The organism is Rhizobium sp. SRDI943 (assembly GCF_057653695.1).
Window position 1 is genome coordinate 683,392 of record NZ_JBYGKN010000002.1, and the last position, 57,184, is coordinate 740,575.

General features: G+C 62.3%; 49 protein-coding genes and 1 pseudogene (2 of these 50 running past the window's edge). 19 read left to right on the plus strand and 31 right to left on the minus strand.

Annotated features, from left to right (window positions below; genetic code table 11):
* The 3 genes in view from AC245Y_RS27305 to AC245Y_RS27315 are tightly spaced (at most 21 nt apart) and all read right to left on the minus strand, a layout consistent with a single transcriptional unit that may run on beyond the window.
* Positions 1-71 carry the start of an NAD(P)/FAD-dependent oxidoreductase gene (locus AC245Y_RS27305; RefSeq protein ID WP_017996862.1) on the minus strand. 1,156 nt of this gene lie to the left of the window's left edge, so only the first 71 of its 1,227 coding nucleotides appear in the window; its start codon is at positions 69-71; its stop codon lies off the left edge, out of view.
* Positions 72-82: 11 nt separating this feature from the next.
* Complete coding sequence (locus AC245Y_RS27310; RefSeq protein ID WP_003548266.1) at positions 83-397, minus strand: MocE family 2Fe-2S type ferredoxin; 315 nt, start codon at positions 395-397, stop codon at positions 83-85.
* Between the two features lie 21 nt (positions 398-418).
* Positions 419-1,507 carry a fatty acid desaturase family protein gene (locus AC245Y_RS27315; protein WP_017996861.1) on the minus strand — a complete coding sequence of 363 codons (1,089 nt, stop codon included), beginning with the start codon at positions 1,505-1,507 and terminating at the stop codon, positions 419-421.
* 131 nt (positions 1,508-1,638) lie between these two features.
* On the opposite strand from AC245Y_RS27315, the gene AC245Y_RS27320 reads away from it, so the two are divergent.
* Together AC245Y_RS27320 and AC245Y_RS27325 are read left to right on the plus strand one after the other, a co-directional pair.
* Positions 1,639-2,667 carry a LacI family DNA-binding transcriptional regulator gene (locus AC245Y_RS27320; RefSeq protein ID WP_017996860.1) on the plus strand — a complete coding sequence of 343 codons (1,029 nt, stop codon included), beginning with the start codon at positions 1,639-1,641 and terminating at the stop codon, positions 2,665-2,667.
* A gap of 161 nt (positions 2,668-2,828) precedes the next feature.
* Positions 2,829-3,641, plus strand: a complete 813-nt coding sequence (locus AC245Y_RS27325; RefSeq protein WP_017996859.1) for a TIM barrel protein — start codon at positions 2,829-2,831, stop codon at positions 3,639-3,641.
* A gap of 100 nt (positions 3,642-3,741) precedes the next feature.
* Here the strand turns inward: AC245Y_RS27325 and cobM are convergent, their stop codons facing one another.
* Together cobM and AC245Y_RS27335 are read right to left on the minus strand one after the other, a co-directional pair.
* Complete coding sequence (cobM, locus tag AC245Y_RS27330) at positions 3,742-4,500, minus strand: precorrin-4 C(11)-methyltransferase (protein WP_017996858.1); 759 nt, start codon at positions 4,498-4,500, stop codon at positions 3,742-3,744.
* Between the two features lie 4 nt (positions 4,501-4,504).
* Complete coding sequence (locus AC245Y_RS27335) at positions 4,505-5,737, minus strand: bifunctional cobalt-precorrin-7 (C(5))-methyltransferase/cobalt-precorrin-6B (C(15))-methyltransferase (RefSeq protein WP_017996857.1); 1,233 nt, start codon at positions 5,735-5,737, stop codon at positions 4,505-4,507.
* Here AC245Y_RS27335 and AC245Y_RS27340 point away from each other — a divergent pair.
* Complete coding sequence (locus tag AC245Y_RS27340; RefSeq protein WP_017996856.1) at positions 5,736-6,509, plus strand: cobalt-precorrin-6A reductase; 774 nt, start codon at positions 5,736-5,738, stop codon at positions 6,507-6,509. The genes AC245Y_RS27335 and AC245Y_RS27340 overlap by 2 nt on opposite strands.
* Here the strand turns inward: AC245Y_RS27340 and AC245Y_RS27345 are convergent.
* The 5 genes from AC245Y_RS27345 to cobF all read right to left on the minus strand — a co-directional run bounded on the left by AC245Y_RS27345 (position 6,470) and on the right by cobF (position 10,816).
* On the minus strand, positions 6,470-7,237 hold the full coding sequence (locus tag AC245Y_RS27345) for a precorrin-3B C(17)-methyltransferase (RefSeq protein WP_017996855.1): 768 nt from the start codon (positions 7,235-7,237) through the stop codon (positions 6,470-6,472). The two genes, AC245Y_RS27340 and AC245Y_RS27345, sit on opposite strands and share 40 nt — an antisense overlap.
* Positions 7,234-7,965 carry a precorrin-2 C(20)-methyltransferase gene (locus AC245Y_RS27350; protein ID WP_017996854.1) on the minus strand — a complete coding sequence of 244 codons (732 nt, stop codon included), beginning with the start codon at positions 7,963-7,965 and terminating at the stop codon, positions 7,234-7,236. Before AC245Y_RS27350 ends, AC245Y_RS27345 begins: the two co-directional genes overlap by 4 nt.
* On the minus strand, positions 7,962-8,594 hold the full coding sequence (locus tag AC245Y_RS27355) for a precorrin-8X methylmutase (protein WP_012763586.1): 633 nt from the start codon (positions 8,592-8,594) through the stop codon (positions 7,962-7,964). Before AC245Y_RS27355 ends, AC245Y_RS27350 begins: the two co-directional genes overlap by 4 nt.
* Positions 8,595-8,596: 2 nt before the next feature.
* A complete protein-coding gene (cobG, locus tag AC245Y_RS27360) occupies positions 8,597-9,979 on the minus strand; it encodes a precorrin-3B synthase (protein ID WP_017996853.1) in 1,383 nt (460 codons plus the stop codon).
* A 72-nt stretch (positions 9,980-10,051) separates the two neighbouring features.
* Positions 10,052-10,816, minus strand: coding sequence for a precorrin-6A synthase (deacetylating) (cobF, locus tag AC245Y_RS27365; RefSeq protein ID WP_017996852.1), 765 nt, complete (start codon positions 10,814-10,816; stop codon positions 10,052-10,054).
* A gap of 203 nt (positions 10,817-11,019) precedes the next feature.
* Here cobF and repA point away from each other — a divergent pair, with 203 nt between their 5' ends.
* The 4 genes from repA to AC245Y_RS27385 all read left to right on the plus strand — a co-directional run bounded on the left by repA (position 11,020) and on the right by AC245Y_RS27385 (position 15,897).
* Entirely contained in the window at positions 11,020-12,216 is a 1,197-nt protein-coding gene (repA, locus tag AC245Y_RS27370; RefSeq protein WP_026157659.1) for a plasmid partitioning protein RepA, read from the plus strand.
* A complete protein-coding gene (gene repB / locus AC245Y_RS27375; protein ID WP_012763582.1) occupies positions 12,213-13,208 on the plus strand; it encodes a plasmid partitioning protein RepB in 996 nt (331 codons plus the stop codon). Before repA ends, repB begins: the two co-directional genes overlap by 4 nt.
* Before the next feature lie 154 nt (positions 13,209-13,362).
* Positions 13,363-14,577 carry a plasmid replication protein RepC gene (gene repC, locus AC245Y_RS27380; RefSeq protein ID WP_017996850.1) on the plus strand — a complete coding sequence of 405 codons (1,215 nt, stop codon included), beginning with the start codon at positions 13,363-13,365 and terminating at the stop codon, positions 14,575-14,577.
* A 180-nt stretch (positions 14,578-14,757) separates the two neighbouring features.
* Positions 14,758-15,897: an RHE_PE00001 family protein gene (locus AC245Y_RS27385; protein WP_017996849.1), complete on the plus strand. Its 1,140-nt coding sequence runs from the start codon at positions 14,758-14,760 to the stop codon at positions 15,895-15,897.
* Positions 15,898-16,118: 221 nt separating this feature from the next.
* On the opposite strand, the gene AC245Y_RS27390 is transcribed toward AC245Y_RS27385, so the two are convergent.
* The gene (locus AC245Y_RS27390; protein ID WP_017996848.1) at positions 16,119-16,346 is read right to left on the minus strand and encodes a hypothetical protein; all 228 of its coding nucleotides are present in this window, start codon (positions 16,344-16,346) and stop codon (positions 16,119-16,121) included.
* A 6-nt stretch (positions 16,347-16,352) separates the two neighbouring features.
* Here AC245Y_RS27390 and AC245Y_RS27395 point away from each other — a divergent pair, with 6 nt between their 5' ends.
* The 3 genes from AC245Y_RS27395 (at position 16,353) to AC245Y_RS27405 (ending at position 18,763) form a co-directional block, all read left to right on the plus strand.
* The gene (locus AC245Y_RS27395; protein ID WP_017996847.1) at positions 16,353-17,246 is read left to right on the plus strand and encodes a helix-turn-helix domain-containing protein; all 894 of its coding nucleotides are present in this window, start codon (positions 16,353-16,355) and stop codon (positions 17,244-17,246) included.
* A 90-nt stretch (positions 17,247-17,336) separates the two neighbouring features.
* Positions 17,337-18,047, plus strand: coding sequence for a YbhB/YbcL family Raf kinase inhibitor-like protein (locus AC245Y_RS27400; protein WP_017996846.1), 711 nt, complete (start codon positions 17,337-17,339; stop codon positions 18,045-18,047).
* A gap of 29 nt (positions 18,048-18,076) precedes the next feature.
* Positions 18,077-18,763 (plus strand): class I SAM-dependent methyltransferase, encoded by a 687-nt coding sequence (locus AC245Y_RS27405; protein ID WP_020487128.1) that lies wholly within the window; start codon positions 18,077-18,079, stop codon positions 18,761-18,763.
* Between the two features lie 145 nt (positions 18,764-18,908).
* Here AC245Y_RS27405 and AC245Y_RS27410 read toward each other — a convergent pair whose 3' ends face one another.
* The 3 genes from AC245Y_RS27410 to AC245Y_RS27420 are packed head-to-tail and all read right to left on the minus strand — an operon-like array spanning position 18,909 to position 20,933.
* Positions 18,909-19,619: a Bax inhibitor-1/YccA family protein gene (locus tag AC245Y_RS27410; RefSeq protein WP_003553458.1), complete on the minus strand. Its 711-nt coding sequence runs from the start codon at positions 19,617-19,619 to the stop codon at positions 18,909-18,911.
* 20 nt (positions 19,620-19,639) lie between these two features.
* Positions 19,640-20,407, minus strand: coding sequence for an anti-sigma factor family protein (locus tag AC245Y_RS27415; protein WP_017996844.1), 768 nt, complete (start codon positions 20,405-20,407; stop codon positions 19,640-19,642).
* The gene (locus AC245Y_RS27420) at positions 20,394-20,933 is read right to left on the minus strand and encodes a sigma-70 family RNA polymerase sigma factor (RefSeq protein ID WP_003553462.1); all 540 of its coding nucleotides are present in this window, start codon (positions 20,931-20,933) and stop codon (positions 20,394-20,396) included. The genes AC245Y_RS27415 and AC245Y_RS27420 overlap by 14 nt, the downstream gene beginning before the upstream one ends.
* A gap of 187 nt (positions 20,934-21,120) precedes the next feature.
* Here AC245Y_RS27420 and AC245Y_RS27425 point away from each other — a divergent pair, with 187 nt between their 5' ends.
* Entirely contained in the window at positions 21,121-21,429 is a 309-nt protein-coding gene (locus AC245Y_RS27425) for a hypothetical protein (RefSeq protein WP_003553464.1), read from the plus strand.
* 19 nt (positions 21,430-21,448) lie between these two features.
* On the opposite strand, the gene cueR is transcribed toward AC245Y_RS27425, so the two are convergent.
* The 5 genes from cueR to AC245Y_RS27450 all read right to left on the minus strand — a co-directional run bounded on the left by cueR (position 21,449) and on the right by AC245Y_RS27450 (position 34,692).
* Positions 21,449-21,838: a Cu(I)-responsive transcriptional regulator gene (gene cueR / locus AC245Y_RS27430; protein ID WP_003553466.1), complete on the minus strand. Its 390-nt coding sequence runs from the start codon at positions 21,836-21,838 to the stop codon at positions 21,449-21,451.
* Positions 21,839-21,847: 9 nt separating this feature from the next.
* Positions 21,848-24,373 (minus strand): heavy metal translocating P-type ATPase, encoded by a 2,526-nt coding sequence (locus AC245Y_RS27435; RefSeq protein WP_017996843.1) that lies wholly within the window; start codon positions 24,371-24,373, stop codon positions 21,848-21,850.
* Between the two features lie 106 nt (positions 24,374-24,479).
* A complete protein-coding gene (gene treY / locus AC245Y_RS27440) occupies positions 24,480-27,089 on the minus strand; it encodes a malto-oligosyltrehalose synthase (protein ID WP_017996842.1) in 2,610 nt (869 codons plus the stop codon).
* Positions 27,090-27,148: 59 nt separating this feature from the next.
* Positions 27,149-29,227: a penicillin-binding protein 1C gene (pbpC, locus tag AC245Y_RS27445; protein WP_017996841.1), complete on the minus strand. Its 2,079-nt coding sequence runs from the start codon at positions 29,225-29,227 to the stop codon at positions 27,149-27,151.
* The gene (locus tag AC245Y_RS27450; RefSeq protein ID WP_017996840.1) at positions 29,224-34,692 is read right to left on the minus strand and encodes an alpha-2-macroglobulin family protein; all 5,469 of its coding nucleotides are present in this window, start codon (positions 34,690-34,692) and stop codon (positions 29,224-29,226) included. Before AC245Y_RS27450 ends, pbpC begins: the two co-directional genes overlap by 4 nt.
* A gap of 199 nt (positions 34,693-34,891) precedes the next feature.
* Here AC245Y_RS27450 and msrA point away from each other — a divergent pair, with 199 nt between their 5' ends.
* Positions 34,892-35,596, plus strand: a complete 705-nt coding sequence (gene msrA / locus AC245Y_RS27455; RefSeq protein WP_017996839.1) for a peptide-methionine (S)-S-oxide reductase MsrA — start codon at positions 34,892-34,894, stop codon at positions 35,594-35,596.
* A 54-nt stretch (positions 35,597-35,650) separates the two neighbouring features.
* Here msrA and AC245Y_RS27460 read toward each other — a convergent pair whose 3' ends face one another.
* The gene (locus AC245Y_RS27460; protein ID WP_012763567.1) at positions 35,651-36,190 is read right to left on the minus strand and encodes a L,D-transpeptidase family protein; all 540 of its coding nucleotides are present in this window, start codon (positions 36,188-36,190) and stop codon (positions 35,651-35,653) included.
* Positions 36,191-36,474: 284 nt separating this feature from the next.
* Here AC245Y_RS27460 and AC245Y_RS27465 point away from each other — a divergent pair, with 284 nt between their 5' ends.
* Positions 36,475-36,915, plus strand: a complete 441-nt coding sequence (locus AC245Y_RS27465) for a response regulator (protein WP_012763566.1) — start codon at positions 36,475-36,477, stop codon at positions 36,913-36,915.
* Positions 36,916-36,982: 67 nt separating this feature from the next.
* Here AC245Y_RS27465 and AC245Y_RS27470 read toward each other — a convergent pair whose 3' ends face one another.
* The gene (locus tag AC245Y_RS27470; RefSeq protein WP_017996838.1) at positions 36,983-37,723 is read right to left on the minus strand and encodes a TetR/AcrR family transcriptional regulator; all 741 of its coding nucleotides are present in this window, start codon (positions 37,721-37,723) and stop codon (positions 36,983-36,985) included.
* A 272-nt stretch (positions 37,724-37,995) separates the two neighbouring features.
* On the opposite strand from AC245Y_RS27470, the gene AC245Y_RS27475 reads away from it, so the two are divergent.
* The gene (locus AC245Y_RS27475; protein ID WP_017996837.1) at positions 37,996-39,195 is read left to right on the plus strand and encodes a multidrug effflux MFS transporter; all 1,200 of its coding nucleotides are present in this window, start codon (positions 37,996-37,998) and stop codon (positions 39,193-39,195) included.
* Positions 39,196-39,336: 141 nt separating this feature from the next.
* Complete coding sequence (locus AC245Y_RS27480; protein ID WP_003553477.1) at positions 39,337-40,629, plus strand: MFS transporter; 1,293 nt, start codon at positions 39,337-39,339, stop codon at positions 40,627-40,629.
* A 7-nt stretch (positions 40,630-40,636) separates the two neighbouring features.
* Here the strand turns inward: AC245Y_RS27480 and AC245Y_RS27485 are convergent, their stop codons facing one another.
* From AC245Y_RS27485 to AC245Y_RS27505, 5 genes and pseudogenes are all read right to left on the minus strand, one after another.
* Positions 40,637-41,674: a LacI family DNA-binding transcriptional regulator gene (locus AC245Y_RS27485; protein WP_003553479.1), complete on the minus strand. Its 1,038-nt coding sequence runs from the start codon at positions 41,672-41,674 to the stop codon at positions 40,637-40,639.
* A gap of 77 nt (positions 41,675-41,751) precedes the next feature.
* Positions 41,752-41,950 (minus strand): annotated as a pseudogene (locus AC245Y_RS27490) (transcriptional regulator); the annotation flags it as partial.
* Positions 41,951-42,043: 93 nt separating this feature from the next.
* On the minus strand, positions 42,044-42,361 hold the full coding sequence (locus AC245Y_RS27495) for a hypothetical protein (RefSeq protein WP_003553482.1): 318 nt from the start codon (positions 42,359-42,361) through the stop codon (positions 42,044-42,046).
* A gap of 208 nt (positions 42,362-42,569) precedes the next feature.
* Entirely contained in the window at positions 42,570-44,468 is a 1,899-nt protein-coding gene (locus AC245Y_RS27500; protein ID WP_026157658.1) for an ABC transporter ATP-binding protein, read from the minus strand.
* 91 nt (positions 44,469-44,559) lie between these two features.
* On the minus strand, positions 44,560-46,521 hold the full coding sequence (locus AC245Y_RS27505) for an ABC transporter ATP-binding protein (protein WP_017996834.1): 1,962 nt from the start codon (positions 46,519-46,521) through the stop codon (positions 44,560-44,562).
* A gap of 122 nt (positions 46,522-46,643) precedes the next feature.
* Here AC245Y_RS27505 and AC245Y_RS27510 point away from each other — a divergent pair, with 122 nt between their 5' ends.
* The 3 genes from AC245Y_RS27510 to AC245Y_RS27520 all read left to right on the plus strand — a co-directional run bounded on the left by AC245Y_RS27510 (position 46,644) and on the right by AC245Y_RS27520 (position 51,017).
* Positions 46,644-47,261, plus strand: a complete 618-nt coding sequence (locus AC245Y_RS27510) for a flavodoxin family protein (RefSeq protein WP_017996833.1) — start codon at positions 46,644-46,646, stop codon at positions 47,259-47,261.
* 352 nt (positions 47,262-47,613) lie between these two features.
* Positions 47,614-49,020 (plus strand): FAD/NAD(P)-binding protein, encoded by a 1,407-nt coding sequence (locus AC245Y_RS27515; protein ID WP_017996832.1) that lies wholly within the window; start codon positions 47,614-47,616, stop codon positions 49,018-49,020.
* Between the two features lie 68 nt (positions 49,021-49,088).
* A complete protein-coding gene (locus tag AC245Y_RS27520; RefSeq protein ID WP_017996831.1) occupies positions 49,089-51,017 on the plus strand; it encodes a hybrid sensor histidine kinase/response regulator in 1,929 nt (642 codons plus the stop codon).
* Between the two features lie 6 nt (positions 51,018-51,023).
* On the opposite strand, the gene AC245Y_RS27525 is transcribed toward AC245Y_RS27520, so the two are convergent.
* From AC245Y_RS27525 to cyoA, 5 genes are read right to left on the minus strand one after another with little or no spacing between them, the layout of a single operon-like run.
* Positions 51,024-51,815: an SURF1 family protein gene (locus AC245Y_RS27525; RefSeq protein WP_017996830.1), complete on the minus strand. Its 792-nt coding sequence runs from the start codon at positions 51,813-51,815 to the stop codon at positions 51,024-51,026.
* A complete protein-coding gene (cyoD, locus tag AC245Y_RS27530; RefSeq protein ID WP_012763555.1) occupies positions 51,812-52,213 on the minus strand; it encodes a cytochrome o ubiquinol oxidase subunit IV in 402 nt (133 codons plus the stop codon). Before cyoD ends, AC245Y_RS27525 begins: the two co-directional genes overlap by 4 nt.
* Entirely contained in the window at positions 52,210-52,830 is a 621-nt protein-coding gene (gene cyoC / locus AC245Y_RS27535; RefSeq protein ID WP_025397699.1) for a cytochrome o ubiquinol oxidase subunit III, read from the minus strand. The genes cyoD and cyoC overlap by 4 nt, the downstream gene beginning before the upstream one ends.
* Before the next feature lie 5 nt (positions 52,831-52,835).
* Positions 52,836-54,839, minus strand: a complete 2,004-nt coding sequence (gene cyoB, locus AC245Y_RS27540) for a cytochrome o ubiquinol oxidase subunit I (protein WP_012763554.1) — start codon at positions 54,837-54,839, stop codon at positions 52,836-52,838.
* 42 nt (positions 54,840-54,881) lie between these two features.
* Positions 54,882-56,066, minus strand: coding sequence for a ubiquinol oxidase subunit II (cyoA, locus tag AC245Y_RS27545; protein ID WP_017996828.1), 1,185 nt, complete (start codon positions 56,064-56,066; stop codon positions 54,882-54,884).
* A 379-nt stretch (positions 56,067-56,445) separates the two neighbouring features.
* Between cyoA and AC245Y_RS27550 the strand changes: the two genes are divergently transcribed.
* Positions 56,446-57,184, plus strand: the 5' portion of a protein-coding gene (locus tag AC245Y_RS27550) for an MFS transporter (protein WP_003553508.1). The gene runs 593 nt beyond the window's last position; only the first 739 of its 1,332 coding nucleotides appear in the window; the start codon lies at positions 56,446-56,448; the stop codon falls past the right edge of the window.

The window sequence follows — 57,184 nt, forward strand, 5'->3', positions numbered from 1 at the left end:
CCCTTTTCCCGCAAGGCGAAGGCGGCGCGCGCACCGCATTCGCCGGCGCCCAGGATGACGTAATGAACCACGCCAACCTCCCTCAGAGCGAGATGAAGACGGCACCGTCTTCGATCTTGACAGGATAAGTCTTCAGATTGACGCAGACCGGCGCGCCCTTGGCTTCGCCCGTCTTGTAGTTGAAGCGGCCGTTATGCTTTGGACATTCGATGATCTCATCCATGACAAGCCCGTCGGCGAGATGGATATGTTCATGCGTGCAGAGCCCGTCGGTGGCGAAGAATTCGTCGTCCGGGCTGCGGTAGACCGCGAAGGTGCGCCCGTCGTGATCGAAGCGGATGACATCTTCTTCGTCGATCTCGTCCTTGTCGCAGACCTGAATCCAGTTTCCGCTCATCTTGTCCTCCCTGAATTGTAATTATTGCGCGGCCGGGGCCAGCTCGTTGTGGAATTCCTCGCGATAGGGCCGCGCGGTGGCCGGCAGTTCGCGCTTCAGGAAATAATCCTCATTGCGCAGCTGGCGCAGGAAAGCCGGGATCATCTCGATATAGCCGGACCAGATCGATGGGTTCGGCGCCGGCAGGTCGTGCTTGATCATTGCGTGCAGCTTCGGCAGCGCGTGATAGGGCACCATCGGAAACATGTGGTGTTCGACGTGGTAGTTCATGTTCCAGTAGATGAAGCGGCTGATCGGGTTCATATGGACCGTGCGGCTGTTCAGGCGATGGTCGGTCACATTGTCGGCAAGGCCGCCATGCTGGAGCAGTCCGGTCAGCACATGGTGCCAGGCGCCGTAGAGGCGAGGCAGGCCGATCAGCATCAGCGGCAGGATCGAACCCATGGCGATCGCGGCTGCGGTCGTGACGAGATAGATCGCCAGCCAGATGCGGGCGATGCGGATTGCCTTTGGCTGCTCCATCTCCGGGATGAAGGTCTTTTCCGCCGCGCTGACGCCGCCGAAGGCATTGCGCAGCATATCGACGATCGCATGCCAGGCGTCGAGGATGCCGAAGAAATTAAGCACCAGCCGGAAGAGATCAGGCGGCCGCATCACGGCGATCTCGGGATCGCGGCCGACGATCACCGTATCGGTATGATGGCGCGCATGGCTCCAGCGCCAGGTCACCGGGTTGCGCATGATCATGAAGCAGGCGATCTGGTAGACGACATCGTTCATCCAGCGCGTCTTGAAGGCAGTGCCATGGCCGCATTCGTGCCAGCGGCTGTCGGAGGCCGAGCCGTAGAGCACGCCGTAGGCGAGGAAGAAGGGCAGCGCGATCCACGAGCCCCAGAAATAGATGCCGAGCCCGGCAAAGGTTGCCATGGCGCCGAGCCAGATGATCGTGTCGCGGATCGCCGGCGCATCGGAGCGCTGCATCAGCGCCTTCATCTCCTTGCGCGCAATGTCGGTGTGATACCATTCGGCTGCCGCCAGCCCCGTTTCGACCGCGGTGCGGCCGCTTTCGCCGAGAAGGTCGTAGTCGCGCTTCTTTGTCTGGGTCGCCATTATCCGCCTCCCGTTGCCCTTGCCTGGGAGAATAGGTTGACTTTAGAAAGCGCTCAATGCAGGCTTGATATAATCTATCAAAAGCTATCATGAATGACTTGCATTCATGATTGAATCCATCAGGAACGCAGATGCGCCGTCCCACCATATCCGATCTTGCCCGCGCCTCCGGCGTCAGCGTCGCCACCGTCGACCGGGTTCTCAACGCCCGCCACCGGGTGCGTGAGGAAACGGCGCGACGGGTCTATGATGCGGCACAGTCGATCGGCTATCACGCTGTCGGGCTGATCAAGCAGCGCGTCTTCGAGGATCTGCCGCAATACAAGCTCGCCTTCCTGCTGCAGAAGCCGATGCAGCCCTTCTATCAGAGCTTCGTGCGTGAGATCGAAACAGCAGCGCGCGCTCTGACGTCCGCGCGCATCCAGACGCAGATCGACTTTCCGTCGGCCGCGACACCGGCAGCGATCGTCGAAAAGATCAAGACGCTCGGCGCTCGCAACCAGGCCGTTGCTCTGGTCGGCCCGGATTATCCCGCGGTGACGACGGCGGTCGAGGAGCTGAAGGAGCGTGGCATTCCGGTGTTCTCGTTACTCTCCGACCTCGCCACCGGCGTGCGCGACGCCTATGTCGGCGTCAACAACCGCAAGGTCGGGCGCACCGCCGCCTGGACGATTGCGCGCACGGCACACAAGCCCGGCAAGGTCGCCTGTTTCGTCGGCAGCCACCGCTTTCACGGCCATGAGCTCAGAGAAATCGGCTTCCGTTCCTATTTTCGCGAGAATGCGCCGGAGTTCGATGTCGTCGATACGCTGATCAATCTCGAGACGGCCGAGATCACCCATGAGGCGACGCTGACGCTGCTGCAGAAATATCCCGATCTCGTTGGCCTCTATGTCTGTGGCGGCGGTATGGAGGGGGCAATTTCGGCATTCCGCGAAGAAAGTGTCGGCGGCAGGATCGTCTTGGTGGTCAACGAGCTGACGCCCGACAGCAAGGCCGGCCTTGCCGACGATGTCGTCGCCATGGCGATCGGCACTCCCCTGCCTGCCCTCTGCAAGGAGTTGATGGTGCTGATGACGGGCGCCATCGAAAACGGCGAAACGGCTGTTCCCGGACAGCTCTTCCTACCGTTCGAGATTCATATTTCCGAGAACATCTGAAGAATGATGGAATGCCATCATTCCGGTCGATATTCTCTCAGCAATGAAAGCGGGTGCTGGGGATGACAGATGGATTGCGACGCGAATTCGGATAGAAATTCGCTGACCCATTCACGAGGACTGCTCCGCCTAGATGCGGAGATCAGGAGGAGATACCGATCATGACGTCGATCCGTTTTGCGCTCAACCATATGGCGGCGCCGTCGCTTGCCATCGACGATTTCTTCGCGCTGGCCGGATCGCTCGGCATCGATGCCGTCGAGATCCGTAACGACCTTTCCGGCAATGCCATCCTCGACGGAACCAACCCCGGAGTGATCAGGCAAGCGGCTGCCCGCCATGGCGTGACGATCATTTCGATCAACGCCCTGCAGCGCTTCAACGAGTGGAACGCGGCCCGGGCCGCCGAAGCGCAGGAGCTGATCGATTATGCCGGCGCTTCCGGCGCCAAGGCGCTTGTCCTCGTTCCGAAGAACGACGGCACCGGCTGCGCCGATGGCGAACGGCAGGTCAATCTGCGTCAGTCTCTGGCTGCATTGAAGCCGATGCTGGAGAAAGCCGGCATTATCGGTCTCGTCGAGCCGCTCGGTTTCGAGATTTGCTCGCTACGCTCGAAGACCGAGGCGGCCGAGGCGATCAGGGAACTCGGTGCGCAATCGACCTTCAGGCTCGTCCACGACACCTTCCACCATCATCTTGCCGGCGAAGCGGCGACCTTCCCCGAGCTTGCTGGCCTCGTACACATCTCCGGCGTCGACGATCCTTCCGTTGCTGTTGCCGATATGCGCGATTCCCATCGCGTGCTCGTGGGCGGCGACGACCGGCTCGATAATGCCGGGCAGGTCAGGGCCCTGTTGCAGGCGGGCTATAACGGCCCGTTCTCCTTCGAGCCCTTCGCGGCGGAGGTGCATGCGCTGAAGGACCCGGCCGGCGCGCTGCGCGCCAGCATGGATTATCTCAGCGCGCGGGTTTGAGATCTGGCCAAAGCGTCGGCTGATACCGCCATTGGTGTTGGGGCGGCGCGCAGGACGATTGCCACGAGAGGCCGCGCTGGCCGCGGCCTCTCGCCCGAAGCTACTGCCTGCCTCTGAACCGGCGCTGATAGGCCGGATCATAAAGTGAGCTCTCGCGAAAATCCTCGGCCGCAAGCGAAGGGCCGACGAAGATGATCGCCGTGCGTTCGATCGGCTCGGCCGCAACCTTTACCTCGATATCGGCGAGTGTGCCGCGCAGGATGCGCTCGTCGGGCCAGGAGGCCTTGACGACGATCGCGACCGGGCAGTCGACGCCGTAAAGCGGCGTCAACTCTTCGACCACTTGCTTCAGTGCGTGGATGGCCAGATGGATCGCCAGCGTGGCGCCCGTCGCGCCGAACTTTGCCAGTGTCTCGTCGTTCGGCATCGGTGAGGCACGGCCGGAAACGCGGGTCAGCACCAGGCTTTGGGCCACGGCCGGGATCGTCAGTTCGCGGCCAAGCGACGAGGCTGCGGCGGCAAAGGCCGGAACGCCTGGCGTCAGGGTATAGTCGATGCCGTGTTTTTGCAGCCGGCGCACCTGCTCGGCGACCGCGCTCCAGACCGAGAGATCGCCGGAATGCAGCCGGGCGACGTCCTGGCCGGCGGCAGCGGCGCGAAGATATTCTGCCTCGATTTCGTCGAGCGACATCGGCGCCGTATCGACGATGCGGGCGTCCGGCGGACAATATTGCAGCAGTTCGGGCGAGACGATCGAGCCGGCATAAAGGCAGACCGGGCATCGGGCGATGAGATCGCGGCCACGCACCGTGATCAGATCCGCAGCACCTGGTCCCGCGCCGATGAAATGCACCGTCATCTCGTCATCCTTTCGTCCAGCGCCACTGCGTCACCGGCATCGCCGGCCGCCAGCCGCTCATGCCGCCGATCGGCTGTGCGCGCGATATTTCGATCCGCGTGAGGAAACCGCCGCGCTTGCCATGTTCGGCCAGCAGGACCGCCTCCATCTCCAGCGTCACGGCATTGGCAACGAACCGCCCTCCCCGCTTCAGTGCGGCAATCGCAGTATCGACAATACCCGGCTCGCTACCGCCGCCGCCGAGGAAGATCACATCCGGCGCCGAGAGGCCCCTAAGCGCATCGGGCGCAGCACCTTCGACGACGGCAAGATGCGGCACGCCGAAGGCGGATGCGTTGCGGGCGATACGTGCAGCCCGTTCCGGCGACTGCTCGACGGCGATCGCCTTCAGTGACGGATCGGCCAGCATCCATTCGATACCGATTGATCCCGAGCCGGCGCCGATATCCCAGAGCAGTTCGCCATGACGCGGCGCGAGCGCCGAAAGCGTCATCGCCCGGATTTCGCGTTTGGTGATCTGTCCGTCATGCTCGAACAGCTCATCTGCGAGCCCTGAGGCAAGAGGCAGGATGCGGGCCCCCTCCCCTGCCGCGATATCGACGGCGCAGACATTCAGAGGATTGACGTCCAGCAGGTCGAAATCCGCGGCCAGGACGCTTCTCTGCCGTTCCCGAGCGCCGCCAAGCGCCTCGAGCACGGTAAGTTGCGACTGACCGAAGCCAGCAGCAGTCAGCAGGGCAGCCAGATCGCCAGGCCCCTTCTCGTCCGAGGTCAGCGCGATGATGCGCCGCCCGGGATGCAGATGCGGCCGGATCAGATCGCTCGGCCGTCCATGCAGCGAGATCGTTGCAACCTCCTGCAGTGGCCAGCCAAGGCGGGAGGCGGCAAGGCTGAAGGCCGAGGGTGCGGGAATGGTGCGCATCTCGTCCGCCGCCACATGGCGGGAGAGCGTTGCGCCGACACCATAGAGGAAGGGATCGCCAGAGGCGAGCACGACAACAGGCGTGCCACGCCTTTCGAGGATGGCCTCGACCGAGCGCTCGAACGGGCTCTGCCAGGAAAGCCTTTCGCCTGTGATCAGCGAGGCAGCAAGTGCGTGGTGGCGCGCTCCGCCGAAGACGGCGGGCGCGGTGGCGATCAGCCTTCTTGCCTCCTCGCCCAGCCCTTCTGGACCATCTTCCCCGATGCCGATAATAGTCAGCCAGCGCTGGCCGGACGCAGGAGCGACATCAGACATGGGAAGACCCCGCATCTTGATCCTTGGCGGCACCAGCGAGGCGCGGCTGCTGGCCGAGGCGCTGGCGGCGCGTGATGATTGCGATGTTTTGTTGTCGCTTGCCGGCCGCACCGAAAAACCGGCCGTGCAGCCTGTTCCGGTCCGCATCGGCGGTTTCGGCGGCGCTGTCGCACTTGCCGATTTCCTGAAGGCCGGCGGATATGACCTGTTGATCGACGCCACGCACCCCTTCGCCGAGCGCATTTCGGCCAATGCCGCTTTTGCGGCCGAGACCACTGGCGTTGCTGCCATCGCTCTGCGCCGTCCCGAATGGCAACGCCGGCCGGGCGATCGCTGGCGGGACATGCAGAGCATTCCCGCTGCCATCGAAGCGCTCGGCCCCTCCCCCCGCCATGTCTTTCTGGCGACGGGCCGGCAGGGTGCCCATTACGCGGAAGCCGCACCGCAACATCACTATCTCGTCCGCAGTGTCGATCCCGTCGAACCAGCGCTTGCGCTTGATAATGTCCAGTACATCCTCGATCGTGGTCCGTTCGCGCTGGACGGTGAACGCGCTCTGCTGAGACAGCACGACATCGACGTCATCATTGCCAAGAATAGCGGCGGTGCCGCGACCTATGCGAAGATCGAGGCAGCCCGCCTGCTCGGTATCGAGGTGATGATGGTGGCGCGCGCCCCGGCCTCGATCGTTAAGGCGGTCGACAGTGTCGAGGCGGCGCTGGCAGCGATCGATCACCTGTTTTTTCCCCTCGCCATGAACCGCGGCGTATAGACGAGGTCCAGCCGGCCTGGCCGTGTGACAATGCGTGTCTCGGCCGAGCCGATGATGATGCAGGTCGCCATATCGGCAATCGACGCATCTGCCTGCGCCAGCTGCTGGACGGCGATGCGTTCGTCCGGCCGCCCGGCCGCGCGCCCGAAAATAACCGGTGTTGCTGCAGGCAGATGGTCACGCAACAGCTTGAAGGCTTCGCCGAGTTGCCAGGGCCGTGCCCGGCTGATCGGATTGTAAAGCGCGATGACAAAACCTGCCTTTGCCGCCAATGCAAGACGGTTTTCTATTATTTTCCAAGGCTTTAGATTGTCAGACAGGGAGATGGCGCAGAAATCGTGGCCAAGCGGTGCGCCTGCTCTTGCCGCCACTGCCAGCATCGCCGTGATGCCGGGCAGGATGATGAGATCGACCGCGCGCCAGGCGGCCGGCCCGTTCTCGATTGCTTCGCAGACAGCGGCCGCCATGGCGAAGACGCCGGGGTCGCCGCCGGAGACGACGCAGACCTTGGCGCCATCGGCTGCCATGGCCAGTGCTGCCCCTGCCCTGTCGAGCTCCTCGCGATTGTCCGAGGCATGCCGCAGCTGATCGTGGCGGAGCTGCAGCCTGTCGAGATAAGGTCCGTAGCCGAAGAAATCCGTCGCCGCATCGACAGCAGCCAGCGCTTCCGGCGTCATCTGCTCGGGGTTACCAGGGCCGGTACCGATCACGAAAAGCCTGCCGCTCATCGGCTGCCCTCCCAGCCCGGCACCAGCACGAGCGAAAAATACGGCGCGTCGCCGTCGGTCCTGTCGGCAAGCTTTTCCATCGCCGCATTCGCCATGGTGCCGCGCTCGACATAGACGGCCTCCGACAGCCGCCCGGCCGCCGCCAGCGCCCGGCGGATCTTCGGCAGGTTGCGGCCGACCTTCATGATGACGGCGGCCTGCGTATCGGCAAGACGGCGCGTCAGCTCGGTCTCGGCCATCGTACCGGGCAGTACGGAAAGCACGTCGTCGCCTTGAACGATCGGCATGCCGGCCAGCGACCAGCAGCCCGACATGGCGCTGATACCCGGGATCACTTCCGTCGGGTAGCGTGTGGAAAGCCTGACATGCAGGTGCATATAGGAGCCGTAGAAGAGCGGATCGCCTTCGCTGAGAACGGCGACGGTCAGCCCGGCATCGAGATGCCCGGCAACGGCTTTGGCAGACTGGTCGTAGAATTGGGTGATCAGGCTCTGATACCGTTCGTCGTTCTTGTCGATTTCGGTCGTCACCGGATAAAAGAGCGGTAGCAGCGTCACCCCGGATTTCAGCAGCGGTTCGACGATCGCCTTGCCGTTGCCACCCCTGCCCTGCTTGGCGAAATAGGCGATGACATCAGCGCCTTCGATGGCGCGCACGGCCTTGAGGGTCAGGAGCTCCGGATCGCCGGGGCCCGTGCCGACGCCGATCAGACGGCCGCTTGTCGTCATAGACCTGGCCTCGCCAATGCATTGATGGCGGCTGCCGTCATGGCGCTGCCGCCGAGCCGGCCGCCGACGATGGCAAAGGGGACGCCGTAGGAATTTTCCGCCAATGCATCCTTCGATTCCGCCGCGCCGACGAAGCCGACAGGCATGCCGAGGATCGCTGCGGGTTTCGGGGCGCCGTCGCGCAGGAGTTCGAGCAGATGGAAGAGCGCCGTCGGTGCATTGCCGATCGCAACAACGCTGCCGCCCAGCCGATCGAGCCAGAGATGCATGGCGGCAGCCGAGCGCGTATTGCCGGTCTCGCGTGCAAGCTCGGGTGTCGCCGGATCGCGCAGCGTGCAGATCACCTCGTTCTGCGCCGGCAGCCGCGCCCGGGTCACACCCTGGGATACCATTTCGGCGTCGCAGAAGATCGGCGCACCACCCTTCAGCGCATCGCGTGCTGCGCTGACGAAATCGGCCGAGAACAGGAAATGATCCGCCGCCTCGACCAGCCCGCAGGCATGGATCATGCGCACGGCGATTTCGGCTTGATCGTCAGTGAAGCGCGAAAGATCGGCCTCGGCACGGATAATGGCAAAGGAACGCTCGTAGATCGCATCGCCGCTGCGGATATAATCGTAGTCTGGCATTCCTATTCCTGTCGTAGCGCCTTCGAAACGCCGGTTGCGCCAAGCCGTGTAAGGCAGGCGGCGGTCGATTCGCCAGCGTCTTTGTTGTCTTCGATGGACCGGGCGAGCCTCTCTATAGCGAAATCGATCCGACCGCCAGCGATCCGTTCGACCGGCTGATCGGCGGCAAGCCCATTGAGGATGAGGCCATAACCTTCCGCCGAACCCGTCAGCGTCAGCGCCGGCCGGGCATGAGCGCAGCCCTTGGCGCAGCCGGACAGATGCAGCGTCAGCGAACCGTCGAAAAGGGCAGGTGCTACGCCAATGAGCCGGCGCGCCAGAGTTCGCGTCTCGTAGAAAGCGGAGCCGCAGGCGCCGGCGCCGGCACAGGCGGCAATATGCTCGGTATTGTCGCCAGGCTGGGTGCTGAAGCCAAGTCCGGCGGCGGCCATCTGCATAGCCGGCACTGTATCGGCGGAAAGCCCGATGAGGAAGAAACCGCGACCGGGCGCAAGCCGGATGGCTGTTGCGCCGCGGTCCGTTGCCAGATCCAGCAAAGCGATCAGATCAGACGCTCTCATCTGCCCGAATGCCGGCCTGACGCCGAGTATGGTCTTGCCGTCCTCAAGCCTGTGCGAGCCGGCAAGCGGCATCCCTGCCGCGCCTGAAGGAAAGAATTTGATGCCATCCATCGCGGGAAAACGCGCCCGCAGAAGCGCCGGATCGATATCCCTTGCCCTGCTGCCCTGCCCGAGGTTCGCCAACAGGCTCAAAATTTCGCCGACGGCCGATATCGCCGCCTCCGCAGGACCGATCGCGACCGGCATTGCGGTTTCACCGTCGCCATTGATCGCGACCAGCCATTCTGCGGGGGATTGCGCGACAATACGGATATCGGCAGACAGGGCCGACAAGCCGAAGACCCCACCGCCGTCGACGACGAGCGAGAGTTTTGGCGCGAGGCGCGGCGAGGCTAGCTGATCACGGACCATGCTGCGCAAGGCCATTTCCATTGCCGCTGGATCGCATATTTCTTCCGGGTCGATGCCGTGCAGTGGCGATGTCTCGATCGCCGGCCCGTCCGGCACGGTGATGCCGGCGGCATCGATATCGGCAGCGAGCTGTCCGACGGTCTCAGTCCGAAGGCCTCGGATCTGCAGATTGCCCCGGGCGGTGATTTCGAGAATGCCGTTTCCATGGTCTGCGGCGGAGCGGGCAAGGCTGGCGAACTGCGACAGCGTCAACGCGCCGCCGGCCGGCCGCAACCGGACCAGCAAACCGTCGCCGGTCGGCATGGGCGCGGCAAGGGCGGGGCAGGCGCCGCGCCTGCGCATCGTCACCGCTGGGCGACCATGCAGATCCGCCTCGCCCGTCCTGTCGCTCGCCTTTGCGGCCTTAATGCTCATTCTCGATCCTCTGATCATTTCTTACATGATCGCGGCCGACCCGGCAAAGCGTGATGGAAACGGCTCGAACCGCTATTCCTCGAAATCACGTCCCTTGCGCAGGAGATAGATATCCATGATCCAGCCGTGCCGCTGCCTGGCCTCGGCCCTCAGCGTCTTAATGTCGGTGGCGATGTCGCCAAGTCGCCCTGATCTGACGATCTCGTCCTTGGTGCCGAGATAGGCGCCCCAGAAGATCTCGGCGTCGGGATCGTCGATCTTCGCAAAAGCCTGTTCGCCGTCAAGCATGACGACGGTGCTGTCGGTCAAAAGTCCGTCCTGCGCCAGCCTGCGCCCTGTGGTGATCTCGATCGGTTTGCCGACGAGGTTGAGAGGGATTCTGTGGCTGGCCGCCAGCGCCTGGATGCTGGTGATGCCGGGAATGACGCTGTAATCGAAATCCAGGCTGCTTTCCCGGCGCACGCGTTCGATGATGCGGATCGTGCTGTCGTAGAGACTGGGATCACCCCAGACGAGAAAGGCGCCGCTGCCATCGTCCGGGAGACCGGAGATCAGCTCTCCATAGATGCGGGCGATCTCACCGTGCCAGGCGTCGACGCTCTGCACATAGGTCTTGTCTGCCGTCTGCCTTTGCGGCACCGCAAATTCTGAAATTCTGGCTGCCGGCCGGGTGATATAACGTTCGCAGATTTCCCGCCGGATCTCGGCGAGCTCTTCCTTGCCGGCGCCCTTGACCGGCAGGAAGACCACGTCGGCGGCGTTCATCGCGTTGATCGCCTGTATGGTGAGGTGCTCAGGGTTGCCCGTGCCGATGCCGATGATATGAATGTGCTTCAAGCGGATACTCCCCTTCGAGTCCTGGCGGTCTTGCCGAAAAAGCCGGGTCGCCGCAAGGGCTGAACGGGAGTTGGCCGCGGCCAACCGAGCCTTGTCGGTAGCATCGGAGCCCTGTTGTTGCTGCAAATCCCGAATCGTGTCACTTTCGATACGCTTTTTGACGCTATGTTGACAGAAAAGCGCATCGAAAAGGATTGGGTGTTTTGGACAACATTAGCGTATCGACGACAGATGTACGGATCGAGCGGCATGCCAACCAGCTGTCGCGGCAACTGAAGCTGCTTCGCGACAAGCTGTTTCCGCCGCTCTCGCAAAAGACGCTACGAACATTCTCCTCCGGCGAGGCGGCCCAGATGATCGGCGTCTCGGACGGCTATCTTCGCCAGCTTTCACTGGATGGCAAGGGACCGCAGCCGGATCTTGCCCAGAATGGCCGGCGTTCCTATACGCTCGGCCAGATCAACGAATTGCGCCAGTATATGGCCAAGCTCAAGCCGAAGGACGCGCTTTCCTATCAGCCGTGGCGTCGCCCTGGCGAAAAGCTGCAGACGGTTGCCGTCACCAATTTCAAGGGCGGCTCGGCCAAGACCACGACGACGCTTTATCTGGCACAGTATCTGGCGCTGGCGGGTTACCGGGTGCTTGCGATCGATCTCGATCCGCAGGCCTCGCTCTCCTCCATGCTCGGCGTTCAGCCCGAATTCGATCTTTCCGAAGGCGATACGCTCTATGGCGCAATCCGCTATGATGCGGACCGCAAGCCGCTGAAGGAAATCGTCCGCAAGACCTATTTCGACGGTTTGGATCTGGTGCCGGGCAATCTCGAACTGATGGAGTTCGAGCATGAGACGCCAAGGGCACTGAACGACCGGCAGCGACCTGGCGAGCTGTTCTTCCGTCGGGTCGGCATCGCCATTGCAGAGGTCGAGGCCGATTACGACATCGTGGTGATCGACTGCCCGCCGCAGCTCGGTTACCTCACGCTTGGCGCCGTTTGTGCCGCCACATCGCTGCTCATTACCGTCCATCCGCAGATGGTCGACGTCGCGTCCATGTCGCAGTTCCTGCTGATGACTTCCGATCTGCTTTCCGTCGTCCGCAAGGCCGGCGGCGACCTGCAGCATGATTTCATCAAATATGTCGTCACGCGTCACGAACCCTTCGATGCGCCGCAGTCGCAGATCGTCGCGCTGCTGCGCGGCCTTTTCAGTGACGACGTGTTGACGGCGACCATTCTCAAGTCGACGGCGATCGCCGATGTCGGCCTGACCAAGCAGACGCTCTATGAGATCGAGAAGGGGCAGGTGCGCCGCTCGACCTATGACCGCGCGCTGGAATCGGTCAATGCTGCCAATGGCGAGGTGCTCGCCGGTATTCACAAAGCCTGGGGTCGAGCATGAGCAGACGCGATCGCCTGAAAGGTCTATTCGACGATACAGCGCAGGAGTTGGCCGCGGCCAACTACGAGGAGCAATCTTCGCGCGGATCGGCCGGGCCGGTTCGGACGATGGCGCTGACCCTTGGCCGCATGGAGGAAGAGAGCAGGGCGATGCAGGAGGCTTTGCTCTCCGGTGAACGCATCATCGAGCTCGATCCTGATCTGATCGACTCCTCCTTCGTCCGCGACCGCCTTGCCGACCAGCCCCTGGATTTGGAAGATGAGTTGGTGCGGTCGATTGCCGAGAACGGCCAGGAAGTGCCAATCCTCGTTCGCCGCCATCCCAACGACGAGGACCGCTACCAGATCGCCTACGGCCATCGCCGTCTGCAGGCAGTCAAGTTGCTCGGCCTCAAGGTACAGGCCATCGTCCGAAAGCTCGACGATACCGACGTCGTCATCGCGCAGGGCATTGAGAATTCGGCGCGTCGGAACCTTTCTTACATCGAGCGCGCGGTCTTTGCCCTCAATCTTGAGCTCAAGGGTTTTGAGCGCCCGGTCATCATGAAGGCGCTGTCGACGGACAAGACGGAGCTATCGAAGCTGATATCCGTAGCAAAAGCCATTCCCGCCGAGATCGTCAGGTCGGTCGGAGCCGCACCCGGCATCGGGCGACGCAGGTGGATGGCGCTTGCCCAGGACTGGAATGGAATGACGGCCGCTCGGCTTGCCAAGCTCATTGCTTCTGGAAGTTTCGTGGCAGAAGAGAGCGATCGCCGTTTTGAGCTTTTGGTTGCCGAGCTCGCCAAGAAAGAGGCCAAACCCGAGGCCACTGAATATGACTGGAAGCCGAAGAGCGGCGGCAAGGTTGCCGGCCGAATCAAGAGCGCCGGAAATTCCTTCACGATCGCGTTGAAGACCGGCGATGCGCCGGATTTCGGCGCTTACATTTCACGCCGTCTCGATGAGCTTTACGAAGCCTATCGGGCCGGCAGGTTGCAAGCAGGAGAATAGGCCGCAAAAGAAAAAAGCCTCCGAACGTTGCCGCCGCGGAAGCCTTTCTCATATCTGGACAATCTGAGAATCGCACTTCCTCGAATCACTGTCAAGCGTCTTCGGCATCCTTTTGGGTGGTAGCTTTCTTTTGCCTTGAGAAAAGGTGAGGGACATGGAGCCTCAATATGTATCGACGCCCTTTGGGCGGCGATCGATGACGCTTGGCATGCTGGCAAGCCAAGCAAGTGCCAGCAAGGTCGATCCGGACGCATCGGTCGACAAGTGGAAGATCTTTCGTGCGCTCTGCGAAGCAAAGGACATGGTCGGCGTATCGGACCGTGCCCTGGCTGTTCTCAATGCGCTATTGACCTTTTACCCGAAGAACGAGATTGCCGAGGCCAACGGCTTCGTCGTCTTTCCCTCGAACGAGCAGCTGTCGCTGCGCACGCATGGCATGGCCGGCACGACGCTGCGGCGGAACCTGGCGATGCTGGTGGAAGCCGGCCTGATCATCCGCAGGGATAGTCCGAACGGCAAACGTTTTGCCCGCCGCAACGGCGAGGGCGGGTTTGGTGAAGCCTTTGGCTTCAGCTTGGCGCCACTGCTTGCGCGCGCCCACGAGATCGAGGCGCAGGCGGCCCAGGTGATGGCCGCCAAGCTCGAATGGAAGCGTCTGAGGGAGCGGCTGACACTTTGCCGGCGTGACATCACCAAGCTCATCGAGATCGCCCTGGAAGAGAAAATTGCCGGCGAATGGATCGACATGCAGAAGCATTTCAATCTGCTTACCGCAAGCCTGCCACGCCGCCCCTCAGCTGCGGAGATGGAAAGCCTGCTGGGCGATCTCGAAGCTTTCCGGGAGTTGATCGTCAAGACGCTGGAATTGAAGTCGAAAACAGAAAAAACAGACGGCAATGATAACCAGAACGGTCGGCACATACATAATTCAAACCCACACCACCCATCTGAACTTGAACCAGCCTTCGAACCGAAGCAGGGCGCAAAGCCGGAGGAAGAACCGCAGCCGTGGCGGGAGCCGCCGAAATCCTTCCCCCTTGCCATGGTGCTGCAGGCCTGCCCGGAGATCGTCGCTTACGGGCCGGGCGGCGGCATTGGCAGCTGGCGGGATCTGATGGCCGCGGCCGTCGTCGTCCGATCCACGCTCGGCGTCAGCCCCAGCGCCTATCAGCTGGCCTGCGATGTCATGGGGCCGGAAAACGCCGCCACTGTGATCGCCTGCATTCTCGAAAGGGGCGGACATATCAATTCGGCCGGCGGCTACTTGCGTGACCTGACCCGGCGAGCGGAGCGCGGCGAATTCTCGCTCGGACCGATGCTGATGGCGCTGATGCGGGCAAATGGTCCGACAGCGAGGAAAACCGGATGAGCGGCTATGAAAAAGTTTCGCACCAGCTGCGACGGTTAGAAGCATATGTGGCCGGTCGATCAGCGATCATAACGGCTTCCTTCCCCGCAGTTTTGTTGAAATACACCGTTAACCATGTCATACATGGCGGAAGAAAACATGCTTTTTGCTTCCCTTTGTGAAAAACCGTAAAGCTTAACAATGCGCTACGATATCGACAGTGTGATGCTTCAAACCTTGCTTTCAGCCGTTACCGCGGCGGAGGATGCCGTGGCGCGGCTGGACGAGCGGGTTTTGCGCTCGCCGGTCGGCGAGGGGTTTGCCGAACGCAGCCATTTCTTCGACGCCGCCGGCGCGCTCTGGGTGGCCGGCGAACTCGTGCATGTCGAGGATCTCGTTTTGCATGATGCGCATATGGATAGCCGCGCTCCCACCCATGAACTGACGATCGCCCATTCGGTGCTGCGGGCACGTCGGCGCATTTGGACCGGCGAACCCGCCTGGGCACTCGGCGTCTCGGGCCTTGCGACGCTGACTGCAACCGGCGGGGAAGGGGAGGGGAAGGTCCCGGACGCAAAGAGCGTTGTAGTTCCGCTCGAGAGCGACGGAGAGGCTGAGGCTGAGGATGAGGACCGGCCGCTCGCTGCCGAGATGGCGGAGATCGATGCGCTTCTTGCCCGCTCGCAAAAGCTGCTCGATATCCACACAGGGAAAACGCCGGCAAGCGAGACGACCGCCGTTACTCCGGCAAGACGTAACGAAGACCCTCTCGGCTTGCTCGGTGACGACGAGTGGGACGAGGAACAGCGGCTTGCGGAATGGCGGAGCGTCCAGCCATTGGCCGATAGCTTGCCGCCGGTTCTCGGTGCCATCATCCTCTTCGAAGCCTGGGAAAGGATCGAGCCGTTGCGGCGTCAGCACTGGCTCGGTGGCCTTCTGGTCGCAAGCCATCTACGCGCCCGCGGAAAGGTCGCCTCGCATCTCTTCTCTTTTTACGGCGGACTGAAGCTGGTGCGCCATGAGCGTCGTCGGGCGCGCGATCGGGTCACGCGGCTGCAAGCCTTTCTGGAGGCGATGCATCTGGGTGCTGTGGCCGGCCTCAAGGAAATCGATCGCTTGTCGCTGGCGCGCACGCAGATGGAGCTGCGCTTTCGCGGCCGCCGTTCAAACAGCAGCCTGCCGGAACTTGCCGACTTCATCCTGTCGCGGCCGATGGTCTCGGCGGCGATGATCGCCCGTCATCTGCGCATCACACCGCGCGGCGCGCTGAACCTCGTCAACGAGATCGGCATTCGTGAAATTACTGGCCGGGGCCGCTATCGCGCCTGGGGTATCATCTAGCGCATCACCCGAAAATCGGAATCGATTTTCGGAAAGGATTATGCGCAGATCCAAAGTGATAGAGCGTCCTTAGCGCGTCTGAAAAGACGCGCGGCGCTCAAATGCATGTCGCCTAAAACTGTGCAGCGGTTTTGGGACAACGTCATGGATAAGACAAGACTTAAAGCGCGTCGCATGATTCGGCGTCTGAGTAGCAACGGAAGAAAACCTACATAAGGATTTCACGGCTCGTCGTCAGGATCGGCGGTTTTCGGATCACGTAGCGGTCTGAGTTCGCCTCGGGCCACGAATTCGGGGAGCGTGAAGGCGTATCGGTCCAGCATGTTGACGTGGCGGAAGCCGAGCGCGAGAGACGCGCGACGCCAATTGCCTTTCCGGTTTCGGCGCCATATCGACAGCCACTTGATTTCGACATAGCAGTGACCCTCGATCCAATTTGAAGATGGCATTGTTCAATGCGCGACAGCGACAAAACACTTCGGCGGCGCTTGGTTGATGCCCTGCGCCCGCTGGCCGAGCGCGACACGCGCTTATCGCTCGAAAACGAGGATACACCGTTCATCTCGGCCTTCGTCGCCCGTCACCGAGAAACGATTTCCGAGCTCACCATGCCCGCCGCCGGCCTTGTCATAGTCATCGAAGGCCGCAAGGAGGTGCTGTGGGGCGCCGGACGCAATATCTACCAAGGCGGTGACGCCTTCGTACTGCCGGCCGGTGCTGAAGTCGATGTCGTCAACGAACCAGATGCAGACACTGGCGTCTATCGCGCCCTGTTCGTCCGCTTCTCTCGCGCACTGGTCATTGAGGCGGCGCGCCTTTGGCCACAACTCACCATGTGCGAAGTACCCCTCGGCTCGTCCATCAAGATCAGTCCGACGCTCTGCTCGGCTATCATCCATAGCGGCGAGGCGCTGGCGGGTCCGCTCGACCTTTCCCGGCGCGTCGTGGACCACCGTGTTCTCGAGGTTCTGCTTATCCTGGCCGAACAGGGTGTGCTGCCCTTGATTCCCAAATATGTGGACAGCTCAGTCACAGAGGCGGTGCGGCTCTTGATCCGCCACCGGCTCGATCACGCGTGGTCCACCGCTGCGGTTGCCGCGTCATTGTCGATGTCAGAGGCCACCCTGCGGCGGCGACTGCGGGACGAAAACCACTCACTCCGCGCGCTGCTGCTCGCCGAAAGAATGCAAGCCGCTTACCTCATCCTCTCCGATCGGGATGCCGATGTCGCCGACGCAATCGCCGCGACGGGCTATGCTTCTCGTTCACACTTCTCGCGGCACTTCCAGGATGCCTTCGGACAGGCTCCTTCGACCGTTCCTAGGGCACGTAAAAGACCCATGGCCTGACCGTTTCGGGCTCATTCCTGATCAAATCGGGGCCACACGCGCTTGCATCGTTCCCTATGCTCGGCTGAAATCAACCAAGCGAGATGAACGATGATCAGGAATAAAAGCATATGGGCCGCCATCAGTGTGGCCGTTGCATTTTCGGCGACGGCGCCCATGGCCGCAGACTCGACGCTGTCCGTAAAGATAGAAGGGCTTGACACCTCCGGCCGGTTTGCAGACTCCGCCGCCTTCTGCCCGCCCGGGATTGGGTCCAAGGACGTGAGCCCGGGTGTCTCATGGTCGGCAGGCCCCGAGGGCACCATGTCTTATGTGTTGCTGCTGACCGATCCGGACGTACCGCGAGATTTTAGCCCTATCAATAAACCCGGCACCACAATTCCAGCCGACGCGCCGCGGATCAGCGTTTTCCACTGGGTTCTGGCCGATATTCCCGCCGACACCATGTCGATCGGCGAAGGCGCGGAAAGCGAGGGTCTCGTGCTGGGGGGCAAGCCGGTCGGCGTGACGCCTCACGGACTGCGGGGCGCCAATGTCTATACCAGCTTTCTGGCCACAGCTGATGGCATGGCCGGCACCTATGGCGGTTACGACGGCCCCTGTCCGCCTGTAAACGACCAGCGTATCCACCACTACACCCTTAAAGTGGTCGCACTAGACGTTCCGACATTGGGCCTTTCCGGGCCGTTCACCGGCGAAGATGTAGAAAAGGCCATGGCTGGCTACATGCTGGCTAGGGGCGAGACGATAGCGACCTATTCATTGAACGCGAGTCTGATCGCCCCTGCCGCGGCGAACTAGATCACGATCCCGAAAAGTTGAGGCGCACCATGTCACCAAACGTTTCGTCCACACCCGTCTTCAATCGAGATGCATCCGGCTACGATGCCCTTAGGCGCGGCCTTATTCCCTGTTTCGATGCATTTTACGGCACAGCACTAGACTTGATCGATGACTGGCGGGACGCCGAAAAACTGCGTGTACTCGATCTAGGCGCTGGCACCGGCCTTTTCACCGCCATGGTGCTAGCCCGCCACCCCGATGCCCAGATTCACCTCGTAGATGCCTCTGAAAAAATGCTCGAGCAGGCCCGACAACGCTTCAATGGTAGTCCGGCCATTACCTATGCCGTGGCCGACATGGCCGATGCCGAGCTCGGCGGTCCGTGGGATCTCATCATATCGGCACTGGCTATCCATCATCTGGAAGACGCCGCGAAAAAGCACCTCTTCGGTGGCATTCGGGGCGCCTTGTCCGAAGGTGGCCTGTTCGTCAACGCCGAGCAGGTCCTTGGCCATGATTCCCAGGTCGAGGCCCGCTACGCCCGTACATGGCTGCAGCAGGTCAGAAGGCTAGGCGTATCCGAAGCGGAAATCGCTATGGCGCACGAGCGCATGTCCCACGATCGTTGCTCCTCGGTCGAAAACCAGTTGCAATGGATGCGCGATACAGGACTTTCACAGGTCGACTGCAGCTTCAAAGCATGGCGTTTCGCGGTGCTGAGCGGTCGACGTTAGGGCGAGCAGTCAGCCGTAACGGGAAAACGAAAACGGCCGGGCGTTGACCCGGCCGTTTCCTTTGGGTGAGCACCCGACCTGCCATCCTGTCACAGACTGCAGACCAGGCGCTCTTGCGCTTCCTTTGCCCCCAGAAGCGCAGTCGTTATTCCCGCTCGCCCGTGAAGTTGAGCAGAAGCTGGAAGATGTTGACGAAGTTCAGGTAGAGCGAGAGCGCACCGAAGACGGCGAGCTTCTGATTCGATTCCTGATCAAAGTTTTCCGAATACTGTTCCTTGATGTTCTGCGTGTCGTAGGCGGTCAGTCCGACGAAGACGACGATGCCGATCACCGAGATCGCAAACTGCAGCGCGCTCGAACCCAGGAAGATGTTGACGACAGAGGCGATGATGACGCCGAAGAGGCCCATCATCAGGAACGAGCCCATGCGCGAGAGATCACGCTTTGTCGCATAGCCGTAGAGGCTGGTGGCGCCGAACATCGTGGCGGTGATGAAGAAGGTCCGCGCGATGCTCGCCCCGGTGAAGACCAGGAAGACGGACGCGAGCGATAGCCCCATCACGGCGCAGAAGGCCCAGAAGGTGATCTGGGCGGTGCCGGCCGACATCGTCTGGATCTTGAACGAGAAGAAGAAGACGAAGGCGAGCGGAGCAAGCATCACCACCCACTTCAGCGGCGAGCCGAAGATCGGGACATAGAGTGCCGGCGTCGAGCCGACGACAAAGGCGACGAGTCCTGTGATGACGAGGCCGAGAGCCATATAGTTGTAGACGCGCAGCATATGCTGGCGAAGGCCTTCGTCGAAGAGGGCCTGGGAGCCGGCGACGGCACCGTAGCGGGGATTGATCGGGTTCATGCTGATCTCCTCGGTTTGAATTAATAGAGCGAGCGGGCGAGCCGTTCGGCCGCCTGGTCGAGATTGAGACCGCTATCGTCGGCGATCAGCGCATAAGCGACCTCGCCGATTTGCCAATAGGCGGCTTCTGCTTTTTCCAGCGTCAGATGGCTGACAGGCTTGACCTCGAAGGCGCCCGGACGGACGGCGAAAAGCGACAGTTGCTTTCCATCCGATTGTTCGATCGCCATCTCGACGCTGGGCCCGAATTCAGACGGGAAGATCTGCACGTCGGCGACCTTCCAATCCCTAGGCAGTTCGGGCATCACGATCGCGGTGGCGGCGCGAATATCGTCGGCGTTATAAGTGGCCGGCGTCTGCGGAGGCATAGATTGGCGCAGCGCCGCCGTCTGATAGGCGCGGATGGCATCCTCGACATAGGCGGGTGCCGGAACCGATGCCACCACCTCGGTCGCCGAGAAGGCGCCGAAGGAATTGTGCGCCACCCAGCCGGCGGCGATCAGAATGCCGACAGCGGCAATGCGCTGCATCGAATGGAAGATGCGGCCATAGGAAAGGCCACGTTCCAGCCGGCGGGCGGCATCGCGGGTCTCGGGGCGGCCAAAGGCACTTTCGCCGGCCAGCGCCAGACGCAGTTCGCCCCTCACGCTGAGGTCGGCCATGACCTTGGCGGCAATCGACGGATTCTCGGAAAGATAGGATTCCACCTGGATGCGACGGGCGACATCGAGCTCGCCATCCACATAGGCGTCGAGATCGGCATCGAGGATCGGATCAATTGCTTTCATTGCCGTTCCCTCCGATGATTCTCAGATGCGAAACCCGCGGCGTCTTCTCCTCGAATTCGCGCAGTTGAGCCCGCGCGCGGGATATGCGCGACATCAGCGTCCCCACAGGAATGCCAAGCGCCTGGGCGGCTTCCTGGTAGGAAAGATCTTCGATCGCGACGAGATGCAACGCCTCACGCTGTTCCTCTGGCAGGTCGAAGAAGGCGTCGCGCACCTGCTGCAGGCGCACGGCATGTTCCTGGCCGGCTGGAAGGGACTGCTCGGCTTCGACAGCTGCTTCATCGTGGCGTCGCGTCAGCGACCGGTTCCGGCGAAGACGATCGATATGAGCATTGTGCAGAATCGAGAGCAGCCAGGTGCGCAGGTTGCCGCCGCTGCGGAAGCTCTTTCGCTTCTCGAAGGCGCGCACCAGCGCATCATGCACCAGATCCTCCGCCTCGTCCGAATTGCGCACCAGCGAGCGAGCGTAGCGCCTCAGCGCTGCAAGCTGTCCGATGACGTCGAAGGGGCGGTCTTTGCGTTCCATGATTGAGTATACGGATATGCGGCGGGTTTTATTCCCGCGGACGTAAAAAAATCATGCAGGCCGCAGATCATCGTCGGATCATCATCAAAATAGTCTTCTCAAGCGGACCGACGCCTCAAATCCCCAATTGTTTATGACAATTACATGACGGATCATGACGCCGCTGATTTGCAGGGGAAAATCAAGAATGAAGGAAAAGAAGCGGGTCTACGAAGCTCTCGTGGACGGCGCCATGGAAGGGCTGACGGATGAGGCGCTCTATGATTTCGTCAAGGCGCGCTGTCCGAAGGCCACCAGCAAGAAGATCGTCCGGGCCTCGCTTCTCGCCCTGATGGATCCTCATCTCAGAGACCGCAATATTCTCGACGTGATCTATGCGCTGGCGATCAAGCATCGGCTGGATGACGGGGTGCTGGACGACGGCGAAGACGACGAGCCCGACGAGCGGGCTCAAACCTCGCGGGCAGCCAACCAGAACATGCCCCAGCTTTCCTGATGCAATTCGCCTGAAATGGTCAGCCGCCGTCCGAAAGCTCTTCGAGGATCGGACAGTCCGGCCTGTCGTTGCCGTGGCAGGCATGCACCAGGTGCTCCAGCGTCCGGCGCAGTTCCGTCAGCTCGCGGATCTTGCGGTCGATCTCGGCAAGCTTTGTCTCGGCAATATCCTTGACGTCGGCGCTTGCCCGCTCCTTGTCCTCATAGAGCGCCAGCAATTGCCGGCATTCCTCGACGGAAAAGCCGAGGCCGCGCGAGCGCTGCAGGAAGCGCAGCTTGTGGACGTCGGTTGCGGCATAGTCGCGATAGCCGTTTCCGCCCCTTTCGGGGCGGATGAGGCCGATATCCTCGTAGTAGCGGATGGTCTTGGAAGGCAGGCCGGAGCGTTCCGATGCTTCGCCGATATTCATTGCCATCTCCTATAGTTTTGCAAAGCGCAGTCTCAGCGCATTGGCAATGACCGAAACGGACGACAGGCTCATTGCCGCCGCGGCGATCATCGGCGAAAGCAGCAGCCCGAAGATCGGATAGAGCAGGCCGGCCGCGATCGGCACGCCGAGCGCATTATAACCGAAGGCGAAGCCGAGATTCTGGCGGATGTTTTGCATCGTCGCCTCCGCCAGCCGCCGTGCCCTGACGATGCCGTTCAGATCGCCCTTCACCAAGGTGATGCCGGCGCTTTCCATCGCGACGTCGGCGCCGGTCCCCATGGCGATGCCGACATCGGCGGCGGCAAGGGCCGGCGCATCGTTGACGCCGTCCCCTGCCATGGCGATGATGGCGCCCTTGGCACGCAACTCGTCGATCAGCGCCTTCTTGCCTTCCGGAAGCACATCGGCGCGCACCTCGTCGATGCCGAGGCTTTTTGCCACCGCACGCGCCGTGGCCTCGTTGTCGCCGGTCGCCATGATGATCTTCAGCCCGCTGTCGTGCAGCGCCTTGATGGCGGCGGCTGTCGTCGGCTTGATCCTGTCGGCAACGGCGACAAGACCGGCAAGCGCGTCGTCGAATACCACGAACATCACCGTCTTGCCGTCGCCGCGCAGGGCTTCGGTCTTCTCGGCAAGTGCGTGGGGATCGATGCCGAGATCGCTAAGCATCGCCGCATTGCCAAGCGCCACCGATGTGCCGCCGGCAAGACCCTGAACGCCCTTGCCGGTCATTGCCTCGAAGGCGCTGACCTCGACGAAGGGGACGCCGCGCTCCTCGGCGCCGGAAACGATCGCCTCGGCCAGCGGATGTTCGGAGCCGCGCTCCAGGCTAGCTGCCAGCGACAGCAGCCGCTCTTCTCCGGCCCCGCCGAAGGCGAGGATGTCGGTAAGCTTCGGCTTGCCCTCGGTCAGCGTGCCGGTCTTGTCGACGATCAGCGTGTCGACCTTGGAAAAACGCTCGAGCGCTTCGGCGTCCTTGATCAGCACGCCTTCCTGTGCGCCCCGCCCCGTCGCGATCATGATCGACATCGGCGTCGCAAGCCCGAGCGCGCAGGGGCAGGCGATGATGAGAACGGCGACGGCCGCAAGCAGGCCATTCGCCATGCGCGGCTCCGGCCCGATCGCGACCCAGACGAGGAAGGCAAGGACGGCAGCGGCGACCACCGCCGGCACGAAGACGGCCGAGACCCGGTCGACCGCGCCCTGGATCGGCGCCCGCGAGCGTTGCGCCTTGGCGACCATGTCGACGATGCGCGACAGCACCGTGTCTGCACCCACCTTTTCGGCGGTCATGACGAAGGTGCCGTTCTTGTTGATCGTGCCGCCGGTCAGCGGGTCGCCCTTCGACTTTTCCAGGGGCAGAGGCTCACCTGATATCATCGATTCATCGACCGTCGACTGGCCTTCGAGGATGGAGCCGTCCACCGGCACCCGCTCGCCGGGGCGCACGCGCAGACGGTCCCCAGTCTGGATATCGTCGACAGGCACGTCACGCTCGCTGCCGTCGGCATCGAGGCGCCGCGCCGTCTTCGGCGCAAGGTCGAGAAGAGCGCGGATTGCCGAGCCGGTGCGTTCGCGCGCCTTCAATTCCAGCACCTGGCCGACGAAGACGAGCGCGACGATGACGGCTGCTGCCTCGAAATAGACGGGCACGGCCGCGCCATGGCCATAAAAGCCCATGGGGAAGATGCCGGGCACAAGCGTGGCAACGACGCTGTAGAGATAGGCGGTGCCGACGCCGAGACCGATCAGCGTCCACATATTTGGGCTGCGGTTGACGACAGACGCCCATGCGCGGCGGAAGAAGGGCAGGGCCGCCCAGAGCACCACCGGCGTTGCCAACAGCAGTTCGATGAACGACGCCAGGGGTTCGCCGATCGCGTCGCGGAGCGGCAGGCCGAACATCGGCCCCATGCTGAGCGCCAGCAACGGTAGGGCGAGAATGGCGCTGACCGAGAGCCGCCTGATGAAATCGACGAGTTCAGGGTTCGGACCTTCGTCATCAGGCGGAATGCCCATCGGCTCCAGCGCCATGCCGCATTTCGGGCAGTCGCCGGGACGATCGCTGACGACTTCGGGATGCATCGGGCAGGTATAGAGCGTGCCCTTTTGTGCCGGCTTTGCCGGCGGGTGCTTGCCGTCGCGATAGGCTGCGGGGTCGGCTTCGAATTTCGCTTGGCAGGCGGGCGAGCAGAAATAGAATTTCTCACCGTCGGCTTTCAGGAAGTGCTTCGCTGTCGAGCGATCGACGGTCATGCCGCAGACGGGGTCCTTCGCGCTCAGATAATCCTCAGGTACTGCCGCAAACTTGGTCCGGCAGCCCTCGGAGCAGAAATGATAGGTGCGGCCCTCATGCTCGAGCGAGGGTTTGCCGGCCTGCGGATCGACGGTCATGCCGCAGACAGGATCACGGATCATGGCATCGGCAGCCTTCTCCTGATCATGGCCGCAATGGCCATGATCATCGCCATCGGCGTTGCTATGGTGGTAGTCGTGCTCGTGCTTGATATCCATGACTATCTCCTATGCCCGAAGGGCCGTTGGATAGGCTTATCCACCTTCCAGCGACTGGAAGGTCAAGCACTATTTTCATGGATATGATTTTTGCGCCGACTGGTCCTCAGATCGGGGTGATCAGCCCGACGGGCTGGCTCCCGAGCAGGGCGGCGACCGAAATGCTGCCGCCGGGCTCGATCGTCTTTCCGGTCAGCATGTCGGCCTTCAACCCGTGAAGCGGGGAGGGGACGGCAATCGTCGTATCCTCCCAGAATTCCGGGCCGGCAAAGAGCACGCCCGGATCGAGCCAGCCGAACATCAGCCGCGGCGCCGCGATGATGGCGAAATCACTCTTGTGCACTCGGGCAAAAGCAAGCACATGGTCGCGCCGGTTGCCCGTCACCTTCAGCGGCAGATAGTCGCCTCCAGCAAAGAGGTCCGCGTGCCGTTGGCGCAGCTGCAGGCCGATCCCGACGAGGCGCTGTTTCAACGCTGCCGCCTGCAGCTTGGCGATCGGACCGGGTTCGGCTAGCCAGGCCGTCAGTTGCTGATGATCGACCGGCCGGCGATTGTCGGGATCGACGAGACTGAAATCGAAGCCTTCGGCACCCTGGTAGATATCGGGAATGCCGGGGGCCGTCAGCTTGAGCAGCGTCTGCGACAGGCTGTTGAGGTAACCCGCCGCGATGAAGGGCTGCAGCACCCTTTCGAAATCCTCGAGGAAGACGTCATTATCGGGCGAGACCAGCGCCGCGGCATAGGTGGTGACCGCTTCCTCGTAGTCGGCATCCTGTTTTGTCCAGCCGCTGCGCAGTTTTGCCTCGCGCACCGCCTTGACCGCGTAATCGGTGAAGCGTTCGCGGAGTTCTTCCGTCTGTGCTCTGTCGAAATCCTCCGGCCAGATGCCGGCCAGAGCCTGATAAAGCATCCATTCGACATTGGGTTCCGGCGCGGTGCCATCCGCCAGATCCTTCAGCCAGGGACGGTTCATCTCGCGCCAACGCGCGACCGCCTGGGCAAAAACATCCGCGCCTTCGCTCAACGCATAAAGCCTTGCACGCGCATCCTCGCCGCGTTTGGTGTCGTGGGTGGCGCTGGCCGAAAGCCCATGCGGCTGCAGCCGCGCCCGCTCGGCCATGCGGCGGTGAAATTCGTCCGGGCCGCCAGGCGCCTTGCCCGGTTCGCCGCCGACTTCGTTGGCGGCAAGCAACCTGTTGTAGCGGTAAAACAGCGTATCTTCCGTCGCCTTCGCCATCACCGGCCCGCTCAATTGCTGGAAGCGGATACGGAAGTCGTGGGCCGCGTCGCCTTCGACCTTGCCTTCGAGGAGCTTCAGCACATGGTCGCAAGCACGCCGGTCATCGAGCTGCGTCATGGCTTGCGAGGCGGTGGCGGCAAGCACCGCTGAATCCTGCCAGGAAAGCGGGCCGCCGTCGCCATAGGTGCGGTAGACGGGAAAGGCGATCAGCAACTCGCTGAGCGCAGTGGCGATGTCGTCTCTTTTCACCTCGGGAAAGATGCCTGCCGCGATCGACACCAACCTGTCGGTCTCGCCGGCGAAATTGCGTTCGACCATCAGTCGCTTGGCAATTCTCCGGCCCTCCTCAAGATCAGCCGTCTCACCGGCAACGCTGCGATAGGCATCGTCCAATATGCGCAAACCGCCGCCGTCGATGAACAGCTCGCTCAGCGCCGCGATGAATTCATATCCCGTGGTGCCGGCAACCGGCCAGTTCTCCGGCAGGACCTCACCGGTTCCCAGGATCTTTTCCACGACGATATAGCTGTCCGGTCCGGCGGCCTCCCGCAGCCTGTCCAGATAGGCCGTGGGTTCGGCGAGCCCATCGACATGATCGATGCGCAGGCCCTGGACCTTGCCATGGCGCACCAGCTCGATCACCAGCCGGTGCATGTCCTCGAACACGGCTGGATCTTCGACGCGGGTGCCGACCAATCCGGTCACCTCGAAAAAGCGGCGATAGCTCAGATGTCGTGCCGCCTCCTTCCAATGGGTGAGCCGCCAATGCTGTGCCTCATGCAGGCTTTGCATGAAATCGCGATCGGCCGAGAGGTCATCGAGCTTCTGCCGGAGGACTGCCCGATCGCCGCCTTCGAAGAGAATGTCACGCATCGCCCGGTTGAAGTCCTCGCCGGAGGTCGCGGCCGCGGTCTCCGCCATTCTCTCGGCAACCGGATCGCCGAGCCGGTTTGCGATCGCTCCGTAACTGCCGGGGTTCAGCGGCAACAGCGTTTCGAAATAACCGAAGGCGAAATTGCCATGCGTTTCGTCGAGCGCGACGCGCAGTTCGCCACTGGCCAGTGCTCCCTCGAAATCCTGGCCGAGCTGCGGCAGCGTCAGCGGTTCGCTCCAGTCGATGTCGAAGTGGCTAAAATAGGCGCTTTGCCGGCCAAATGTCAGCACGTCGCGCCACCAGCCGTTTTCCGGCGAGGCTGCCATGTGGTTCGGCACGATGTCGAGGACCAGCCCCATGCCCGCCGAGGCGAGGCTCTCCGTCAGCCGTTCGAATCCTGCCCGACCGCCTAGCACCGGGTCGATCTCGTTGGCGTCGGTGACGTCATAGCCGTGGGTCGAGCCGCTGACGGCGGTGAAGATCGGAGAGGCGTAGAGGTGGCTGATGCCGAGCGTCTTGAGGTAGGGAACGAGGTCGCAGGCGCGATCGAAGGTCATGCCGTTGCGGAATTGTATCCGGTAGGTCGCTGTCGGGAGAGTCATGAGGCCGCTGACGTTGGAAGGGAGATTGTTCCAAACGGTTGCAGCTGGGTTTTGTTCCCTCAATCGATGAAGACGCCGACGCTTGCGGCGCGTCCGGCCGAGTCGATGACGGTCAGTTTCGAGTAGCCGCCGCCATCAGGCAGCCATTGCTGGATGCGCCGGCGGGAGAGATCGGGCAGCGGCTTGCCGTTGGCAAGCCAGCGGAAGGGGGCGCGGCCACCCTGGAGCTTCAGCATCAGCGGTGACAGGTTGCCTTGCCCAGCGCCGAGATCGACATGCGCGCCCTCGGGCGGATAGATGATCTGAGGTGCGGCCTCGCGGCCGGAGGCGAGCAGGCCGCTGGCATTGAGGGCGAAACGCCGCTGGCTGATCGGCAGCTCGGACTGGGCGATGCGCACGGCGCCTGCGGGCGGGCGGGGCAGCGGCGTCGTCGCGATGCCTGACTTGGCGAATCCCTCGAACAGGATCGGCGCGGCGGTGCCATAGCCGGTCAATCCCGGCACGGCGCTATTGTCAGGCCGTCCGACCCAGACGCCGAGCACATAGCGCCCGTCATAGCCGACCGACCAGGCGTCGCGATAGCCATAGCTCGTGCCGGTCTTGTAGGCGATGCCGCGCTGCGGCGCGCCGGCGGGCGGAATGACCCCGGAGAGAATATCGGCGACGTTCCAGACCGCGACCGGTTCCAGCAGCGGTTCACCGTCGAGCTTGGCCGGTGCACCGGTGACGCCGTCGCCGAGCCTTGCCGGCTGGCCGCGATTGGCGAGCGCCGTATAGAGCTGCACCAGATCCTTCAGGGTGATGCCGACGCCGCCAAGACCGATCGCAAGCCCCGGCGTCTCGTTCGGCGGAAGGACCGGGCGAACCTCGGCGCGGCGAAAGCGGACCATCAGCCGCGACGGCCCGACGGCATCGAGCAGCTTGACAGCAGGCACGTTCAGCGAAAGCTGCAGCGCCTCGCGCACGGTGACGTCGCCCTGATAGCTCATGTCGAAATTGCGCGGCCGATAACCGAAGAAATCGGCGGGCCGGTCTTCGATAATCGTCTCCTGGGACACCAAGCCCTGCTCGAAGGCCAACCCGTAGATGAAGGGCTTCAACGTCGAGCCCGGCGAGCGGTTGACGCGCGTCATGTCGATCCAGCCGGAGCGGCTGGCATCGAAATAATCGGCCGAGCCGACCTCGCCGACGATCGCGCCCGTCTGCGCATCCGCCATCACCATGGCAAGCGAGAGCTTCGGCCCGAGCTTGAATGCCGCTGCCCGCGCAACTGCCTCCAGCCCTTGCTGCACCTGTTTCTTCAGCGTCGTCTGATGCTTGACAACCGTCGGCTCCTTGCGAAGTGCTGATTCGGCGACATGGGCGGCAAGTGCGGGCAATTGCATGCGCCGCGCAGGAACCGCGACGCCTTCAGCCCGCTCCGCTTCGCCGTCGCCAACGGCTCTAGCGACCGCGACGCGGTCGAGCACGCGCTTGCGCGCGGTCTCGGCGGCCTTGAGGTTGCGGTCCGGCCGGCGCCGTTCCGGCAATTGCGGCAGGGCGACGAGCAACGCTGCCTCGGCGATCGTCAGGCGCCGCGGTTCCTTGCCGAAATAGGCAAGGCTTGCGGCGCGCACGCCTTCCAGATTGCCGCCATAGGGCGCGTGTGTGAGATAGAGGTCGAGAATCTGTTCCTTCGACAGCCGCCGCTCGATCTGCATGGCGCGCACCAATTGCAGGAGTTTTGCCGAAAGCGAGCGCCCTTCGCGCGGCTCGATCAACCGCGCCACCTGCATCGACAGCGTCGAGGCGCCGGAGACGATGCGGCCGTTGCTGATCAGTTGCACGCCAGCGCGTCCGAGCGCCCAGGGGTCGACGCCGCCGTGGTCGTAGAAACGCTGGTCCTCATAGGCGATCAGCATGCGCAGGAATTGCGGGTCGACGTCGGAGACCGCCGTCTTCAGCCGCCAGCGGCCTTCCGACGTCGCGAAGGCACGCAGCAATTGCCCGTCGGCATCCAGCACTTCGGCGGATACGGCATTTGCCCTGTCCAGCGGCGGCGGAAAGGCCTTGTCGGCGGCATCGAGCGCAAAGAGAGCCGCACCGGCAACAACGATGCCGGCAGCCGACCCGATCGCAAACTTGTGCCACCGCCTCATTGTTGCGCCGTCACGACCTCCATCTTGCCGGTTGCCGTGCGGGCCGAAAGCTCCGGCCGGTACATGTCCTCGACGTTTGCGGCCGGATGGTCGTAGGTGCCGGGGGTAACCGCGCGCACGACATAGGCGACGTTGAATTCGCGGTTGTCGCCTGCAGCGCGGTTGAAGGCGGCGACGAAGCGGTCGTAGCGGAATTCGGTATGGGCGGCGGAGATCTCGCCGATCCAGTCGAAATTCGTCATCTGGGCGCTATCGACGAGGTTAGGATTGTCGATCTCGAAGCCGGCCGGCAGAAGGTCTGTGATAACGATGCGCGACGGCCAGTCGTTGGTTTCGCGCACATGGATGACGACGACGTAGCGTTCGTTCTGCTTCGCCTCGCTGACATTCGCCTGCTCGCCGTCCAGCGTGTAATAGGTCCGCTCGATGGTGAAGCCGTCGCCGCCGGCCGGCAGCGGCACCGTCGGGGCGGCGACGGTGGTGACAACCGCCGAAACCGTGTCGTTTGTCTGGTTGGTCAGCGTCAGCGGATGGTCAGCCAAGGCATCGCCGGTCATGCGTGCCATGTAGGCACCGGTGTGCGCGGCGCCATTGACATCGACCTTCAGGCCATCGTCACCGCCCTGGATGGCGCGCGCGGCAAGCAACATCCAGGCTTCTTCCTGCGTGCTCTTATATCTGCTGCGCTCCCATTCCTTGCCGACCGCCTTGGCAAGTTCCGGGATGACAGGCGGGACCGGCCGGCTTTCGGCGGCGAGCGCCAGGATCGCCGCGCCGTCGCGCAGGATCGTGCCGTAGTCGGTACGCGACAGGTTCACGCGTGACACCATCGACTGCTCCGACATCTGCAGCGCGTCGAGGAAAATATTCTTCGAACGTTGCGCATCGCCGTAGAGCGCCAGCGCGGCGGCGATATGCGCCTTGGCGAGCGGCGTCGGGAAGTCGTTGATCATCGTATCGGCATAGTAGCGCAGATCGCTGATCGCGGCCTTCTTGTTGCGGGCAAGCACATAGATCGCATAGGCGATCTGGTCGCCCTGGCCCTTGATGTCGGTGGTGTAGGACAACGTGTTCTGCAGGTTTTCGAGCGCCTGGACGAAAGCTCTTTCCGGCACGTCGTATTTCATTTCACGGGCCCGCGTCAGGAAATCGGTGACGTAGGAATCAAGCCAGACATCGCCCGAATCCGGTCCCCAGAGACCGAAGCTGCCGGCCGAGGCCTGATAGGAGAGCACGCGGTAGATCGCATCCTGCACGCGCTTCTTCACATCGTCGTCGTCTGCCATGCCCGCCTGCTTGGCCACTTCGGCGAGATAGAGCAGCGGCAGCGCCCGGCTGGTGGTCTGCTCGGCGCAGCCGAAGGGATAGCGGTCGAGCGTCATCAGCAGCGCTGGAATATCGAAGGCTGCCGAACGGGTGACGTTGACGCTGATCGAGGCGCCGGGCAGCACGCTGTCGGCCAGCAGGTTCTTGTCGACGGTGAGCTTTGCCCCCGGCTTCAGCGCCAGCACCCTGCGTTCGGTGATCGGCAAGGAGGCCGGGCGCACCGGCACGTCGAGCGTCTGGTCGAGCGAAAGGCCGGAAGCGTCGGAGAGGTTGATCGAGACGTTGCCGGCGCCTGGCTGTTTGCCGATGAGCGAAAGCGTCAACTCGGATTTCGCACCGGCCTCGAGGCGGATCGTCTGCGAGGCGGATGCTTCTTCGATGCCGACTGCGTCATTGCCGGTCAGTTGCAGCTTGTAGTCGCCGGCCGGCGCATCGGTGTTGGCGATGTCGAGGCGCAGATTGGCCTTGTCGCCGGGAGAGAGGAACTTCGGCAGGCTTGCGGTCACCACGACAGGATCGCGGATGATGACATCCTTGACGCCGTGGCCGACGCCTGATTTCGACCAGGCGACTGCCATGACGCGCGCCGTGCCGTTGAACTGCGGAATGTCGAAGGAGACATTGGCCTTGCCTTCGGCGTCGAGCTTCACCGGCCCGGAAAAGAAGGCGACGAGCTTTTGCGTCGGCGGGCTTGCCTGCAGCGCGATGGCGCCGCCATCGCCGCCGGTCCTAAGCTTGCCGGTCGCACCCAGCGAGCCGTCGATCAGGCGGCCATAGAGGTCGCGGATTTCAAGGCCGAGCTGGCGCTGGCCGAAATACCAGTCCTCCGGGTTCGGCGGTTCGTAGCGCGTCAGGTTGAGAATGCCGACATCGACGGCGGCAACCGTCACATAGGCATCCTCGTTGGCGCCGGCGCCCGCCACCTGCAGGCCAATGTTCAGTGGTCCGCGCGGCAGCATCTTTTCGGGCGTGTCGAGTGTTACCTGCAGCGCGCGCTGTTCGGGATCGACCTTCAGCCATTTGATGCCGATCGAGCGCATCGGCATATGGCTGTCCTGGGCGTCGCCGGGGCGAAAGAGCGTGGCGGTCACATAGGCGCCGGCACCCCAATCAGCCGTGACGGGGATGTCGACCTCGCCGCCGGTCTCGCCGATGGTGGCATTCTGCACGGCAACCAGCTTCTCGGTTCCCGCCGTCACCATCAGCTCGCCGCCATAGCGCGAGGTGACTTTCAGCTTGGCGGTTTCGCCGATCTTGTAGCTGTCCTTGTCGAGGGCGATTTCCAGCCCGTCGGGCGTTTCGGTCGAGGTCGAACTCACGAACCAGCCGGCGTCGAATTCGACGCTCGAGGTCGGGCCGTCGGCATCGGGGCTATCCACTTCGAGGCGATAGCGGCCCCACGTCACCGGCACGGAGATCTTGCCGCCGTCCATCGTCGCGTCGACGCTGCCGTTGGAGACCTGCTCGGCGGTGTAGACAGGCTCGTATTTCCAGGCCGTTCCCTCGCGGTACCACTGGTATTGCCGGTTGAGGCTGTAGAATTTCCAACGCAGGCCCTTTGTCTCCTGCTTCTGTCCGTTGGCATCAACGCCGATCACCTTGAAGTTGGCGATCGAATTCTCCGGCAAATCGTCGGAAAATTCCGGCTTGATGCCGATCGACGCGCGCTCGTTCTTCACCGGGATGGTCAAAGAGCGCTCGATGGCGCGGCCGCCCGCCTCCTGCATGCGCATATAGACGGTGGCGTTGAGCAGCTGTGTCGTGGCCGGCAGTTCGCTGATGGTCAGATCCGTCGAGGCTTCGCCGTTCTCGTCGAGTTCCGGCAGGCCGTCGATCGGCAGGCGCGAATCCTCGCTCGCCTCTTCGTCGGCGAGCCCGAAGAGGAAGCCCTTATAGGCCGCATTCTCACGCGTCGGCTTGACGACGACGTCGCCTTCGAGCGTCAGGCCGGCGGCCGGGGCGCCGTAGAGATATTTGCCCGAAACGGTGATCGTCGCCGGCGCGTCCGGACCGACTTCCTTGGCCTCGGTCTTGATCTCCATGTCGGTGCGATCTGGGACGAAATCGTCGACGAGGAAGCTCTTGGTGGCGATCGCGCTGCCCTTGGGATCGGTATAGATGTTCATCGTCCAGGTGCCGCGCATGGCGGTTTCCTGGGTGGGGAAATCGACGGTATAGCCGCCGAGATTGCTGGTCTGGCTGACGATCCGCCGGTCTTCGACACCGTCGGGGCGGCTGAAGATGAAGGTGAGCGGCAGGTTCTCGATGGCGTTGCCATCGGTGTCGCGGGCGAGCGCCTGCGCATGCACCGTCTCGCCGGCGCGGTAGATGCCGCGTTCGGTAAACGTCAGCACGTCGATCGCGCCGGGTGCTGCGCGGCCCGTCACGCCGCGGTCGGAAAGGTCGAAGCCGGCGCGCGTCATGTCGAGGAAGACGTAGTCCGAGGTGCCGTTTTTGGCGGTAATGACGGCGGGCGTCAGTGCCGCCGTGCCGCGGATCAGGCCGGCGGTGAAGGTGGCGCGGCCGTTTTCGTCGGTCGTCGCGGTGCCAAGCACTTCATTGTTCTTGGCCAGCAGCTGCAGCTCGACGCCTGATATCGGCTTGGCCGAAGCGAGCGAGCGGGTGAAGACGTTGAGCCCGTCGGTGCCGGCATAGGTGGTGACGCCGATATCGGAGACCAGGAACCATTGCGTCGCCTGCGAATCCCACTCCTGCGCCGGGCCGTTTGCCGCCGTTGCGGTCATCACGTAAATGCCGGGCTTGCGCTCGGGCAGCGCCTCGTCGACCGGGAAGCTGGTGACGATATCCTTGTTGAGTTCGTTGGCGATGTCGATCGAGCCCTGCCAGACGAGCTCGCCGTTCTGGTCCTGGATATTTTGAGCGCTGTAGCCGTCGAGCTGGGACAGGAACTGCGAATTGGCCAGCAGCGGCGCGATGGCACGATCGCCGATGCGGTAAAGTTTGAGGTTGGCCGAGGTCATGTTGACCGATACGATCGGGATGCCGCGGCGCGCCGTCGAGGGCAGCACGAAGCTGTCACCGGTGAAACGCACAATCTGGCTGCGGTCCTTGATGTAGACGTCGACGCTGACAGGTGCTTCCAGCACCTCGTCGACCGATGACGGCAGGCCGGTGCGCAAGGCGATCTTATAGGTCTGGCCATGCGTCAGCCCCTCGACGCAGATCTGCTTGTCCTTGGTTTCGAGTGCCTTCGGTGCTTCGCCGTTCAGCGTCACGAAGGGTGTGTAATCGGTGGTTTTGACCAGCGCCTCGGAGAAAGTGATGCAGGCACGCGGCGTGGCGCTGTCGGCATCGACAGTGTGTTCGGTGACGCGGAAACCCTGCGTCGATTTCAGCTGCAGGTAGGCCGCCTGCACATCCTTGGCGCCGACAAGCGCCAGGCTCGCCTTATAGGCGTCGAGCGCCGGGCGGTAGTTGGCATTCCGCTCCAGCGCAGTGGCGAGCACGGCCAGCGCCTCGGCGCGTTTGGCGGCGGTGCGCGTCAGCTCGTAGCCGTTCAGCGCATCGACCACGGCCTGTCCGGTCGTGTTGCTCTCGGCGCTGCCGAGCGAGGCTGCGGCGCGCGCGGTTTCGAGCCAGAGATCGGCGTCGTCAGGCGTGATCGACAGCGCCCCATGGAAGGACTTCAGCGCGTCGGCCAGGTTGTTGGCGGTGAGGTCGAGGCGGGCATTGGCTGTCAGGCTGTCGACGCCCTGACCCTGCTGGTCGTCGGTAAGGGTCAGATTATCCTTGAAGTCGTGAGCCTGCTGGATGAGATCGTTCGTCAGGAAGGTCAGGCGCGGCGCAGCGCCGATATCCCGCTCCTGTTGGGCGGCCGTTTCGACGATCTTGCCGGCGATGGCGCCGGGGAAGGCGTTCATCGTCTTGAAATCGGATTTGAGGAAGCACCATTTCACCTTGGGATTGTAGGTGAAGGCCTTGCAGCTCTTGTCGCCGATGCAGGAGGTCTTGCACTGATCGAGCGAGACGTTCTGTTCGGTGCGAAGATCGAAGCCGAAGAAATCGGCGTCCTTGATCGTCTGGATGTCGCGCTTGGTCTCCGCAGCGACGGCGGGAAAGCTGACGGCGATCATGGAAAATGCGATTGTCGCGAAAGCGAAAAACGAGCGCACGGACATAGGTTCCCCCCGGAAATGCTGGCTCTGACCGGCGGGCACTCTCCCCACTCCTCGCGACATTGTCAACTCAAGTTGAGCGCTGTTTCATGTTCGCACAGGCGCTTTCGTCTGGCTGTCACATCGGCGTGAGTGACCGCCTTGTGATTTGCGCCTTTTGCGAGGATGAGCAAGGATTTGAGCCATCGCAGGAGGTAGCGCCATGTCCATGTCTTCCCACCGCAGGAGCCTTGCCGCGCTCCTTGCCGCCACTCTATTCTCGCTCGGGACCGGTGCCGCAGGCGCGGCCGAAGATGCCGTCGTCGTTCCGCCGCCAGCCGTCGACGAGGCGGCCGGCTCAGGCACCGAGACCGCCATTTTCGCCGGCGGTTGTTTCTGGGGTGTCCAGGGCGTCTTCCAACACGTGAAGGGTGTCGAGAGCGCCGTCTCCGGTTATGCCGGCGGCGACGCAATAACGGCGCAGTACGAAACCGTCAGCACCGGCTCGACGGGCCATGCCGAAGCCGTCCAGGTGAAGTTCGATCCGAAACAGGTGACCTACGGCAAGTTGCTGCAGATCTTCTTCTCGGTGGCGCACAACCCGACGCAGCTGAATTTTCAGGGTCCGGACCGGGGAACGCAGTACCGTTCGGCGCTGTTCGTTGCCGATCCCGAGCAGCGCAAGGTCGCCGAGAGCTATATCAGCCAGCTGGACAAGGCGCATGTCTTCCCCCAGCCGATCGTGACCAAGGTGTCCGAACCGACAGGCTTCTATCCGGCCGAAGCCTATCATCAGGATTTCCTGACGCTCAATCCGACCTATCCCTATATCGTCTACAACGACCTACCGAAGATCGAAAACCTGAAATCGCTGTTTCCCGCCGACTACCGCGGCAAACCGGTCCTGGTGATGAAGGTCAAGGGCTGATCGGTCCTGGTTATCGGCTTTGAACGCAGGGATGCAATGAGTTGGTCACAACCTTCAGGGCATAATGTCTATGGGGGTGTGGTTGGGGACACGAGCCCAAATCTCACGCATCTCGGCGTTGGTGACCGCAATACATCCATCCGTCCAATCCCACAGTTGATGGGCATTTCCGAATAGGCCCCAGCCATTGGGAAGTCCGTGGATCATGATATTGCCGCCGGGAGGAAAGCCACCGGCTTCAGCGTTGCGCCGATCATCAGGGTCTGGATATGAAATGTGCAGGCTCAGATGCGCCATCGACTTCGGATTGCGCCAGTCTATCTCATAACGCCCTTCAGGCGTTTTCTCGTCACCTTCTCGTTGCTTGGGACCTTCATCGGCCGCCTGCCCAAGAGAAATCCGGTATGTTGAGATGGGGGTATCTCCTTTGAGAAGGACCATGCGACGTTCGGTTTTATAAACGCGAATGCGGTCAGCCTGTTGCTCCAACGGCGCATCTGGAGGTGGTGAGCCGGCGCCGATCCTGGCCATCAATTTCGTGTAAGCGAACAAGCTGACGACCACGGCGGCTAAAATGACAAATTTGTTTCTCAACCTGGTCCTCGTCTTCAAGCTCACCGAATGGCTAATACTGCCTTATCGCGTCCCCATTCAGAAGGTGTGCGGTTGAAACTGAGCACGATTGGGCGCCACCTTTTTTCTTAAGCTTCTTTATTCTTAAGAATTTGTCAACGTTAACAATATCTTAAATACAAGAAACGGCGTTTCACCGCGGAACATATCGCCAAGTTGCCCGTTACCGCCGTGAGTTTCGCGTCGGATAGGCTGCCGGAGCGGATCCCTCTTTCGGAGTATAGGCGTAACCAAGGGGACGTATCATGGCCACCAATGTCGTGCGGCGCTGGCAACGAGATGATCTGATGAAACAGAGAGTATTGATCGTCGAAGATGAATTCCTGATCGCCCTCGATCTCGAGGCGACGGTGGAAGGTATGGGCATGCAGGTGGCGGGCCTTGCCAATGATTGCGAACAGGCGCTGCGGCTGGCGCCGCTTGCCGATATCGCTTTGGTCGACGTCAATCTCGCCGACGGCCCGACCGGGCCCGAAATCGGCCGGCGGCTGGCGCAGGAGCATGGCATTGCCGTCGTCTTCATGACCGGCAATCCCGAAGTGGTGGCTGACGGCGTCAAGGGCGCCGTCGGCGTGGTCCAGAAGCCGGTCCTGCCTTCGGTTGTCGAACAGCTGGTGAAATATCTTGCCGCGCGCCGCGTCGGCATGTTCGCGGTCGTACCCTCACAAATGACGGTCTTTGCCTGATCGCATGGGCTTGATCGGGTGGGAATGATGGGCCTGATCGGTAGGACCCGATCGTACAAGGGCCTGATCAGCCGGATATGGCTGCGAGCTGCGGCGGTTGGCCGGCCTTTTCCGCCTCCGGCTTGCTATAGGCTTTGAGAAAGGTATGGACGGCGTTGCGCGCCGCCTTTTCCAGTTCTTCGTCGGTGGGTGTGCCGCCGAGAAGGATCATCATCTGCAGATCGGCATTGCCGAGCGCCACGAACTGCCGCGCGGCGACGTCGAAATCGTCGATGGCGAGCGTCCCCTTATGGGCAAGCCGCCCGAAAAGTGCTGACAGTGCGGTGGTCAGCTTGCCCGGCCCCTGCTGGCGCCAGCTTTCGAAGAGGTGCGGATATCGCTCGCCTTCGGTCTGCACCAGCTTGCGCAGGAATTTACCGTCGTGGTTGCAGATGCAGTTCTTGTTGAGGCGCACGGCGAAGGCCGTCAGCTCGTCTTCGAGATTGTCGGCGCGCTCAGGAAAGGTCGACAGCACCGAGAAGAGCATGGCGTTGGCGCGGTTCATGACGTCTTCGACGACGGCGACGAACAGCGTTTCCTTCTCGCGGTAGTGATTGTAGATCGTCTGGCGGGATACGCAGGCGACGGCGGCGATCTCGTCAATGCTGGCGCCGGCAAAGCCCTGGCGGCAGAATACGTCTGCCGCGGCATCGAGGATCGACATGCGCTTGGCGCATTGTCCGCGCTGCGTATGCCCCGTCATTCGGACAGCCGGTGTCATGCGTTCTTTCATGAGAGCGAAGATAAGACGTCTTGACGTTTTAGACAATGGCGTCTAATTTTACATCTGTGTCCAAATTTATTGACACTCCTGGTTCCGCCGCTGAGATATGAGCTCCCAACTTCGTCTTCGCGCGAACGATCATCATTGAACCCGCGCATCGGCCCGAAAATCGGAACCGATTTTAGGAAAGCACGATGCGTAGACTTAAAGTGTCAGAGCGTCCTTGTGCGTCCGAGAGGACGCACGCCGCTTTAAGAGCCAATGCCGCGGAGCGACGATCCGGTATCTCCGCTGCGCTTTTATGAAAGATCACCATTATGACGGCTCCCTTCTTTCGCATTGCCCTCATTCTCGGCCTTCTGTCGGCCATCGGGCCTTTTGCCATCGATATGTATCTGCCTGCGCTGCCGTCCATCGGCCAGGACCTGCATGCCGATAACAACGTCACCCAGCTCACTCTTCTCGCCTTCTTCATCTCCTTTGCGCTCGCCCAGTTGGTCTATGGTCCGCTGTCGGACATGTGGGGCCGCAAGCTACCGCTCTATCTCGGCATCGGCCTCTTTTCCGTCGCCTCGATCGGCTGCGCGCTGGCGACCGATATCGAAACGCTGATCGCCTTCCGTTTCGTTCAGGGTATCGGCGGTGCCGCCGGCATGGTCATTCCGCGCGCCATTGTCCGCGACATGCATACCGGCGTCCAGGCCGCCCGCCTGATGTCGCTGCTGATGCTGGTCTTTTCGATTTCGCCGATCCTGGCGCCGCTGACCGGCAGCGCCGTCATCGAGTTTTACGGCTGGCGCGGCGTATTCTGGGCCGTGACCATCGCCGCCTTCATCGGCCTCGTCCTGCTCGCCACCCAGCTTGATGAAACCCGTTCGGCGAGCGAACGCAGCGGCAGCGGGCTGAAGAGCGCTATGGCTGCCTACCGCCTGCTGCTTGGCGACCGCAACTTCCTGACGCTGACCTTCATCGGCGGCCTCGGCATTTCGAGCTTCCTGGTCTACCTCGCCAACTCGCCCTTCGTGCTGATCCAGCATTACGGCTTGACGCCGACGCAATACAGTTTCGCCTTCTCGATCAATGCCGTCTCCTTCTTCGCGGTGTCGCAGGCGACGGGCTGGCTCGGCGAGCGTTTTGGCCTCGTCCGCGTCATGCGCATTGCGGTCAGCGTTTTTGCCCTTGCCATGGTCGTCATGGCGGTGGTGATGGCCGCCGGCTTCAACCAGTTGCCTGTCCTGGCAACCTTCCTGTTCATCGGCTACGGCTTCCTCGGCCTCGTCATTCCGACGAGCGCGGTGCTCGCCCTTGAGGATCACGGCGAGATCGCCGGCACCGCCTCGTCGCTGATGGGCACGCTGCATTTCGTGATCGCCGCCGTCGCCATGGTCATATCGAGCGTCTTCTTCGACGGCACAGCCGTTCCGATGGCCGCCGGCATCGCGCTCTGCGCCTTCGCAGCCTTCGTGCTGACCCAGGCAACGATCGGCCGCCGCACCGCCGTCGCCCCAGCTGAATGATCTGAAGCCAGGCCGCACCCGGTGTCCGGGTGCGGCCATATGATCCGGTCGCGGCCCCCGAGAAAATGCAACGCGCAATTGATTATCGGCTGGCCGCTCTATCTACGCCGTGACGAAGCATGGTCATACCGGAGGATACTTATGGTCGACGAGAAGCGGCTGATCTCGAAAATCACCTGGAAGCTGATGCCGTTTCTCGGCATTCTCTATCTCATCGCCTATATCGATCGGCAGAACGTCAGTTTCGCCAAGCTGCAGATGGTCGATGCTCTCGGAATGAGCGAATATGCCTATGGTCTCGGCGCTTCGCTGTTCTTCATCGGCTACTTTCTCTTCGAGGTGCCGAGCAACCTCTTCCTCGACAAGCTCGGCGCCCGTGTCTGGTTCGCGCGCATTCTGGTCTCGTGGGGCATCGTTACTATCGCGCTCGCCTTCACGCAGAATGCGACGATGTTCTATATCCTGCGCTTTCTGCTTGGTGTCTGCGAAGCCGGCTTCTTTCCGGGCGTCCTCTATCTGCTGACGCTGTGGTTTCCCTCGGCCTATCGCGGCAGGATGGTCGGGCTGTTCATGATCTTCAGTGCCATCGCCAATGCCGTCGGTGCGCCGCTCGGCGGCGTGCTGCTCGATCTCGACGGTCTCTACGGTTTTGCCGGCTGGGAGTGGGTCTTCCTGGCCACCGGCGTTCCGGCTGTGATCGCCGGCATCGTCACCTTCTTCTATCTTCCCGGCCGGCCTGAAAACGCAAGCTTCATGAGCGGCGAGGAGAAGGATTGGCTCGAACGAAGGCTCACTTCCGAAAATGCCGGCATGGGCGAGCACGCCGGAAACGGTTTCAAGGCGCTCATCGACCCGCGTGTCCTGCTGATGGCGCTCTGCTATATCGCCTTTCCGCTTTCGGCCTATGGCCTCAGCTATTGGCTGCCGACAATCGTCAAGGCTTTCGGCGTCAGCAACACGGTGAACGGCTTCCTCAACATCATTCCCTGGGTGCTGGTCGCGATCGCGCTCTATGTCGTTCCCACCATGGCCGACAAGGCGCAATCGAAGACGCCCTATATCGTCATTCCGGCTTTCATCGGCGCCGCCTGCCTGCTGCTTTCGGCGCTGATCCCGAACCACACTTTGCAATTCGCCTTCCTCTGCGTTGCCGCAGCCGGGATCTTCGCGCCCCAGCCGGTGTTCTGGAGCCTGCCTTCACGCTTCCTCAAGGGCGCGGGGGCTGCGGCGGGCCTTGCCGCCATCAATTCGGTTGGAAATCTTGGCGGTTTCGTCGCCCAGAACGTCGTGCCCTGGATCAAGGAAGCAAGCGGCAGCACGATCGCGCCGATGTTCTTCCTGGCCGCCTGCCTGGCTGCCGGAGCCCTCTTGGTTTTCGTCGTCACGCGTCAGCTGTCGCACAGGGAGCATTCGGCAGCTGCGAGCGGGGTTTGAGGCCGCTTCAGGCCGTCAACATGAAAGCGTCGCTTTCGCCTGGAACGAGTTCCAGCGGCCAGATCCTGTTGCGGGCGCCCTGCGGATAATGATCGGCATAGGCCGGCATGGTGGCGAGCAGGGTTTCGCCGAGCTGCGCACCAAGATCGCGCAGCGACATGCGAAAGGATGTCAGCGTCGGCTGCAGGAAAAGCGTGCGCGGCTCCTCGCGGAAACCGACCACGGCGAGGTCACGGCCGGGCACGACGCCGGCCTCGGCAAGCCGGCGGTAAAGCCCGATCGCCATCAGTTCGTGGATCAGGATGATCGCGGTTGGCCGCTCTCCGATCATCAGCAATTCATGGCCGGCCTGATAACCGCCCTGTTCGCTCGACTTGACCCGGATGACGAGGGCCGGGTCGAAGGGGATGCCGTGCCGTTGCAGTGCCTGGCGGTAGGCGTCGAGGAAGAGGTAGCCGAGATTGATGTCGGAGGAGGGGACGGCCACGGCGATCCGCCGGTGCCCCTTGGCGACCAGCCGGTCGACACCGCGCGTCGCCACGCCCTCGAAATCGAGATCCATCCAGGTGTAGCTGCCGCCCGACGCGCTGCGGCCAAGCGCCACGAAGGGGATGCGGGCCTTTTCCAGAAGCTCGATGCGCCGGTCGGTGCGTCGTGTCGCAGAGATGATTAGCGCGTCGACAAGCCGGCGCGCCACCATGCGCTTCAGATATTCATGCGGGTCCTCGTCATCGGGGCAGGGCAGCATGACGAGATCGAGCTTGTGGCGGGAAAACACCCTCTGCAGGCCGTCAGTGACGCCAAGGAAGAAGTCGTCGCTGTTTTCGACCGTCTCGCGGCTCACTTCGAGCATCAGCCCGATGACGTTGGTCGTGCCCTGGCGAAGGCTGCGGCCCGATTGGTTGGCGACGTAACCGAGTTCCTCGGCGGCGGCGAGCACGCGCCGGCGCGTTTCGTCGTTGACGTCGGGCTTGCCGTTCAGCGCACGGGACACCGTTCCGATCGAAATGTCGAGATGCTCGGCGAGCTGGCGGATACCCTTCATCTGCGTCGATCTTCCTCCCGGGTCACGCGTCAACCCTTCTTGCCACAGGATGGCGCCTGCGAAAAGCCGTGGGAGGGTCAAGGTCTGAAGCTCTGGCGGATCACGAGCTGCGGAAATGACGCGTTCGCAACCCGGAGGCAAGCCCCGGGTTTTCAAGCCGTCGCTCCATCCGCTCGAAGGCGCGCTGCGCCATGGTCCGCGGATCCTGGCGGGAATGGGCAGCTGATAGCCCACCCAGGAGGATTGCGGCACGTCGTCGAAGCGGATCAGGAGGACAACAGACCGCATGCCGGCCGTAAATTTTTGCAGAAAAAAGCCGAGGCTGCGGCAGGCAACCTCGGCCGAGAGATCAAATCAACGTTCCCGTGTTTACTCGCAGACCCGCACGGTTTCGGCGTGATAGCCGCCGTCATAGCGGTTGCGGACGTCGCGGTCCTCATACCAGCATCTCGGCTGGGGTTCGACATAGCGGGGGCTCTCGACATAACGAGGGCCTTCGTCAACGTAGCGAGGGCCGCCATTGGCGATTGCGCCGCCGATCAGGCCGCCGACGACGCCCGCGGCAACGCCGCCGGCGATGATTCGGCCAGTATTGTCGTGATGACGGTGATCGCGTGCGGCAGCAGGCTGAATAGCCGATCCAACAAGGGCCGTCGCGATCAACAGGCTGCTAATAACTCTTTTCATAACATTCTCCTCAGTGGCACTCGCCCCAGATAAGAGAGAAATGCGGCAGCAACGCGTTGGTTCGTTCAAACTTTGCGACAGGCATTAATGCACGCCCTAAACGAGAGCGCCGTGCGTCTTTACGGCAGCACAAACGACGCTCTAACACTTTCAATCCTCGCATCGCGCTTTCCGAAAATCGGCTCCGATTGTCGGAAACCACGATGCGCTAGGTCGCCGATTCCGCTGCCGTCGTCTCTTCCAGCACGTCTTCGGGAATGTCGTCGAAGGAGGAGTAGTTCAGATTGTAGAGCTTGGAATAGAGTTTGCCGTTCTTCATCAGCTGGCGGTGGTTGCCGCTTTCGATGACTTCGCCGTTCTGCAGCACGATGATGCGGTCCGCCTCGCGGATCGTCGCAAGCCGATGGGCGATGACGAGGCCGGTGCGGTTTTCGAGCAGCTTCACCAGCGCCTTCTGGATCAGCATTTCGGTATAGCTGTCGATATTGGCCGTCGCCTCGTCGAGCACGAGGATCTTTGCGTCCGCCACCAATGCGCGGGCAAAGCTCAACAGCTGGCGCTGGCCGAGCGAAAGGTTGCCGCCGCGCTCGCCGAGAACGCTGTCGTAACCATCGGGCAGGCGCATCACGAAGTCATGCGCGCCGACGGCCTTTGCCGCCTCGATCACCTGCTCGCGCGTCGCCTCCAGCTTGTGGTAGCGGATGTTTTCGAAAACGGTGCCGGTAAAGAGGAAGGGTTCCTGCAGCACCATGGCGATCTGCGCTCCGAGCGAATCCTGCGTCAGCTGACGCACATCGTCGCCGCCGACCAGCACCTGGCCCTGCTGCACGTCGTAAAAGCGATGGATCAGCGACATGCAGCTCGACTTGCCGGACCCTGTCGGGCCGACCAATGCCACCGTCTCGCCGGGATTGACCTTGAAGCTGACATGCTTCAGCACCGGATGTTTCGGATTGTAGCCGAAGACGACGTCCTTGAATTCCACCGAGCCGTCCATGTCGCGCGACAAGGCCTTGGCATCGGGCGCGTCCTTGATGTCGACAGGCACGTCGAGCACTTCGGTCAGCCGCTGGCCAGACGCCATGGCGCGCTGCATCACCGAATATTGCAGGGTCAGCGAACGGATCGGGTCGAAGAAGCGCTGGATGTAGAACAGGAAGGCGACGAGCACGCCGACATCGAGCGCCTGATTGAGGACGCGGGCGCCGCCGACGACGATGACGAGCGCCATCGCCACGCCGGTCAGGCTGTCGACGATCGGCACCATCACCTGCGCATAGCGCGCCGCCGTCAGATGCGTCTGCAAGTTGGCATGCGCCTTGTCGTCGTAAAGCGTGAAGTTGACGCCCTGCCTGTCCATGCTTTGGACCGCACGCACACCGTGGATCGCTTCGGCGAGGGCGCCGGCGGCAATCGAATTGGTCTCGTGCGCGGCCATGAAGGATTTGCGCGCCAGCGGCAGCCAGAACAGCCGGACGATGAACAGTACCGGCAGCACCGAGAGCGTCAGCAGCCCAAGTTTGAAATCGAGATAGAGCATGACGAAGACGATGCCGAAGAGCAGCACGATGTCGCCGACTGACAGCACCGAGGTTTCGAGGAATTCCTGCATCGAGTTGACGTCGCCCTGCAGCCGCGACATCAGCCGTCCGACTTCGGTCTTGTCCATGAAGGAGAGCGAGACGTGCTGAAGGTGCGAAAACATTGCCTTGCGGATATCGAAGAGCACGTCCTCCGCCACGCCGCCGACCAGCGTCTCCTGCGCGTAGCTCGCCGCATAATTGATGAGGATGGCGATGGAAAAGGCGACGATCGACCAGGCCAGCGCCGAATGGTTTCCGCCCGGGGACATGCCGTGGTCGATGGCATAGCGGATGATCAGCGGGATGGTGAGCTGCATCATCGTGAAGGTCAAAACGGCAACGACCGACCACACGACCTGGCGGCGATAGGGGTGAACGAAACCCCAGATGCGTTTGACGATATTGCCGTCGAAGGCCTTGCCGAACATCTCCTCCTCGACGCGATGCGAACCGACCACCGCCCGCGGCGGGCGGCGTCCATCCTCGCGAACGTCGGGACGCTCGGTTTCCAGTTCCTCGGCCATGCCATTCCTCCCGCGGCCATCACGTCCGGTGGCCTGCATAGTCATTGCTTGTCCGCTCTTCTTTCCGGTGGGCAGAAGAAGGGAATTCCTGCTAGGCGCTCAAGACCTCGTCGCCCGGCCGCACCTGTAGCTCGTAAAGCGCCTTGTAGCGCCCGCCGAGCGACAGCAGCGCCTCATGCGTGCCGCGCTCGACGATCCGGCCGTCTTCGACGAACAGGATCTGGTCGGCATGCATCAGCGAACTCAGGCGGTGAGCGACGATGATCGTCACGCGGTCGGCGGCATAGCGGCGCATGGCGCCGCGAATGCGCTGCTCGGTGGCCGCATCGATTGCCGCCGTCGAATCGTCGAATATCATCACTGCCGGTTTCAGCATCAGCGCGCGGGCGATCGAAAGACGCTGCCGCTGGCCGCCCGACAGCGAAACGCCGCGCTCGCCGACGACGGTGCCGTAACCTGTCGGAAGGCCGAGCACGTAATTGTGCAGCTGGGCGCTTTCGCTGGCGCGTTCGATCCGGCCTTCCTTCGCCCACGGGTCGCCATAGGCGATGTTGTTTTCGATCGTCGTGGTGAACAGGAAGGAATCCTGCTGCACGACGGCAACCGCCCGGCGCAGCGATTGCAGCGTAGCCTTGCGGATGTCCTGGCCGTCGATGGTGATCTTGCCGCCGCTGACGTCGTAAAAGCGGGGGATAAGATGGGCAATGGTCGACTTGCCGCTGCCGGGAGGCCCGACGATGCCGATCGTCTGGCCGCGCCTGGCTTCGAAGGAGACATCGTCAAGAACGGCGCGCTTTTCAGAGCCCGGATAGGCGAAGCTGACGTTTTCGAAGCGCAGCACGCCGTCGGTAAGGTTCAGCTCCTTGGCATCCGGCGCATCCTTGATCGCGACGTCGAGGTCGAGCAGGGCAAAGAGGCGCGAGCCGCAGGTGGAGGCGCGGGCAAAAGCATTGACCATCAGGCCGAGCTGGCGCACCGGCATCTGCAGGATGGTCATGAAGGTCAGGAACGAGGCCAGCGTGCCGACGGTGATTTCGCCCGACATCACCTTGCCGCCGCCGACCCACAGCACCAGGCCCATCGCCGCGAAGAAGGAGAGGGTCATGGCGCTGGTGTTGGTGACGCGGATGCCGACGCGCTGATGGGCAAGTGCCAGCGCGCTCTTCGACGCCGCCTCGAACTTCGAAATCTCGTGTTGGTGGGCGGCAAAGGCGCGCACGACGCGGATGCCGCCGAGATTTTCCTCCATGATGCGGGTCAGCACCGAAAGCCGCTCCTGCAGGTCGAGCCAGGTGGCGCGCAGCTTGAGCTGCGTCACCGACGAGCGCCAGCCGACAAAGGGCACGAAACTCATCGCCAGCAGGCCGAGCAGGATATCGGTCGACAAGAGCATATAGGCGCCGATGCCGATCAGGATCGACAGCAGGATCATCCGGACGAGTGCGGTGGAAAAGTACATCCGCACGCCTTCGAGATCGAGCAGGCCGACGGTGATCAGGTCGCCGGAATGCACGGTGTCATGAAAGCTGAAAGAAAGTCGCTGGATCTTCTCGTAGCAGGCCAGCCGCAATTCGTAGCCGATGTGATGGCCGACGGCTTCGCTGTAATAGTTCTGGACCATGGTGAAGAGGCCGCGCAGCACGCTGGCGCCAAGCAGCAGCAGCGCCGTGGTCAAAAGCGCGTCCTGTGCCGCCTGGCCCGCGGCACCGCCGGTCATCGCCATCTGCGTGTGGTCGACGGCGTGGCCGAGAAGGCGCGGGATCATCAGCTGGAAGGTCGAGGCGACAAGCGTGGCGCCGATCGCGAAGCCGGATTGCCAGGGGTGGCGGAAGGCCATCATGGTGATACGCACCAATGTGAAGAGGCCTCGGCCCCAGCCTGCCGCAGTTGCAAGCGCCATCGAAGCCGAAGGCTTCGTCGCGCGTGTTAACGCATCGCTGCTCACGGTATTTTTTCCAATAGATGTGTGGTCGGACGCTGGCCCGAAAAGACGGCAAATCCATGAAGGGATTGATAGCATCTTCACTTTTGCCGATTCCATTTGGGGGTTCAAGTAAAGAATTCACCAGTTGGTTATTTTTACGTGAGGTCGCCTCGCATCCGGGCGGGAACAATCTGCGGGCGAACGGGTTGCAGCAGGCGAACGCCAACCGCCGACCGCTACCGGAGAGAGCCATGCCGCTCAAAGCCCTCGCCCTCAACGCCACGCTGAAGACCAGCGACGCCAAGGACGCGTCCTCGACCGACCGGATGATCGGCCTGATCGACAAGGCGATGTCCGCTCACGGCGTCGTGACCGAAGTGCTTCGCCTCGCCGATTTCAACGTCAAGCCGGGCGTCACCTCCGACGAGGGCGCCGGCGATGACTGGCCTGATATTCGCGCCAAGGTGCTCTCCGCCGATATCCTGCTGATGGCGACGCCGATCTGGCTCGGTCAGCCATCCAGTGTCTGCAAGCGGGCGCTGGAGCGCATGGACGCCTTCCTCGAGGAGACGGACGATGAGGGCCGCATGGTCTCCTATGGCAAGGTCGCGACGGTTGCCGTCGTCGGCAATGAGGACGGCGCCCATCATGTGTCGGCCGAGCTTTTCCAGGCGCTGAACGACGTCGGTTTCACCATTCCGGCCAATGCGGTCGCCTATTGGGTTGGCGAGGCAATGGGGTCCACCAATTTCGTCGATCTCGACAAGGTGCCGAAGGTCGTGACCAATGCCGTCGACATGCTGGCCCGCAACACGGTGCATCTGGCGGGCCTGCTGAAGGCAAGACAATATCCTGGCGAGGGCAGTTGAGGTCGATGCCGACCTGACATTTTTAAGTTCAATTCCCGGTTCGGGGAGCACTGGTCGACCGAGCTTCCGCGGAATACGTCTAAATTATGTTTTATTTCAATATCTTGCAGATAAGTCGCAACAAACCTCTTGCCACCTGCGCCATTTAGCGCTTTCATACACTACCAGTTTGATAGACTATGGACGAGCGTGCTTGCTCCCCTAGTTTGGTTGCGGGGCCGCTGGTTCGGAGCCCGATGCCGCGGCAGGTATTGTGAATGGCCGCATGAACCTCATCAACGCGTGAACCACTGTTTTATGCGTTGAAACCTCGATCGACCCAGGGTGCGGATGAAGCCGCAAAGGAGTTGCGATGACGGTTCAGGGACTTTTTTCCGCCAGAGCCAATGCGGCGGCGCAGATATCAGCCGTGCCGCGCATTGCGATCGTCGGGCGCGGCTTTTCCGGGATGATGACGGCCATCGCATTGATGAAGACAGTGCGCGCCCCCTTCCACCTGCAGCTGTTCGATCCGAATTCGTCGGTCAGCGGTGGGCAGGCGCTGGCCTCGGCCCGCTCCTCGACGATCCTCAACACCCGTGTCCGCGATCTCTCGGTCTCGCTCGGTGACAATGACGATTTCAACGACTGGCTCTGCAGCAACGCCGCTTTCCGCGCCGCCGTGCCGGCCGCCATCCCCGGATTCCGGCAGATCTTCGTGCCGAAGGAGATCTTCAGCGATTATGTCTACCAGCGCTTTTCGGAAGCACTGGCCGCGCGCAGGGACATCACCGTCCAGGTCTGCAACGATCCGGTCGTGGCGATCCGCAGGAGCCACGGCAACCGCTTCCTGCTCGAAAGCGCCAATCCCGCCAATCCGCTGTTCGATACCGTCATCCTCGCCACCGGCTACGGGCTGACGGCGCCCGATGCCGGCGGTGAGGACGCTTCGCCGGTCAGGGCCCAGCGCCTCGTCGCGCGGCCGCACGCGGTGCTGCTCGGCAGCGGCATCCGCGTCGTCGACCAGCTGCTGCAGCTGCGCGATTCCGGTTATGCCGGCCAGGTGACGATCGTTTCGCGGCGCGGCTTCCTGCCGCAGAGCCATACGCCGAATTCCGCCGATCCGGTCTTCCCGGCCGAAGCGCTGCCGCAGAGCCTGCCCGAGATCGTCCGCTTCATCCGTGAAGCCTGTCGCGAGGCGGAGGAAGCCGGGCGAAGCTGGCAATCGGTGATGAACGGCCTCAGAAAACATGCCCGCTCGCTTTGGCGCTCGCTGCCGGCCCGCGACAAGCATCAATTCAACCGCCACCTCAGGGCAATCTACGACAGCCATCGCAACCGCCTGCCGGAGGCCATGCACCTGCGCCTGAAACGCGAGCTCGCCGAAGGCCGCACGGTACTGCGCCGCGGCCGGGCCGGCCGCCGGGGCCTGAGCGGCCTGTTCTTCACGCCGGCCGGTTCCGCCGGAGAAGAGGTCATCCATTCCGAGCGCATCATCGATTGCCGCTGCCAGGCGCCGGACCTTTCAGCGCCCTTGATGCAGAGCCTGCTTTCCGCTGGCCTTGCCATGCCGGACGAGCTATCGCTCGGGCTCGCGGTCAATGCGCGCGGCGAACCCTTCCTTGAGGACGGTTCGACGGTGGCCGGGCTCTTTGCCGTCGGGCCGCTCGGCCTCGGCAGCCTGCCCGATATCGATCTTGTGCCGGAGATCGTCTCGCAGGCCTATGCCGCTGCCGAGCGCGTTGGCGAGCGGTTCTACCCACAGGTCAAGGCCGTTTGAAATTACGGCTGCTTCGGAACTATCCGCCCCGTGCTGCGTTATAAAGCGCTGGTGACTCAGAGGGGCATATGGAAGTGCTAGATCGACATGACACGTCTCTCGACGAAGAGGGACGCTTTCGCCTTTTGGTCGATGCCATCACCGACTACGCTATTTATATGCTGAGCCCCGAAGGCATCGTCACCAGCTGGAACACCGGCGCCCAGCGCTTCAAAGGTTACAAGCCTTCCGAAATTCTCGGCGAGCATTTTTCCCGTTTCTATCTGGAAGAGGACCGTGCCGCGGGGCTACCGCAGCGCGCGCTGGCCACGGCCGAGGAGCACGGCCGGTTCGAGGGAGAAGGCTGGCGCCGGCGCAAGGATGGCAGCCGCTTCTGGGCGCATGTGGTCATCGATCCGATCCGCCGTCCATCCGGCGAGCTCATCGGCTATGCCAAGATCACCCGCGACCTGACCGAACGCCGGGCCGCCGAAAACGCGATCCGCCAGAGCGAGGAACAGTTCCGCCGGTTGGTCCAGGGAGTCTCGGACTATGCGATCTACATGCTCGATCCCGTTGGCAAGGTCAGCAGTTGGAACTTCGGCGCCGAGCGGATCAAGGGCTATCGGCCGCAAGAAATCATCGGTCAGCATTTCTCGACCTTCTATACTCCCGAGGACCGCGAAGCCGGTCTGCCGGAGACCGCGCTCGGCATCGCGCGCGCCGAGGGCCGGTTCGAGAGGGAGGGCTGGCGCGTGCGCAAGGACGGCACCCGTTTCTGGGCCAGCATCGTCATCGACGCCATCCGCGACGAGGCAGGCGATGTGCTGGGTTTTGCGAAGATCACCCGCGATATCACCGAGAAGATGGAGACCCAGCGGGCACTGGAGCAGGCGCGCGAAGAGCTCTTCCAGTCGCAGAAGATGGAGGCGATCGGTCAGTTGACCGGTGGTATCGCCCATGATTTCAACAATCTGCTGATGGCTGTCCTCGGCAGCCTCGAAATCCTCAAGAAACGCATGCCGCAGGATCTCGCGCTGACATCGCTTGTTGATAATGCCATGCAGGGCGCCCAGCGCGGTGCCGCGCTGACGCAGCGCATGCTGGCCTTTTCCCGCCGCCAGGAACTGCACATGGAGCCGATCGACGTCTCCGGTCTGGTCCGCGGGATGATGGATATGCTGAGCCGTTCGCTCGGTCCCCTCACCATGATCGAGACTTCTTTCCCCGTCAGGCTGCCGACGATCGTGACCGATCCGAACCAGCTGGAGATGGCGATCCTGAACCTTGTCGTCAACGCCCGCGACGCCATGCCGTCCGGCGGCCGGATTGTGCTTCGCGCATCCGAGGAATCGCTGCCATCAGGCAAGGGACCGTTGTCGCCTGGCCGCTACGTCCGTATCGCGGTGATCGATGAAGGCGAGGGCATGGACGCCAAGACGCTGGAGCAGGCAATCACGCCGTTCTTCACCACCAAGGGGGTCGGCAAGGGCACTGGGCTCGGCCTTTCCATGGTGCAGGGGCTTGCGTCCCAGTCCGGTGGCCGCCTGATGATGAAGAGCAGCCTCGGCGAAGGCACGACGGCCGAATTGTGGTTCCCGGTCGCGCTTGCCGAACAGGTGACCGAGGCCGCTGCCGAGCGGCCGCAGCAGGTGGAAAATGGGCCGCGCCGGCTGCGCATCGTCGCCGTCGACGACGATGGTCTGGTCTTGATGAATACGACGCTGATGCTGGAGGATCTCGGCCATACCGTGTTCGAGGCGATGGCGGGTCCCGAAGCGCTCGACATCCTGCGCGAGCAGCAGGTGGACCTGGTGATTTGCGACCATGCCATGCCGCGCATGACCGGCGCGCAGCTCGCGGAGGCGATCCGCAAGGATTGGCCCGACATGCCGATCATCCTCGCTACCGGTTACGCCGAAATCCCCGAAGGCGCCGGCATCGCCAATCTGCCACGCCTCGGCAAGCCGTTCTCGCAGGCGCAGCTCGCCGAGGCGATCAGCCGGGTCGCTTCATAAGGACGATCACTGCTGCCTTATGCGAGTGGCCCTCTCGCCGCGAACAATGAACACCAGCAATGCCAGCACCATCGCCGCCAGCCCATACCAGGTGATCGCGTAGAGGAGATGATTGTTGGGGAAAGCGATGACGGTCAGGCCGCCGATAGGCAGGCCTCCCGGGTTGGCGGTCGCATCAGCGTCGATGAAATAGGGCGCGACCGTACCGACGCCGCGCTTTTGCGCGATCGCCGCGACATCGCGCGAATACCAGCGATCAGTGGCGACGTCATTGGATTTGAGCAGCGATCCCTTCGGCTCCGTCATCCGCATCAGCCCGGAAATCTCGACCGGGCCTGACATTTCGCCCTCGCGGCGCGAGGCCGGGTCGCGCCTCTCGGTCGGCACGAAGCCGCGATTGACGAGGATCGATGTGCCATCGGTCAGCATCAGCGGCGTCATCACCCAATAGCCCGGCCCAAGCACGGTCGAGGCATAGACCAGTGTTTCCTTGTCATTCGCCAACGTCCCGGCCGCGGTCACCCGCCGGTATTCGTCATCAGCGGCATTGATCTTGTCCCACGCGGTGGGCGCCGGGGCAGGCACGGGTGGTGCATGCATACGCTGGGCGACGCGGGCGACGAGGTCGCGTTTCCAGGCCAGCCGCTCCACCTGCCAGGTGCCGAGTGCCGCGAGGGCCGCGGCAAGCAGTACCAGGCAGACGGCGAAGATGGCAGGTTTTACCCGATGACGCCGTCGATCCGATTTTTCGGAGGACGCCTGCGGGTGGCGCTGCCGCCGCCCCTTCGTCGTCGTCACGGCATGTTCTTCATCATCTCGGGGCTCATCGGCATCATGTTGGTGTTGAGATGATGCATGACCCAGAGCGAACCGGAGAGCGCGATGGCAACGATGATAAGGGTGAAAATCAGCGCCATGATCGTCCAGCCGCCCTCGCTCCTGGTATTCATATGCAGGAAGAAGACCATATGGACGACGATCTGGATGGCGCCGAGGCCCATCACCAGCACCGCCGTCACCGCCGGGCTTTCGAAGACGCCTGACATGACAAGCCAGAAGGGAATGGCGGTCAGGATGATGGAGAGCACGAAGCCCGTCATGTAGCTGCGGAATGTGCCATGGCCGGCCTGATGGCCGTGGCTGTGGCCGTGATGAGCCTCGTGGGCATCCTCATGGGCAGGTGCTTGCGAACTCATCCGAGAACTCCCAGCAGATAGACGAAGGAAAAGACGCCGATCCAGACGACGTCGAGGAAGTGCCAGAACATCGAAAGGCACATCAGGCGGCGGCGGTTGGCCTCGATCAACCCGTGCATCGACACCTGCACCATCAGCGTGATCAGCCAGATGATGCCGAAGGTGACGTGCAGTCCGTGCGTGCCGACCAGAGTGAAGAAGGAGGAGAGGAAGGCGCTGCGCGTCGGCCCGGCGCCTTCGTGGATCAGGTGGATGAACTCGTAGAGTTCGAGCCCGATGAAAGCTGCGCCGAACAGGCCGGTCACACCAAGCCAGAACAGTGTTTCCGCCTTGGCGTTGCGCTCCATCTGCAGCATCGCGAAGCCGTAGGTGATCGAGGAAAACAGCAGCATCGAGGTGTTGAGGGCAACGATCGGCAGGTCGAAGAGATCGGCGGGCGACGGGCCGGCGGCATAGTTGCGGCCGAGCACGCCGTGCGTTGCAAACAGCACCGCGAAAATCAGGCAGTCGCTCATCAGGTAGAGCCAGAAGCCGAGATTGGTGCTGTTCTCAGGATGATGGTCTTCCGTCAGGTAGAATTCAGGCTTTTCGGCCGTGTCGATAGTCTGATCGCTCATGGTCATCACACCTGCTCGGCAAGCAACGCGGTGCGCTTGCCTTCCGTTTCGGTCACCTCTTCGGCGGGAATGTGGAAATCGCGTCCATAGTTGAAGGTATGACCGATCGCGACCACCAGCATGGCGACGAAGGAGACGACCACCAGCCACCACATATACCAGATCAGCCCGAAGGCGAGGGCGACGCTGATGGCCGACAGAATCGCGCCGGTGCCGGTATTCCTCGGCATATGGATCGGCCGGAAGCCTTCCAGCGGACGCGCATAACCACGGTTCTTCATGTCGTACCAGCTGTCATGATCGTGCACGACAGGCGTGAAGGCGAAGTTGTAATCCGGCGGCGGCGAGGATGTCGACCATTCCAGCGTGCGGCCGTCCCAGGGATCGCCGCTATCGTCGCGCAATTCCTCGCGTTTCATGAAGCTGACGACGATCTGGATGAGAAAGGCGGCGATGCCAAGCGCGATCAGGCCGACGCCGAAGGCGGCGATGATGAACCAGATCTGCAGCGACGGGTCCTCGAATTGGCTGACGCGGCGGGTGACACCCATCAGGCCGAGCACGTAGAGCGGCATGAAGGCGAACCAGAAGCCGATCTGCCAGAACCAGAAGCTCATCTTGCCCCAGAAGGGATCGAGCTTGAAGCCGAAGGCCTTCGGGAACCAGTAGTTCACGCCGGCGAACATGCCGAAGAGAACGCCGCCGATGATGACGTTGTGGAAGTGGGCGATGAGGAACAGCGAATTGTGCAGCACGAAGTCGGCCGGCGGCACGGCAAGCATGACGCCGGTCATGCCGCCGATGACGAAGGTCACCATGAAGCCGACCGTCCACAGCATCGGCACCTCAAAGCGGATGCGGCCGCGATACATGGTGAAGAGCCAGTTGAAAATCTTCGCCCCTGTCGGGATCGAGATGATCATCGTGGTGATGCCGAAGAAGGAGTTGACGCTGGCGCCCGAACCCATGGTGAAGAAGTGGTGCAGCCAGACGATGTAGGACAGAATCATGATCACGCAGGTCGCGTAGACCATCGAGGCGTAGCCGAAGAGGCGCTTGCCGGAGAAGGTGGCGACGACTTCCGAGAAGATGCCGAAGGCCGGCAGCACGAGGATATAGACCTCCGGATGGCCCCAGATCCAGATGAGGTTGATGTACATCATCGGATTGCCGCCAAGGTCGTTGGTGAAGAAGTTCGTCCCGGCATAGCGGTCGAGTGACAGGAGGGCGAGCGTTGCCGTCAGGATCGGGAAGGAGGCGACGATGAGCACGTTGGTGCAAAGTGCCGTCCAGGTGAAGACCGGCATCTTCATGAAGGTCATGCCCGGAGCGCGCATCTTGACGATGGTGGCGATCAGGTTGATGCCCGAAAGCGTCGTTCCCACCCCGGCCACCTGCAGGCCCCAGATATAGTAGTCGACGCCGACGCCCGGACTGTAGGCCGCCCCCGACAGCGGCGGGTAGGCGAGCCAGCCGGTCTGGGCGAATTCGCCGATGAACAGCGACAGCATGATGATGATCGCGCCGGCGGTGGTCATCCAGAACGAGAAGTTGTTGAGGAAGGGGAAGGAGACGTCCCGCGCGCCGATCTGCAGCGGCACCACGAAGTTCATCAAACCGGTGACGAAGGGCATCGCCACGAAGAAGATCATGATGACGCCGTGGGCGGTGAAGACCTGGTCGTAATGGTGCGGCGGCAGATAGCCCTCCGAACCGTTGAAGGCGATCGCCTGCTGGATGCGCATCAAGATCGCGTCGGAGAAGCCGCGCAACAGCATGATGACGGCGAGGATCACATACATGATGCCGATCTTCTTGTGATCGACGCTGCAGATCCAGTCGCGCCAGAGCGGACCCCAGAACTTGAAATAGGTGATGATGCCGAGCACCGCGAGGGCGCCGATGACGACGCCGATGAAGGTCACGACCAGGATCGGCTCGTGATAGGGGATGGCATCGAGGGTCAACCGGCCGAAGACGAACTTCAGGAGGTCAGGATTGGAAAACATGGAACAACCCGTTCATTATGTCTTGCGACGCAAAGCGCCAGGTTAATTGTTATTGTTGAGCTGCGCCGGCGCCGGATCGGCGCCATTGCTCATGCCGGGCATGGAATGACCCTCGTGCTGCATGTCCATTCCGGGCGTGCTAGGCATGCCGGGCATGTCGTGCTGCATGTTGTTGCCGTCGGTCCGCTCGGCGGGCTCGCTGCGTGCCGGAGCCCCGGTCGCCGGCACGGTGGCGGCAGGCGCCACGATGCCTTCGTCGGCATGACGGTCGTCGTATCGCAGCTTCTCGCGGTTCTCGGCACTTTCCTTGCCGCCGCCGCCCATCATGTCGATATGCATCATCTCGTTCATGCACATCTTGCCCGGAGCGGCGCACATGTTGAGGATGGCGTTGTAAAGGTCGGCATCGGCGCCGGCATAATAACGCACCGGCTCCTTTTCGCTCGGCTTCTCGAGCTTCAGATAGGCGTCGCGGTTGAGCATCGTGCCCTGCTGCTTGACCTGCGCCACCCAGGCGTCAAAGCCCTCTTGGGTAAGGCCGTGGAACTTGAAGCGCATGTGCGAGAAGCCGCTTCCGCTGTAATTGGCGGAGAAGCCCTCATATTCGCCTTGCTTGTTGATGACGGCGTGCAGCTTCGTCTCCATGCCGGGCATCGCATAGATCTGGCCGGCCAGGGCAGGGATATAGAAGGAATTCATCACCGAGGAGGCAGTGATCTTGAAATTGATCGGCATGTCGACCGGGGCAGCGAGTTCGTTGACGGTGGCGATGCCGAGATCGGGATAGAAGAACAGCCACTTCCAGTCGAGCGCCACGACCTCGACGTTCAACGGCTTGATATCGGCCGGAATGGCGCGCTCCGCATCGAGGCGGTCGAGCGGGCGGTAGGGATCGAGCTTATGGGTGGAAATCCAGGTCACGGCGCCGAGCGCGATGATGATCGCCAGCGGCGCTGCCCAGATCACGATTTCGAGGCGGGTCGAATGGTGCCATTCCGGCGCGTAGGTGGCGGCCGTATTGGAGCGGCGGTAGCGCCAGGCGAAGAACAGCGTCAGGAAGATCACCGGGATGATGATCAAAAGCATCAGCACCGTCGAGATGACGATGAGATCGCGCTGTTGCGCGGCGATGTCGCCTGATGGCGCCATGACCACCATGTTGCATCCTGCCAGGAAAAGCAGCGGCAAGACGGATAGAAGGCGGGAAAACTTCACGAGTTTTAGCACGTCTCTAAGCTCTTGTTGTTTCGTTCGTTCCGCGACTAACGCACTGGACCTGATAGCGACATGAGGTGTTTGGTCGCAGTGCAGCAAGCATGCCGCATCGCGGCATAAATCGTGTTGCACTACAGCTTTGAAATCCTGATGAATTCAAGAAGGATTCTTTGGCGAGCGCATGTTTCAATCAATATATCCGCCAGAGCCGGCCATGCCAGCGTTCCCATCCGAAAATCGCCGGTCGGATCACGCTATTTTTTCCGCCCACGCCTCATTTTGAGCCGCCATGATGAACTATTTACGTCTTACGGACTTGATAAGCCTGCAGGTTTGATCAAGATCAGGCTGAGGCGCCTTGCCGAAAGCGCTTCAACGAGGGAGGCGTTTTATGGCTACAACATCGAATTATGGACCATCGTCGTCGTCGCTGGAACGCGACGCGCGGCGCATTCACGACGACAAACCGGTTTCGCCTGGTAGTATCGCCATCGGCGTGGTGATCGGTCGCATGTCGGAATTCTTCGATTTCTTCGTTTACGGCCTCGCTTCGGTCCTGGTCTTTCCACAGCTGATCTTCCCCTTCGCGCCGGACCGGCTGACGGGTACGCTCTATTCCTTCGCCATCTTCTCGCTGGCCTTCCTGGCCCGCCCCGTCGGCTCGGTCGTCTTCATGACGATCGACCGGCTGTACGGCCGTGGCACCAAGCTGACGATCGCGCTCTTCCTGCTCGGCGGCTCCACCGCCTCGATCGCCTTCCTGCCGGGTTACGAGGAGATCGGCGCCTGGTCGATCGCATTGCTGGCGCTTTTCCGTCTCGGCCAGGGCTTCGCGCTCGGCGGCGCCTGGGACGGCCTTGCCTCGCTGCTTGCGCTCAACGCGCCGGCCAAGCACCGCGGCTGGTATGCGATGATCCCGCAGCTCGGTGCGCCGATCGGCTTTGCGCTGGCCAGCACCCTGTTCGGTTATTTCGTCGCCAATCTTTCCAGTGAGGATTTCCTCTCCTGGGGCTGGCGGTATCCCTTCTTCGTCGCCTTCGCGATCAACGTCGTGGCACTGTTTGCGCGGTTGCGCCTCGTCATGACCAAGGAATTCGGCACGCTGCTGGAACAGCACGAGCTGGAAGCAG

Excerpts from the sequence above, each read along its gene's own strand:
- AC245Y_RS27410 (WP_003553458.1), bottom strand. The coding sequence starts at position 19,619 with ATGAACCCGATCAATCCCCGCTACGGTGCCGTCGCCGGCTCCCAGGCC.
- AC245Y_RS27315 (WP_017996861.1), bottom strand. The coding sequence starts at position 1,507 with ATGGCGACCCAGACAAAGAAGCGCGACTACGACCTTCTCGGCGAAAGC.
- AC245Y_RS27420 (WP_003553462.1), bottom strand. The coding sequence starts at position 20,933 with ATGGAACGCAAAGACCGCCCCTTCGACGTCATCGGACAGCTTGCAGCG.
- AC245Y_RS27385 (WP_017996849.1), top strand. The coding sequence starts at position 14,758 with ATGCGCTACGATATCGACAGTGTGATGCTTCAAACCTTGCTTTCAGCC.
- AC245Y_RS27350 (WP_017996854.1), bottom strand. The coding sequence starts at position 7,965 with ATGACGACAAGCGGCCGTCTGATCGGCGTCGGCACGGGCCCCGGCGAT.
- AC245Y_RS27325 (WP_017996859.1), top strand. The coding sequence starts at position 2,829 with ATGACGTCGATCCGTTTTGCGCTCAACCATATGGCGGCGCCGTCGCTT.
- AC245Y_RS27320 (WP_017996860.1), top strand. The coding sequence starts at position 1,639 with ATGCGCCGTCCCACCATATCCGATCTTGCCCGCGCCTCCGGCGTCAGC.
- msrA (WP_017996839.1), top strand. The coding sequence starts at position 34,892 with ATGTCCATGTCTTCCCACCGCAGGAGCCTTGCCGCGCTCCTTGCCGCC.
- cyoB (WP_012763554.1), bottom strand. The coding sequence starts at position 54,839 with ATGTTTTCCAATCCTGACCTCCTGAAGTTCGTCTTCGGCCGGTTGACC.
- AC245Y_RS27415 (WP_017996844.1), bottom strand. The coding sequence starts at position 20,407 with ATGAAAGCAATTGATCCGATCCTCGATGCCGATCTCGACGCCTATGTG.
- repC (WP_017996850.1), top strand. The coding sequence starts at position 13,363 with ATGGAGCCTCAATATGTATCGACGCCCTTTGGGCGGCGATCGATGACG.
- AC245Y_RS27465 (WP_012763566.1), top strand. The coding sequence starts at position 36,475 with ATGGCCACCAATGTCGTGCGGCGCTGGCAACGAGATGATCTGATGAAA.
- AC245Y_RS27335 (WP_017996857.1), bottom strand. The coding sequence starts at position 5,737 with ATGTCTGATGTCGCTCCTGCGTCCGGCCAGCGCTGGCTGACTATTATC.
- AC245Y_RS27450 (WP_017996840.1), bottom strand. The coding sequence starts at position 34,692 with ATGTCCGTGCGCTCGTTTTTCGCTTTCGCGACAATCGCATTTTCCATG.
- AC245Y_RS27355 (WP_012763586.1), bottom strand. The coding sequence starts at position 8,594 with ATGCCAGACTACGATTATATCCGCAGCGGCGATGCGATCTACGAGCGT.
- cobM (WP_017996858.1), bottom strand. The coding sequence starts at position 4,500 with ATGACGGTGCATTTCATCGGCGCGGGACCAGGTGCTGCGGATCTGATC.
- AC245Y_RS27345 (WP_017996855.1), bottom strand. The coding sequence starts at position 7,237 with ATGAGCGGCAGGCTTTTCGTGATCGGTACCGGCCCTGGTAACCCCGAG.
- AC245Y_RS27520 (WP_017996831.1), top strand. The coding sequence starts at position 49,089 with ATGGAAGTGCTAGATCGACATGACACGTCTCTCGACGAAGAGGGACGC.
- AC245Y_RS27340 (WP_017996856.1), top strand. The coding sequence starts at position 5,736 with ATGGGAAGACCCCGCATCTTGATCCTTGGCGGCACCAGCGAGGCGCGG.
- AC245Y_RS27475 (WP_017996837.1), top strand. The coding sequence starts at position 37,996 with ATGACGGCTCCCTTCTTTCGCATTGCCCTCATTCTCGGCCTTCTGTCG.
- treY (WP_017996842.1), bottom strand. The coding sequence starts at position 27,089 with ATGACTCTCCCGACAGCGACCTACCGGATACAATTCCGCAACGGCATG.
- AC245Y_RS27480 (WP_003553477.1), top strand. The coding sequence starts at position 39,337 with ATGGTCGACGAGAAGCGGCTGATCTCGAAAATCACCTGGAAGCTGATG.
- AC245Y_RS27435 (WP_017996843.1), bottom strand. The coding sequence starts at position 24,373 with ATGGATATCAAGCACGAGCACGACTACCACCATAGCAACGCCGATGGC.
- AC245Y_RS27500 (WP_026157658.1), bottom strand. The coding sequence starts at position 44,468 with ATGGCCGAGGAACTGGAAACCGAGCGTCCCGACGTTCGCGAGGATGGA.
- cyoC (WP_025397699.1), bottom strand. The coding sequence starts at position 52,830 with ATGAGCGATCAGACTATCGACACGGCCGAAAAGCCTGAATTCTACCTG.
- cyoD (WP_012763555.1), bottom strand. The coding sequence starts at position 52,213 with ATGAGTTCGCAAGCACCTGCCCATGAGGATGCCCACGAGGCTCATCAC.
- AC245Y_RS27390 (WP_017996848.1), bottom strand. The coding sequence starts at position 16,346 with ATGCCATCTTCAAATTGGATCGAGGGTCACTGCTATGTCGAAATCAAG.
- AC245Y_RS27510 (WP_017996833.1), top strand. The coding sequence starts at position 46,644 with ATGCCGCTCAAAGCCCTCGCCCTCAACGCCACGCTGAAGACCAGCGAC.
- cueR (WP_003553466.1), bottom strand. The coding sequence starts at position 21,838 with ATGAATATCGGCGAAGCATCGGAACGCTCCGGCCTGCCTTCCAAGACC.
- AC245Y_RS27485 (WP_003553479.1), bottom strand. The coding sequence starts at position 41,674 with ATGAAGGGTATCCGCCAGCTCGCCGAGCATCTCGACATTTCGATCGGA.
- AC245Y_RS27495 (WP_003553482.1), bottom strand. The coding sequence starts at position 42,361 with ATGAAAAGAGTTATTAGCAGCCTGTTGATCGCGACGGCCCTTGTTGGA.
- AC245Y_RS27310 (WP_003548266.1), bottom strand. The coding sequence starts at position 397 with ATGAGCGGAAACTGGATTCAGGTCTGCGACAAGGACGAGATCGACGAA.
- AC245Y_RS27425 (WP_003553464.1), top strand. The coding sequence starts at position 21,121 with ATGAAGGAAAAGAAGCGGGTCTACGAAGCTCTCGTGGACGGCGCCATG.
- AC245Y_RS27400 (WP_017996846.1), top strand. The coding sequence starts at position 17,337 with ATGATCAGGAATAAAAGCATATGGGCCGCCATCAGTGTGGCCGTTGCA.
- AC245Y_RS27395 (WP_017996847.1), top strand. The coding sequence starts at position 16,353 with ATGCGCGACAGCGACAAAACACTTCGGCGGCGCTTGGTTGATGCCCTG.
- AC245Y_RS27405 (WP_020487128.1), top strand. The coding sequence starts at position 18,077 with ATGTCACCAAACGTTTCGTCCACACCCGTCTTCAATCGAGATGCATCC.
- cobG (WP_017996853.1), bottom strand. The coding sequence starts at position 9,979 with ATGAGCATTAAGGCCGCAAAGGCGAGCGACAGGACGGGCGAGGCGGAT.
- repB (WP_012763582.1), top strand. The coding sequence starts at position 12,213 with ATGAGCAGACGCGATCGCCTGAAAGGTCTATTCGACGATACAGCGCAG.
- AC245Y_RS27515 (WP_017996832.1), top strand. The coding sequence starts at position 47,614 with ATGACGGTTCAGGGACTTTTTTCCGCCAGAGCCAATGCGGCGGCGCAG.
- pbpC (WP_017996841.1), bottom strand. The coding sequence starts at position 29,227 with ATGAGGCGGTGGCACAAGTTTGCGATCGGGTCGGCTGCCGGCATCGTT.